At 62.4% G+C, this 57,671-nt stretch carries 51 protein-coding genes and 1 tRNA gene (1 of these 52 only partly in view); 19 read left to right on the top strand and 33 right to left on the bottom strand.

Translation table 11 applies throughout. The annotated features are described in order from the left end of the window. Window positions 1-120: 120 nt before the first annotated feature. The 10 genes from BJP06_RS05120 to BJP06_RS05075 all read right to left on the bottom strand — a co-directional run bounded on the left by BJP06_RS05120 (window position 121) and on the right by BJP06_RS05075 (window position 11,270). The gene (locus tag BJP06_RS05120) at window positions 121-357 is read right to left on the bottom strand and encodes a ribbon-helix-helix protein, CopG family (RefSeq protein WP_071573170.1); all 237 of its coding nucleotides are present in this window, start codon (window positions 355-357) and stop codon (window positions 121-123) included. 567 nt (window positions 358-924) lie between these two features. Then, window positions 925-1,965, bottom strand: coding sequence for a class II fructose-bisphosphate aldolase (gene fbaA / locus BJP06_RS05115; protein WP_255365803.1), 1,041 nt, complete (start codon window positions 1,963-1,965; stop codon window positions 925-927). Window positions 1,966-2,010: 45 nt separating this feature from the next. Next, complete coding sequence (locus tag BJP06_RS05110; RefSeq protein WP_071573072.1) at window positions 2,011-3,222, bottom strand: glycoside hydrolase family 76 protein; 1,212 nt, start codon at window positions 3,220-3,222, stop codon at window positions 2,011-2,013. Between the two features lie 12 nt (window positions 3,223-3,234). Next, entirely contained in the window at window positions 3,235-3,900 is a 666-nt protein-coding gene (locus BJP06_RS05105) for an RNA methyltransferase (protein WP_071573071.1), read from the bottom strand. Then, the gene (gene pyrE, locus BJP06_RS05100; protein WP_071573070.1) at window positions 3,887-4,420 is read right to left on the bottom strand and encodes an orotate phosphoribosyltransferase; all 534 of its coding nucleotides are present in this window, start codon (window positions 4,418-4,420) and stop codon (window positions 3,887-3,889) included. The genes BJP06_RS05105 and pyrE overlap by 14 nt, the downstream gene beginning before the upstream one ends. Continuing rightward, a complete protein-coding gene (locus tag BJP06_RS05095; protein ID WP_071573069.1) occupies window positions 4,410-5,573 on the bottom strand; it encodes a hypothetical protein in 1,164 nt (387 codons plus the stop codon). The genes pyrE and BJP06_RS05095 overlap by 11 nt, the downstream gene beginning before the upstream one ends. A gap of 12 nt (window positions 5,574-5,585) precedes the next feature. Next, window positions 5,586-6,428 carry a sulfurtransferase gene (locus BJP06_RS05090; RefSeq protein WP_071573068.1) on the bottom strand — a complete coding sequence of 281 codons (843 nt, stop codon included), beginning with the start codon at window positions 6,426-6,428 and terminating at the stop codon, window positions 5,586-5,588. Window positions 6,429-6,451: 23 nt separating this feature from the next. Continuing rightward, on the bottom strand, window positions 6,452-6,865 hold the full coding sequence (locus BJP06_RS05085; RefSeq protein ID WP_070479576.1) for a DUF4265 domain-containing protein: 414 nt from the start codon (window positions 6,863-6,865) through the stop codon (window positions 6,452-6,454). A gap of 22 nt (window positions 6,866-6,887) precedes the next feature. Beyond that, complete coding sequence (gene clpB, locus BJP06_RS05080; RefSeq protein WP_071573067.1) at window positions 6,888-9,446, bottom strand: ATP-dependent chaperone ClpB; 2,559 nt, start codon at window positions 9,444-9,446, stop codon at window positions 6,888-6,890. A 471-nt stretch (window positions 9,447-9,917) separates the two neighbouring features. Next, window positions 9,918-11,270 (bottom strand): sodium/glutamate symporter, encoded by a 1,353-nt coding sequence (locus tag BJP06_RS05075; RefSeq protein WP_071573066.1) that lies wholly within the window; start codon window positions 11,268-11,270, stop codon window positions 9,918-9,920. Between the two features lie 79 nt (window positions 11,271-11,349). On the opposite strand from BJP06_RS05075, the gene BJP06_RS05070 reads away from it, so the two are divergent. Then, complete coding sequence (locus BJP06_RS05070; RefSeq protein WP_071573065.1) at window positions 11,350-12,450, top strand: hypothetical protein; 1,101 nt, start codon at window positions 11,350-11,352, stop codon at window positions 12,448-12,450. Here BJP06_RS05070 and BJP06_RS05065 read toward each other — a convergent pair. Then, window positions 12,407-13,249, bottom strand: coding sequence for a carbon-nitrogen hydrolase family protein (locus BJP06_RS05065; RefSeq protein ID WP_071573064.1), 843 nt, complete (start codon window positions 13,247-13,249; stop codon window positions 12,407-12,409). The genes BJP06_RS05070 and BJP06_RS05065 overlap by 44 nt on opposite strands. 89 nt (window positions 13,250-13,338) lie before the next feature. On the opposite strand from BJP06_RS05065, the gene BJP06_RS05060 reads away from it, so the two are divergent. From BJP06_RS05060 to BJP06_RS05050, 3 genes are read left to right on the top strand one after another with little or no spacing between them, the layout of a single operon-like run. Further along, window positions 13,339-13,584, top strand: a complete 246-nt coding sequence (locus BJP06_RS05060) for a hypothetical protein (protein WP_071573063.1) — start codon at window positions 13,339-13,341, stop codon at window positions 13,582-13,584. Continuing rightward, complete coding sequence (locus BJP06_RS05055) at window positions 13,577-14,761, top strand: alpha/beta hydrolase (protein ID WP_071573062.1); 1,185 nt, start codon at window positions 13,577-13,579, stop codon at window positions 14,759-14,761. The genes BJP06_RS05060 and BJP06_RS05055 overlap by 8 nt, the downstream gene beginning before the upstream one ends. Before the next feature lie 47 nt (window positions 14,762-14,808). Next, window positions 14,809-16,572, top strand: coding sequence for a pyruvate dehydrogenase (locus BJP06_RS05050; RefSeq protein ID WP_071573061.1), 1,764 nt, complete (start codon window positions 14,809-14,811; stop codon window positions 16,570-16,572). Window positions 16,573-17,308: 736 nt separating this feature from the next. Here BJP06_RS05050 and BJP06_RS05045 read toward each other — a convergent pair. The 4 genes from BJP06_RS05045 to dnaK form a co-directional block, all read right to left on the bottom strand. Continuing rightward, the gene (locus BJP06_RS05045; protein ID WP_070479590.1) at window positions 17,309-17,722 is read right to left on the bottom strand and encodes a heat shock protein transcriptional repressor HspR; all 414 of its coding nucleotides are present in this window, start codon (window positions 17,720-17,722) and stop codon (window positions 17,309-17,311) included. A 2-nt stretch (window positions 17,723-17,724) separates the two neighbouring features. Continuing rightward, complete coding sequence (gene dnaJ / locus BJP06_RS05040) at window positions 17,725-18,930, bottom strand: molecular chaperone DnaJ (protein ID WP_071573060.1); 1,206 nt, start codon at window positions 18,928-18,930, stop codon at window positions 17,725-17,727. 103 nt (window positions 18,931-19,033) lie between these two features. Beyond that, window positions 19,034-19,615 carry a nucleotide exchange factor GrpE gene (gene grpE / locus BJP06_RS05035; RefSeq protein WP_071573059.1) on the bottom strand — a complete coding sequence of 194 codons (582 nt, stop codon included), beginning with the start codon at window positions 19,613-19,615 and terminating at the stop codon, window positions 19,034-19,036. A gap of 30 nt (window positions 19,616-19,645) precedes the next feature. Further along, entirely contained in the window at window positions 19,646-21,475 is a 1,830-nt protein-coding gene (gene dnaK / locus BJP06_RS05030) for a molecular chaperone DnaK (protein WP_070479595.1), read from the bottom strand. 241 nt (window positions 21,476-21,716) lie between these two features. Between dnaK and BJP06_RS05025 the strand changes: the two genes are divergently transcribed. From BJP06_RS05025 to BJP06_RS05000, 6 genes are all read left to right on the top strand, one after another. Continuing rightward, the gene (locus BJP06_RS05025) at window positions 21,717-22,979 is read left to right on the top strand and encodes an AI-2E family transporter (RefSeq protein WP_070479596.1); all 1,263 of its coding nucleotides are present in this window, start codon (window positions 21,717-21,719) and stop codon (window positions 22,977-22,979) included. Between the two features lie 58 nt (window positions 22,980-23,037). Beyond that, window positions 23,038-24,393 carry an FAD-dependent oxidoreductase gene (locus BJP06_RS05020; protein WP_071573058.1) on the top strand — a complete coding sequence of 452 codons (1,356 nt, stop codon included), beginning with the start codon at window positions 23,038-23,040 and terminating at the stop codon, window positions 24,391-24,393. A 10-nt stretch (window positions 24,394-24,403) separates the two neighbouring features. After that, a complete protein-coding gene (locus tag BJP06_RS05015; protein WP_071573057.1) occupies window positions 24,404-25,114 on the top strand; it encodes a hypothetical protein in 711 nt (236 codons plus the stop codon). A 124-nt stretch (window positions 25,115-25,238) separates the two neighbouring features. After that, window positions 25,239-26,468: a Na/Pi symporter gene (locus BJP06_RS05010; RefSeq protein WP_083329426.1), complete on the top strand. Its 1,230-nt coding sequence runs from the start codon at window positions 25,239-25,241 to the stop codon at window positions 26,466-26,468. Window positions 26,469-26,719: 251 nt separating this feature from the next. Beyond that, window positions 26,720-27,370: a DUF1707 domain-containing protein gene (locus BJP06_RS05005; RefSeq protein WP_071573056.1), complete on the top strand. Its 651-nt coding sequence runs from the start codon at window positions 26,720-26,722 to the stop codon at window positions 27,368-27,370. A gap of 22 nt (window positions 27,371-27,392) precedes the next feature. Further along, window positions 27,393-28,679 (top strand): pyridoxal phosphate-dependent aminotransferase, encoded by a 1,287-nt coding sequence (locus tag BJP06_RS05000; protein ID WP_083433202.1) that lies wholly within the window; start codon window positions 27,393-27,395, stop codon window positions 28,677-28,679. Here the strand turns inward: BJP06_RS05000 and BJP06_RS04995 are convergent. Both BJP06_RS04995 and dcd read right to left on the bottom strand, forming a co-directional pair. Further along, entirely contained in the window at window positions 28,676-29,944 is a 1,269-nt protein-coding gene (locus tag BJP06_RS04995; protein WP_071573054.1) for a UDP-glucose/GDP-mannose dehydrogenase family protein, read from the bottom strand. The genes BJP06_RS05000 and BJP06_RS04995 overlap by 4 nt on opposite strands. 12 nt (window positions 29,945-29,956) lie before the next feature. Beyond that, window positions 29,957-30,520, bottom strand: a complete 564-nt coding sequence (gene dcd / locus BJP06_RS04990) for a dCTP deaminase (protein WP_070479603.1) — start codon at window positions 30,518-30,520, stop codon at window positions 29,957-29,959. 44 nt (window positions 30,521-30,564) lie between these two features. Here dcd and BJP06_RS04985 point away from each other — a divergent pair, with 44 nt between their 5' ends. Both BJP06_RS04985 and BJP06_RS04980 read left to right on the top strand, forming a co-directional pair. After that, window positions 30,565-31,461, top strand: coding sequence for a triacylglycerol lipase (locus tag BJP06_RS04985; RefSeq protein ID WP_071573052.1), 897 nt, complete (start codon window positions 30,565-30,567; stop codon window positions 31,459-31,461). A 57-nt stretch (window positions 31,462-31,518) separates the two neighbouring features. Then, window positions 31,519-31,592 (top strand) — tRNA-Gly (locus BJP06_RS04980). Window positions 31,593-31,741: 149 nt separating this feature from the next. Here BJP06_RS04980 and BJP06_RS04975 read toward each other — a convergent pair. The 7 genes from BJP06_RS04975 to BJP06_RS04940 all read right to left on the bottom strand — a co-directional run bounded on the left by BJP06_RS04975 (window position 31,742) and on the right by BJP06_RS04940 (window position 41,628). After that, window positions 31,742-33,133 carry an ABC transporter ATP-binding protein gene (locus BJP06_RS04975; protein WP_071573051.1) on the bottom strand — a complete coding sequence of 464 codons (1,392 nt, stop codon included), beginning with the start codon at window positions 33,131-33,133 and terminating at the stop codon, window positions 31,742-31,744. Continuing rightward, window positions 33,130-33,816, bottom strand: a complete 687-nt coding sequence (locus BJP06_RS04970; RefSeq protein WP_070361802.1) for an energy-coupling factor transporter transmembrane protein EcfT — start codon at window positions 33,814-33,816, stop codon at window positions 33,130-33,132. The genes BJP06_RS04975 and BJP06_RS04970 overlap by 4 nt, the downstream gene beginning before the upstream one ends. After that, window positions 33,809-34,405, bottom strand: coding sequence for an MptD family putative ECF transporter S component (locus BJP06_RS04965; protein WP_071573049.1), 597 nt, complete (start codon window positions 34,403-34,405; stop codon window positions 33,809-33,811). Before BJP06_RS04965 ends, BJP06_RS04970 begins: the two co-directional genes overlap by 8 nt. A gap of 34 nt (window positions 34,406-34,439) precedes the next feature. After that, entirely contained in the window at window positions 34,440-36,188 is a 1,749-nt protein-coding gene (locus tag BJP06_RS04960) for an ABC transporter ATP-binding protein (RefSeq protein ID WP_070975613.1), read from the bottom strand. Continuing rightward, entirely contained in the window at window positions 36,185-37,972 is a 1,788-nt protein-coding gene (locus BJP06_RS04955; RefSeq protein WP_070361799.1) for an ABC transporter ATP-binding protein, read from the bottom strand. Before BJP06_RS04955 ends, BJP06_RS04960 begins: the two co-directional genes overlap by 4 nt. Window positions 37,973-38,768: 796 nt before the next feature. Next, a complete protein-coding gene (locus BJP06_RS04945) occupies window positions 38,769-40,415 on the bottom strand; it encodes a VanW family protein (RefSeq protein WP_071573046.1) in 1,647 nt (548 codons plus the stop codon). A 25-nt stretch (window positions 40,416-40,440) separates the two neighbouring features. Then, window positions 40,441-41,628, bottom strand: a complete 1,188-nt coding sequence (locus BJP06_RS04940; RefSeq protein WP_071573044.1) for a glycoside hydrolase family 3 N-terminal domain-containing protein — start codon at window positions 41,626-41,628, stop codon at window positions 40,441-40,443. Between BJP06_RS04940 and BJP06_RS04935 the strand changes: the two genes are divergently transcribed. The 3 genes from BJP06_RS04935 to BJP06_RS04925 all read left to right on the top strand — a co-directional run bounded on the left by BJP06_RS04935 (window position 41,629) and on the right by BJP06_RS04925 (window position 45,439). Continuing rightward, complete coding sequence (locus tag BJP06_RS04935) at window positions 41,629-41,805, top strand: DUF2613 family protein (protein ID WP_071565697.1); 177 nt, start codon at window positions 41,629-41,631, stop codon at window positions 41,803-41,805. Then, complete coding sequence (locus BJP06_RS04930; protein WP_071573043.1) at window positions 41,792-44,749, top strand: alpha-(1->3)-arabinofuranosyltransferase family protein; 2,958 nt, start codon at window positions 41,792-41,794, stop codon at window positions 44,747-44,749. Before BJP06_RS04935 ends, BJP06_RS04930 begins: the two co-directional genes overlap by 14 nt. Before the next feature lie 417 nt (window positions 44,750-45,166). Continuing rightward, window positions 45,167-45,439: a hypothetical protein gene (locus BJP06_RS04925; protein ID WP_070361796.1), complete on the top strand. Its 273-nt coding sequence runs from the start codon at window positions 45,167-45,169 to the stop codon at window positions 45,437-45,439. Between the two features lie 242 nt (window positions 45,440-45,681). Here BJP06_RS04925 and BJP06_RS11715 read toward each other — a convergent pair whose 3' ends face one another. From BJP06_RS11715 to BJP06_RS04900, 6 genes are all read right to left on the bottom strand, one after another. Continuing rightward, window positions 45,682-46,152, bottom strand: coding sequence for a hypothetical protein (locus tag BJP06_RS11715; protein ID WP_083433200.1), 471 nt, complete (start codon window positions 46,150-46,152; stop codon window positions 45,682-45,684). A 9-nt stretch (window positions 46,153-46,161) separates the two neighbouring features. After that, window positions 46,162-47,247, bottom strand: a complete 1,086-nt coding sequence (locus tag BJP06_RS11875) for a serine protease (protein WP_143110544.1) — start codon at window positions 47,245-47,247, stop codon at window positions 46,162-46,164. Between the two features lie 222 nt (window positions 47,248-47,469). Then, a complete protein-coding gene (locus tag BJP06_RS04915; protein ID WP_070975618.1) occupies window positions 47,470-48,195 on the bottom strand; it encodes an ABC transporter ATP-binding protein in 726 nt (241 codons plus the stop codon). A gap of 2 nt (window positions 48,196-48,197) precedes the next feature. Further along, window positions 48,198-49,247, bottom strand: coding sequence for an iron ABC transporter permease (locus tag BJP06_RS04910; protein ID WP_071573041.1), 1,050 nt, complete (start codon window positions 49,245-49,247; stop codon window positions 48,198-48,200). A gap of 7 nt (window positions 49,248-49,254) precedes the next feature. Continuing rightward, on the bottom strand, window positions 49,255-50,439 hold the full coding sequence (locus tag BJP06_RS04905; RefSeq protein ID WP_071573040.1) for an ABC transporter substrate-binding protein: 1,185 nt from the start codon (window positions 50,437-50,439) through the stop codon (window positions 49,255-49,257). Between the two features lie 65 nt (window positions 50,440-50,504). Then, window positions 50,505-51,647, bottom strand: coding sequence for an acyltransferase (locus BJP06_RS04900; RefSeq protein ID WP_255365791.1), 1,143 nt, complete (start codon window positions 51,645-51,647; stop codon window positions 50,505-50,507). Between BJP06_RS04900 and BJP06_RS04895 the strand changes: the two genes are divergently transcribed. From BJP06_RS04895 to BJP06_RS04885, 3 genes are all read left to right on the top strand, one after another. Then, entirely contained in the window at window positions 51,609-52,271 is a 663-nt protein-coding gene (locus BJP06_RS04895; protein WP_071573038.1) for a porin PorA family protein, read from the top strand. The genes BJP06_RS04900 and BJP06_RS04895 overlap by 39 nt on opposite strands. Before the next feature lie 319 nt (window positions 52,272-52,590). Continuing rightward, a complete protein-coding gene (locus tag BJP06_RS04890) occupies window positions 52,591-53,655 on the top strand; it encodes a hypothetical protein (RefSeq protein WP_255365790.1) in 1,065 nt (354 codons plus the stop codon). Window positions 53,656-53,749: 94 nt separating this feature from the next. Beyond that, window positions 53,750-53,977 (top strand): three-helix bundle dimerization domain-containing protein, encoded by a 228-nt coding sequence (locus BJP06_RS04885; protein WP_071573035.1) that lies wholly within the window; start codon window positions 53,750-53,752, stop codon window positions 53,975-53,977. 881 nt (window positions 53,978-54,858) lie between these two features. Here the strand turns inward: BJP06_RS04885 and BJP06_RS12285 are convergent. The 3 genes from BJP06_RS12285 to BJP06_RS12280 all read right to left on the bottom strand — a co-directional run bounded on the left by BJP06_RS12285 (window position 54,859) and on the right by BJP06_RS12280 (window position 57,194). Further along, window positions 54,859-55,371 carry a hypothetical protein gene (locus BJP06_RS12285; protein ID WP_252931552.1) on the bottom strand — a complete coding sequence of 171 codons (513 nt, stop codon included), beginning with the start codon at window positions 55,369-55,371 and terminating at the stop codon, window positions 54,859-54,861. A 222-nt stretch (window positions 55,372-55,593) separates the two neighbouring features. Beyond that, window positions 55,594-55,965: a hypothetical protein gene (locus BJP06_RS04880; protein WP_071573033.1), complete on the bottom strand. Its 372-nt coding sequence runs from the start codon at window positions 55,963-55,965 to the stop codon at window positions 55,594-55,596. A gap of 941 nt (window positions 55,966-56,906) precedes the next feature. Continuing rightward, window positions 56,907-57,194 carry a hypothetical protein gene (locus BJP06_RS12280; protein WP_252931550.1) on the bottom strand — a complete coding sequence of 96 codons (288 nt, stop codon included), beginning with the start codon at window positions 57,192-57,194 and terminating at the stop codon, window positions 56,907-56,909. 41 nt (window positions 57,195-57,235) lie between these two features. Here BJP06_RS12280 and BJP06_RS12065 point away from each other — a divergent pair, with 41 nt between their 5' ends. Next, window positions 57,236-57,671, top strand: the 5' portion of a protein-coding gene (locus tag BJP06_RS12065; RefSeq protein ID WP_177224261.1) for a DNA methyltransferase. The gene runs 212 nt beyond the window's last position; the window shows 436 of its 648 coding nt (coding positions 1-436); its start codon is at window positions 57,236-57,238; the stop codon falls past the right edge of the window.

Raw genomic sequence — 57,671 nt, 5'->3', positions numbered from 1 at the left:
AGCTTTACCGCGGACTCGCGGGCTGTTCAGCTGCGACAAATCACCCAAAAACCGAAGAAGCCGACGCTGTGTGTCTGCTTATCTAACCGCCGAACCGCCTTTTTCGCCCGGGGTGAAAACTCAATCTGCCAAACCACACTCGGCCTTAAGCTCATCGAGGGTAACAGTCTCCAGCTCGCCTCTGCGGACAGCTTCCGCCTCTGCTTGAAGTTCATAGATGTATTCGGCATCGTCAAGGTAGGCCTCTATTGCCTCACGTATGTAAAACGCCTTTGGCCTGCCAGTCTTTGTAGCGAGCTCGTCGAGCCGCCGTTTCTGATCTTCGTCGATCCTCAAACTAATCACCGAGCCATTCATGTACACATGCATACACAACACTGCCGAGCCTGTCACCCAGACGGACAGTTCCAAAGCGTTGGCGAACCGCCGTTTTCATTCCGGTCGACCTCTTAGCGTCGACCAATGCAGGTCAACGCAAGATGGGGGAATTGGCGTCGAATAGCTGCAAAATGCTGTGACCTGCGTTGGTCGACCGGAGGAGGTCGACGAAAGCTGCTTGGCCGGGGCTGGCCGGACGACGGTGACACCAAATCCCGGCTTTTGGGAGGACGCCTTCCCGTTGCCCCAGATCGCGCGCTCCGCGTGCGGGAATTTGGTGCGCAGAAGAGGGTCCGAGTGACAAAGGACGCAACTCGAAAAAACGGGGCCACCAAACCCGCAGGTCACAAAAGGGCTAGATACAACGGGATGCGTCCTTTGTCACTGCCCCGAAGCGTTTTGGAAACGCGGCGCAGCAAATGCCCAGGTCACCGCGGGACAAAATAGGAATGTGGTGTGCAAGCCCCCAAACATGACCCCACAAAACAAAAGAACCCCCCGGGACCGCGAAGGCCCAAGGGGTTTCAGGAAAAGCAAGCAGTACGACTACTTGGACACGGAGGAGCCGACGGAGCGCAGGTCCTGGCAGGCCTCGATGACGCGGTCGGCCATGCCCTGCTCAGCCTTCTTCATGTAGGAGCGTGGATCGTAGACCTTCTTGTTGCCGACTTCGCCGTCGATCTTCAGGACGCCGTTGTAGTTCTCGAACATGTGGGAGACAACTGGGCGGGTGAAGGCGTACTGGGTGTCGGTGTCAACGTTCATCTTGATGACGCCGTAGCGCAGAGCCTCCTCGATCTTCTCCTTCTCAGAGCCGGAGCCGCCGTGGAAGACGAAGTCGAATGGGTTGGTGCCGGCTGCGAGGCCGAGCTTCTTCTCTGCAACCTTCTGGCCCATGTCGAGGACCTCTGGGCGCAGCTTCACGTTGCCTGGCTTGTATACGCCGTGGACGTTGCCGAAGGTTGCGGCCAGCAGGTAGCGGCCGTTCTCGCCGGTGCCGAGAGCGTCGATGGTCTTCTCGAAGTCCTCTTCGCTGGTGTACAGGTTGGCGCCAGCCTTAGCCTGGACGCCGTCCTCTTCGCCACCGACGACGCCGATCTCGACCTCGAGGATGATGTTGGCCTTGTGTGCCTTCTCCAGGAGTTCCTGGGCGACCTCAAGGTTGTGGTCGATTGGGATGGCGGAGCCGTCCCACATGTGGGACTGGAACAGTGGGTTCTCGCCGCGGTCGACGCGCTCCTGGGAGATCGCGATCAGTGGGCGGACGTACTCGTCGAGAACCTCGAGCTGGCAGTGGTCGGTGTGCAGCGCGATGTTGACGTCGTAGTGCTTAGCGATCTCATGTGCGAACGCTGCAAGCGCCTGGGCACCAGCAACCTTGTTCTTCACGGACAGGCCAGAGCCGAACTCTGCACCGCCGGTCGAGAACTGGATGATGCCGTCAGACTCGGCTTCGGCGAAACCACGAATTGCGGCGTTGATGGTCTCAGACGAGGTGCAGTTGATGGCCGGGTATGCGAACCCGCCCTTCTTTGCAGTGTCGAGCATCTGGTTGTAGACCTCAGGGGTTGCAATTGGCATGAAGATAACCTCCACTAGAGCTTCTTAGGTACGCCAACCAGTATGCCTGCTTTACTGACTATTTGCAGCCGCCACCCGTGCCGCGGCCTCTAGGAGCATCCACCCGGAAAGCTGTACTGAAAGGTCCCTTTCATCAATTCGGACCAACCCGACGGCTTCGCTGAGGGACGAAGGGCCGAGCCCGTAATTGTGCGGAAGGCGGGCGTCTTCGGTCCACCGCGCGGAGAAGATCGGCAGCCCGTCGACCTCCAAACGATGGGACCAAAGGGACTCCGCCGAGGCCATAATCAGCCTTGATGCTATCTTTTTGGTCGCGATGTTCTGGCGGGAATCTTCCGGCAGACGCACGGCAACATCTGCGAGGTAGCGCGCGAGAATTCCCTTGAACAGGCCGCCGTCGCCGTCGCCGGATTCGTAGGGCTTGTTCAGAATCACCCCCTGGGGGGTAGCCATATGCAGGACAATCGCTTCCACGATTGCCCGGATATGTGTGATGTAAAACACGGAATCGTCGGCGCGTTTTGAGTACGCGAAGGAGTCGATTGGCTCGTCGTCGCGAAGTCCGACGTCGGCGCGCAACGCCAACGCGATCTCGAGGCTCGCGCCGAGCACCGTGCCCTGGTTGTAGGTATATAGCTTGTCGACGACCTCCGGGCCATGCATGCGCATCCGGATCCCGTCCTGTACCAGACCTGATTCAGTGACCAGATTGTCGAACGTCCAGTCAAGCAGCTCGCGTGCCTTGTCCAGGCGGCCGGTGCGCGCGAACAAGAGGGCGGCCGGGCCGTTCGAGGGCACGTTGTAGAAGGTTTCCTCCGTACGCCACGGCAGCACACCCATCACCGGGTCAATGCCAGCCAGCAGGTCGAACTCCAGGGCGTCGAGGGCCTTCGTGCGGCGCGCCAAGCCCTCATCGACGGCGCGGTTCCACGCCAGCGCCAGCCAGGCCTTGTCGTCGTAGTACTTGTTCTTCGTCAGCTTGCCCAGGTTGCGTCCTTGAATGCCACGCAGGGTGTCTTTGAGTTGGCGCTTGTGGGTTTTGGTGGGGTGTCGAATAGCGGCGTCGATCTGACAGTCGAAATAGTGGGCCTGCCACCAGTAGTGCCAGTGCCAGTACAGGCGATCCTTCGAGCCCGGCGGCCATGTGACCACCGCGAGGTTCGTCTTCGGCAGCCCCCACAGGCGGGAGGCGTGCCGCTCCTGCACAGCCGATTGAGCTAGGTCAGCGCGGTGCGACCATGTTTCCGCGGCGGCTTCTTCCACAACCTTCACCTTTCACCAAGCTGTACTCAAGTCGGCGTGCTGGCGTATCCACGCGTGCATCGCGATGCCCGCGGCAACACCCGCGTTGATCGAGCGCGTCGAGCCGAACTGCGCAATCGAGCACGTCATCGACGCCTCGCGCTGCGTCTCGTCCGTAATGCCGGGACCTTCCTGCCCGAACACTAACACGCAGCGCTGCGGAAGTTCCGCCGTTTCTAGCGGCACGCAGCCGGGCGTGTTATCGATCGCCACGATTGGCAGGTCGTGTTCCTTGGCCCACTGGGCGAAGTCCTCGATCGTCGCGTGGTGGCGGATGTGCTGGTAGCGGTCCGTCACCATCGCACCGCGCCGGTTCCAGCGCCGCCGCCCAATAATGTGGACTTCCTCGGCGAGAAACGCATTCGCGGTGCGCACCACGGTGCCGATGTTGGCGTCGTTCTCAAAGTTCTCAATCGCAACGTGGAACGGGTGGCGCCGTGTGTCCAGCTCCTCCCGGATCGCCTCGAGGGACCAGTAGCGGTAGGCGTCCACTACGTTGCGACGATCCCCCTCCTCCAAAAACTGCGGATCCAGCCGGGGATCATCCGGCCACGGGCCCTCCCACGGACCTACGCCGTGGCGGCCCTCATTCCACTCCGTTGGGCCCTTACCCTGCTCAGCCTGCTCAGTTGAGTCCAAGGTCCTCGAGCCCCAGCAGGAATCGGTAGTCCAGGCCGGCCTCGTGCAGGACGTCGGCGGCGCCGGTCGCGCGGTCCACCACGGTGGCCACCGCGACGACCTCAGCGCCCTCGGCGCGCACGGCCTCCACCGCGGTCAGCGGTGAGTTGCCCGTCGTGGTGGTGTCCTCCACCACAAGGACCTTCTTGCCAACAATCGACGGCCCCTCAATCCGGCGCTGCATCCCATGCTTCTTCGCCTCCTTGCGCACCACGAACGCGTCGATCGGGCGGCCGTCGGCGTGCATCACGGCCGTGGCCACCGGGTCCGCGCCTAGCGTCAGGCCACCGACCGCGTCGAACTCCAAGTCAGCCGTCATCTCACGCAGCAGCTTGCCGATCAACGGCGCCGCCTCATGGTGCAACGTCGCACGACGCAGATCCACGTAGTAGTCCGCCTCCTTCCCGGAGGAAAGCGTGACCTTACCGTGGACCACGGCGAGTTCCTTCACCAGCTCTGCGAGGCGTGCTTTATCGTTCATGATCGGTTGGCTCCTTCTCGGTGTCTGTGGTGTCTGACGAGTCGTCGAAAATTGTGGAGGGCTGCTGCTCGCGGCGCACTCTGGTCAAATCATAGAGCTGCGCGCCGTCTTCGGCAGGTGAACCGTCCGCGATCGGCGCCACAGAATCCGCCCCGACCTCGTGGTCCTCCAGCTCGCCGAATCCGCCACCCGTCACGCGGGTCGGCAGCTCGAGCGGTTCCTCCGGGCGCTGCACCTGCGGGGTCTCCGGCTCAGGTGCCTCCTCGGCACCGAGCACCGGCGCAAGCGCCGCCGCCTCGCGCGGTGGCAGCGTGCGTGCCGCGTCCGCCAGCAACGCCAGCGGCGCGAACGTGTCCTCCCAGTCCTGTGGCGTCGAACCGCGTTCCAGCTGGGCCAACACCCAGTCTTGTTCGCACCACACCGCGCACACGCTTTCGGGCATCTCGCGCAGGGCGGTGCGCACGCGCACATCGATGAAGCGCAGGACGGGACCGGGCTCGTTCGTGAATAGCTCGAAGCCCTCGACGGTTTCCACCAGCACCAAATCCGCCGAGGAATCCGCCTGGAACTGCGGACGGCGCATATCCACCACGATGTCGCTGACCTCACCCGTTGCGACGGCCACCACCGTCACCCCGCCAAGGTCCACCACGCGGACATCATGGCCGTAGACCTGGCCCGCCACGACATCGCGCGGTTCCGCACCGGACGCCGCCGCACCCCGGTGCCACTCGTCGACCAGGTACTCATCCACCTTGGAGAAGCGGAAGCCGTGCTGTTCCGCCCACAGGCGGCGCTCCCGGCGCGACGCGCCCGGCAGCTGCAAGCCCGACATGCGGTGCGGGCGCTTCGGGGCAGGCTCGGGCGCAGGAGTTGGTTCGGGCTCCGGTTCAGGCTCGGGCTCCGGCTCTGGTTCCGGGGCCTGTTCCAGCTCTAGCTGTGGCTCTGGCTCCGGGGCAGGCTCGGGCTCTGGTTCCGGCTCTTCTTCCACCTCGAGCGCAGGCTCAGGCTCCACGTCCGGCTCGGCCTCAGGCGAGGGCTCGGCTGGTGGCGGAGGGGGCGTCGATAAGGAGGGAGACGCAGGTGCAAACCACAACCAGACAGCCGCGACCACGAGCAGCGCGGCCAGCCCAAACAACACGTAAGCAATCATCGAGGATTGATACTACAGTGCCGTGGCGACCTTATTCCCCAACCGCGCACTCCACTGCGACCAGCCACCCACATAATGCGTGGCCACCGGCAGGCCCGCGTGCTCCATCGCCGCGATGAGCAGCGCGGAGTGGTTGCCCGAACCCGAGTACGTAATCATCTTCGCCGGGTCCGTATTCTGCGTCACGCCCAGGCTTGCGAAGCGGTCGCGGATGTAGTCCGTCTCCTTGATCTTCCTGGTCTCCTTGCAGAACAGGTCCGCCGCCGGCAGGTTCAGCGCCGACGGAATGTGGCCCGCCTTCAAGTCCAGTACTTCTCGACGCCCAGCAAAGCGCTTCTCATCACGCGCATCGATCAGGATGCCCTCGAAGCGCTGCACGTCCTCCAGCGTCGCCACCGGAAGCTTGCTGCCCTCCAGTTCCAGGTCGCGCGGCACAACCACGTTGCCCGGGCCGGCGATGGTCTTGAGACCCTCGGCCTCCCACTCGCGGAAGCCGCCGTCGATAATGTGGACGTGCTCCAGGCCAGCCCAACGCATGATCCACCACGCGCGGGCGGCGAAGACGCCGGAGCCCTGGTCGTAGATGAAGACCGGGCGGTTCGCCTCGACGCCCCACTCCTCGAGCGCCTCATCGATCACGGCGAGCGACGGCAGCGGGTTGCGGCCCTGGCGGCGGCCCGGCATGCCCACGAGGTGTCCCTCCAGGTCACCGTAGACGGCCGTCGGGATGTGCTCGGACTGGAACTTCTGCCAGGCCTTGCCTGCCTCCGGCGCCCAAGAAACATCGAGCACCGTCTGCTTCTTGCCGGATTTAATACGTTCGTACAGCTCCTGCGGAGAAATAAATACAGTCATACATAACACCATACGCGTATGCCTCACGCAGTATAGCCAGGTGCGAGCTGGATCACTCCAGACGCGGCTAAACCCTCCAACCATTCATCAATTCCGGCCTTCGGACAATCCGCACCTATCGACGCCGCCAACATCCCACCCGGGCCCATCTCCACCCGGCAGCCAAACGCCAGCAACGTCTCCGCCAGCGAAAACGGCGACTCCCCCTGCGGCAAAATCCGCACCGTGGACGCACCACCACGCACCACGACCTTATTCACATGGAACATGCCGCCCACCCGCACGCACTCCACGATGTCCCCCACCGCCAAGGACACATCCACAAACGGCACCGACGCAACGACGAAGTGGCCGCCGCCAAGCTGGTGAGCCTCAAGTTGCTCGTTCTCCACGCCTGGCACGGCCACCCGTGTGTAAATCGTCGTCGTTGGTTGCATGGACAGCAGTGTAACCCGAACGCTACTTCGCTGCCGACACCACCAACTCCTCACCGCCTTCCGCGACGTCAACCTGCACCGCGTCACCGTCGCGGATCGCGCCGGCCAGCAGCTCCTTCGCCAACCGGTCACCAATCGCCTGCTGGATCACGCGACGCAACGGACGCGCGCCATAGGCCGGGTCATAGCCGCGGTCCGCGAGCCACGCCTTCGCAGCGGCCGAGACGCGGAGCTGGAGGCGTCGAGAAGCAAGGCGATCGGCGAGCGTGCCCAGCTGAATATCGACGATGCCCACCAACTGCTCCTTCGTGAGCGGCTCGAACACCACCACATCATCCAGGCGGTTGATGAACTCCGGCTTGAAGTGTGCCTTCACCGCGTTCATGATCTGCTCGCGGTCGCCGCCCGCACCCAAGTTCGACGTCAGGATGATCACCGTGTTGCGGAAGTCCACCGTGCGGCCCTGGCCGTCGGTGAGGCGACCCTCGTCAAGGACCTGCAGCAACACATCGAACACATCCTGGTGCGCCTTCTCAACCTCATCGAACAGCACCAGCGAGTACGGGCGACGGCGCACAGCCTCAGTCAGCTGGCCGCCAGCGTCGTAGCCGACATACCCCGGAGGGGCACCGACCAAACGCGCGACCGAATGCTTCTCGCCGTACTCCGACATATCGATGCGCACCATCGCCGCCTCATCATCGAAGAGGAATTCCGACAGGGCCTTCGCAAGCTCCGTCTTACCCACGCCAGTCGGGCCCAGGAACAGGAAGGAACCAATCGGACGGTTCGGATCCGCAACGCCCGCACGCGAACGCCGCACCGCATCCGACACAGCCACGACAGCTTCCTTCTGGCCCACAACGCGACCAGCCAGGATTGCCTCCATGTCCAGCAGCTTCTCGGTCTCACCCTGCATCATCTTGCCCGCAGGAATACCCGTCCACGCCGACACAACCTCAGCAATCACCTCAGGAGAAACCTCCTCCGTAAGCATCGTCCTTGACGACGCCCCCGCCGCCTCCTCAGCGTCCTTGACCTGCTGCTCCAGCTCCGGAATGCGGCCGTAGCGCAGCTCCGACACCTTCGCGTAATCGCCCTCGCGCTCCGCGATCTCGGACTCGTTGCGCAGGTGCTCCAGCTCCTCCTTCGCAGCCTGCACCTTATCAATCTCCGCCTTCTCATTCGTCCAGCGTGCCTTCAGCTCACCGAGCTTCTCGCGCTGATCCGCCAACTCCTGGCGCAAATCCGTCAGACGCTCCTTCGACGCCTCGTCGGACTCCTTCTGCAGCGCGATCTCCTCGATCTCGAGCCTGCGAACGATACGCTCCAGCTCATCAATCTCCTGCGGCGAAGAATCAATCTCCATCCGCAGCCGCGAACCCGCCTCATCGACCAGGTCAATCGCCTTATCCGGCAAGAACCGGTTCGTGATGTAGCGGTTGGACAGCTCCGCAGCCGCCACCAACGCCGAATCCTGGATCCGCACGCCGTGGTGCACCTCGTAGCGCTCCTTCAAGCCACGCAGGATACCGATCGTGTCCTCCACAGTCGGCTCGCCCACGTACACCTGCTGGAAACGCCGCTCCAGCGCCGCATCCTTCTCGATGAACTGGCGGTACTCATCCAACGTCGTCGCACCAACCAGCCGAAGCTCGCCGCGCGCCAACATCGGTTTAATCATGTTGCCAGCGTCCATCGCGCCCTCGCCCGTGGCGCCAGCGCCGACGATGGTGTGGAGCTCGTCAATAAACGTGATGATCTGCCCGTCGGACTCCTTAATCTCGTCCAACACCGCCTTCAGGCGCTCCTCGAACTCGCCGCGGTACTTCGCGCCCGCAACCATCGACCCGAGGTCCAGGGAGATCAGCGTCTTACCCTTCAGGGACTCCGGGACGTCGCCCGCCACGATGCGCCTTGCAAGGCCCTCGACGATCGCCGTCTTACCGACGCCCGGCTCACCAATCAACACCGGATTATTCTTCGTACGACGGGAAAGCACCTGCACCACGCGTCGAATCTCCGAATCGCGACCGATGACCGGGTCAATCTTGCCCTCACGCGCACGCGCCGTCAGGTCCGTCGAATACTTCTCCAGCGCCTGAAACTGATCCTCCGGCGACTCAGTCGTGACCTTCTTATTGCCGCGAACCGACTGGAACGCCGCCTTAATCGCCTCAAACGTGGCGCCGCGCTTCTTCAGCAGCTCCGCCGCGTCATCATTCCCGCGCGCGATACCCGCTAACAGCACCTCGGTAGAGACGAACTCGTCGCCGAGTTCGCCCGCCAACTCCTGCGCCGCGTTCAACGCATTCAGGCCGTCACGGTTAAAGTTCGGATTCGCCATGTTCTGGCCCTCCGCCTTCGGGTAGGAGTTGACCAGCTCAGCCGCCTCCTTCGCGACCGTCTGCGGATCCACACCCGTCGCCTGCAACACCGGCGCCGCGATACCATCCTCCTGCTTCAGGATCGCCTCAAGTAAATGCGCCGGGCGAATATCCGGGTTGCCCTTCGCCGACGCCTGCTGCAGCGCCTGCTGCAACGCCTCCTGCGTTTTCGTAGTTGGGTTAAACGAAGACATGTCCGTTTTCCTTTCTCTTTGCGTTTTGTTTTGTTGTTCACTCTCCCTAACGCACGAGAAGTTGAGTCTGTTCCACTCAAGGTTGAATTTGTTGTGTTTTCGGGGGTGGCGCAGGAGCCTAAGGGTGCACCAAATTCCTTGTTTTCGACATTTGGTTTTGCGTTTCCCCTGGTCATTGGGATCGCGTGAGGGAATTTGGTGTAACTCCAGCCAATCCGAGTGACAAAGGGCGCAACCCACTTTTCACGACCTGGGCTTTTGCTCGAGCCGGCTGGCAGGATTGCGTCCTTTGTCACTTACGCCCAATCTGCGCACCAAATTCGCTGTTTTCGAGACGGCGACGTGGTGTTTCCCCAGGTGGCGAACCCCTCACGCCGGAATGAGGTGCACAGCTGGCTCACAGCTCGCCAAACCACAAAAGGTAGTAGCAGGATTGCAATCCTGTTACTACCATCTAGGAAAATGCCGGCCCTATTCCTGGGCAGCCACGGCCCCCGTGCCGTGTTTCTTGGCGGGCACCCACTTCAGCGCGAACGCCACGACCACCACCGCAACGGCGATCAGGAACGACACCCAGCCGAACGCGGTGGTGAACCCGGCGATGATGGCGATTGGGGCGAGGATGGTCATACCGATCTCGAATGGGGCGAAGCCGACGTAGGCCACACCGTATTCGTTGAGAGTGCCGGACTTCAGTTTGGGGTCGACCATCTTGAGCAGGGCGATACCGGTCGCGACGGCGGCGGTTGCCCAGCCCCAGCCGAAGATGCCGCGCTCGAGCCAGTTTTCACCGAAGAAGAGCGGACCGGCCCACAGCATCCATACGGCGCAGAAGACAGTGCCCAGCACGAACATGATGAGCAGGGCCTGCCAGTATCCGGCGAGGGCCGCGGGGACGATGGAGGCGATGCCGAAGGCGATCATGAAGTCGGTGGCGGCGCCGGAGACGGTGGAGATGGTTTCGCGGTCGAGGTAGTTGGGTCGCTTGAAGGCGACGAGGAGGCCACGGCCGATGAGTCCGATGACGAATGCCATGGCGAACAGTGGGATGGAGACGTTGCTCCACATGCCTTTGATCCAGGTGTTGACCATGTAGGCGATCAGCACGGTGATCAGGATGAATCCGGCGTGGAGTGCCAGCGGTTCGATGGAGGACGGGTTGGTGGTTGCGCGTCCGATGGAGGGACGCTCGGACTCGGTGGCGATGTAGCCGGTGCGCAGGTCTTCAGGCAGGGTGCCGCGCAATTGGGTTGCTTTGCCTTTCCGGATACCCCAGTTCGCAGCAATGACCCCGCCTACGATGGCCACCAGGGTGCCGACGGTTGCGGAGGTGAAGCCGATGGAGGACGCCTCGGCGATACCGATGTCCTCAAGTGCGGAGCCGACGGCGGCGGCGGTGCCGAAGCCACCGACGAAGCCGACCGGGAGCATCATGCCGAACCATGGTTCGGTGCCAAAGAGTGGCGCGAAGAAGTACAGCCCCAGCAGGATGAAGATGCCCCACTGGCCCATGAACATGGCCGTCGAGTAGCCCCACATGTTGCGGGCACCTGAGGCAACGGAGCCGCCGAGGTTCATGGAGTAGGCCATGGAGGCGAACACGACGGCGATGAGCAGGGTTGTATAGGTGCCGACTTGGTCGGACCAGTGAATCACGCCGAGGACTTCTTGGCCGAGGATGAGCCCGAGCAGCCCGGCGGTGATCGGTGCCGGCAGGAGCAGCGCCTGTAACACTTTCAGTCGGTTTCGGAGCACGTTTCCGATGATGAGCAGGATGGAGATCCATCCGATATCCGTCAGAAGTGTGTACGGCGTGTAGTCCACTGCGGCACCTTTCTCTCTCTTTGTTTCCCCGCTCACACTAGTCCACCTCACCTACGCCGGGAAACAGTACCCTGGCCCTATGACAAAGTTTGCCCCCGTTGCTGATGGCCCAAATTCGGCCGCGTTGCAGGCGCTCGCGCAGCCAAATTCGGAGGTGCGCGCCACGCTGTTTGAGCGGATTGTGGAGCAGTATCCGCAGGCAGCGATGGTCTTTCCGGAAGGTGCCACGGAGGTACCTCAAGTGCTTCTCGACGCCACTTCGTTCACCCTCGCCTCCTCTCAGGAGTCCGAGGCAGCGGGGGCAGCAATCCCTGAGGCAACCCTTACCCCGCTTCGCGAGTGGGCGTTGGATCTGCGGCGCACTGGGTTTCCGGCGTCGGAGTTTCCGGCAGTGGCGGAGATCGTTGGTGGGGTTGTGGGCGTCGATACGCAGGTGTTGGTGCGTGCGGCGCGGGAGATGGAGCGGGTGTCGCGGGAGGCTGACGAGGCCGGGGTGGCCGCGGCGTCGGTGGCGCAGGTGACCTCGGTTGTACAGGACGGGTCGGCGTGGGTCGTGCGGGCGGAGGCGTCTGTGGTGGTCGGGTACGCGGCGGGGCAGGCGCTGCCGGTGATGCGCGCTGGTAACCAGGGCGTGTGGTGGGCGTTGGCTCCGGCGGTGCCGCCGAACCGGTTCGGGCAGCTGGAGTTCCACCTCGACGGGCCGGATGTGGAGGTTGGCGACTACCTGACGTTGGGTGCTGCGCGTGGCCCTGCGGTCCGCGCGAACCGGCCAAAGATGCTGCTCGTGGCGGTGGGCACCGGGTGGGCGGCGGCGAAGTCGGTGGTGTTCGGGCTCATCGAGGAACGCATCCGCCCCGAGGTGCACCTGGTGCTGTGCGGGGACGGCGCAGACGATTTTTACGACGCCCGCACCATCAACTCCCTCGCCGATTCCCAGCCTTGGCTGCAGGTGACGCGCGTCGCGCCGACCGCGGGCGAATTCGGGCAGAGCGCCGCGAAGGCGATTTGGGTGCCGGGCCCGGCGTTCGTGTCGGCGCCGGGCACGTGGTGGGACCACCAGATCGTGCTGTGCGGCAAGGGTGCCGAGGCCGCGGAGTACCGCGAGGCCCTGGAAGCCGCCGGAGCTCGCGGCGTGCTTACATGCGCGACTGACGCAACGGTCCAGTTTCCGAAAGCCTAATGAGGGGGACGTCCTCCTGTACGGCGGCGACGTGCGAGATGTCGATGTCGGCGTCGAGAAGCTCGGGGCCGTAGCCGGCCTCCACGATCCTGCGCCCGTCCGGCGCCACGAGCGTGGAGAACCCGATGCCGGTCGGGCCGGACTTCTCGCCGGCCTCGGTCTCGTGGTTCGGGCGGGACTGCCCGGCCGCCGCGATGAATACGCCGGAGTCGAGGGCGCGGGCGCGCGTCAATAAGCGCCACTCCTCGAGCTTGCCCGGGCCGTCTGCCCAGCTCGTCGGCACCACGATGACGTGCGCGCCCATCGCCGCCAGCTCCTTGAACTGTTCCGGGAAGCGGATGTCGAAGCAGGTGGCCACGCCGATGGTGGCGTCGCCGTGCCGGAACGTGAGCAGGGTGTCGCCGGCCTTGACGGTGCGGGATTCGTGGTAGCTGTGGGCGTCGTAAAGGTGCACCTTGTCATAGGTGAGAATGAGCGGGTGCTCGCTGTGGCCGTCGAGGACGAGGGTGGTGTTGTAGACGCGGTTGATACTGCCGACGGTGTCCGCCGGGCGGAACGAGCCCGCCACGATCGTCACGCCGAGCTCCTTGGCCAGAGAAAACAGCCCCTGCGTGAATGGCCCGTCGGTGTCCTCAGCTTGGTGGTCGAGGCGGCCTGCCCCGAACGCGTGTGAGGCGGCCTCCGGCAGCACGATGAGCGTCGCACCCCGGCGCGCGGCCTCTCTGACCTGCGGTTCTATGCGCGAAAGGTTGCGCATTTTATCAGGTCCGCTGGTAAATTGTGCCAACACGATACGCATGTGGATAACTTTAGCGAATCTGAAATTTTATCCACAGGGTTTCATGCAGTTTCCTTGCCCTGCTTCGGCGTGTTTTCGAGGATGGGTGCATGCATTTATCAACGACCGTCCCGTCCCTCGCCCGTTCGCACCGCGTCGCCCGCACGTCGCTTCCCCGCGCTGAGCTGCGCGACAGCGCCAGCGCCGCCGCGTTACGCTCGCTGGAAGATCGCGCCCAATCGCTTTTCGACGCCTCCACCATCGCTCTTAACGCACATTTAGAATCCATCGCCTCATTTGCGGACGACTGCATCCACTGCGACACCCGCCTCGCGGAGGCGTTGCGCCATGTCTGATGCGTACCGCCCTGCCCTAGACGCCGGGCAGCTGATGGTCGCCGCGGGCGTGTTGGAGGGTGCCGTCGCCGAGTTCCGCGCACGTTCCCAGGCATGCCATGTAGCTCGGTCCGATCTGGTGGGGGTTGGTTTTGGCGGGTCCGCACCTACCGCGGCTCTGCAGCGCCTCCAGCGTGTCGACGCCACCTTCGCCCACCCTGCCGACGACCTCACCCAGGCCGCCAAGGTGCTGCGCCGCTACGCCACCTGGCAGGCGCGCCTCGACGCGATGGCGCGCTCCCTGCGCGGCAGCCCCGTCTACGCGCTGGCCGTGCAGGTGCTGAACGGGGTTTCGCGGACCTTCGACACGTTGTGCGCCGCCGAGCTCGAGGCCCTCTGCAATGCGCGCGAGCGTGACCTGGAGGCAGCGCGCGGGCACGTGCCGCTCATCGCACGCCACGGCGTAGAGCTTGGCCAGATACACCGGACAAACCTGGCCGCGCTCGACCCGGCACGCCGCGAGCTCGTTGAGTCCGCGGGCGCGACCGTACTAGAAGCCGGGCCTGTGTCGGCGACACTGGCGGTCGGCGACGTGGTGGACCCGGCGCGTGTGATCACCATGGTCGCCGGCGTGTCCACCGGCCGCCCCGAAGGCTTGAGCGGTGAGCTTGCCCGTGCGCAGTTCCTCGCCGAGCGCACCGGCGCCACAGTGATCCTCTGGCAGGGCTACGACCCGCCACCCAACGTGGTCAATGGCCTGGACCCCGGCCCGGCGCGCCGCGGCGCCGACGACCTCTCCGCCTTCCAACTCGCGCTCACCGACCGCTTCCCCAACGCCCACCGGGTGGTGCTTGCCCACAGCTACGGCACGCGTGTGGCCACCGAGGCCGCCGTCCACCACGGCCTGCTTACCGACCAGCTCTGGCTCGTCGGCAGCGCCGGCGTCGCCGGTAGCCACGTGAGCGACCTACGACTGGCAGGGCCAGACTCGCGGGTGGTCGCCGTGGATTCTCCGGACGATCCGATCCTGTGGACCAGGTCCGGTCCGCAGGCGGTGCTGGGGGCGTCGCCAACTGATCCCGCCTACGGCGCGCGCGTCCTACCTGGGGTGACGGGCGGTCATAGCGCCTACTTCACAGACGAGGCCTTTGTGTCAGATCTCACACAATCTTTCGAGTTCCAGGAGGTGAAAAGGTAACATGATAAGCGGTTAATTTATTCTTCAAATAAAAGGAGATTTTAGGAATGGCTCAGAACTTCGCCTCGGCATTCGTTGCCAAGCTGAAGGAGCTCGGCGTCAAGCGCATCTACGGCCTCGTCGGTGACTCCCTCAACCCGCTTTCCGACGCCGTCCGCACCCAAGGCATCGAATGGGTCCACGTGCGCAACGAGGAAGCCGCCGCATTCGCCGCCGGCTCCGACGCACTCGCAACCGACGAACTCGCAGTGTGCGGCGCATCCTGCGGCCCAGGCAACACCCACTTCGTCCAAGGACTCTTCGAGGCGCACCGCAACGGCGCAAAGGTCCTCGCGATCGCCTCACACATCCCGTCCTTCCACATCGGGTCATCCTTCTTCCAGGAAACCCACCCAGAATTGCTCTTCCAGGAGTGCTCCTCCTACTGCGAGATGGCAAACTCCGCCGACCAGGGCATGCGCGTCGTCCACAACGCCATCCAGAACACCATGTCCGGCAACGGCGTATCGGTCGTCGTCGTCCCAGGTGACGTCTTCGCACAAGAAGTCACCGCCGACGCCCCAACCCTGTCCGGCAACTACGCCACCGGCGGCAACAAGCGCGTCTACCCAGACCCAGCCGAAGCCGCCCGCCTGGTCGAAGCCATCAACGAGGCCGACACCGTCACCCTCTTCTGCGGCTACGGCGCCAAGGACGCCCGCGACGAAGTCTTCGCACTCGCCGAAAAGATCAAGGCACCAGTCGGCCACTCCTTCCGCGGCAAGATGTACATCGAGTACGACAACCCATACGACGTCGGCATGTCCGGCCTCCTCGGCTACGGCGCCTGCCACGAAGCCTCCGACAAGGCAGACCTCTTCATCATGGTCGGCACCGACTTCCCATACACCGACTGGCTGCCCAGCAAGAACGTCGCCCAGATCGACATCGACGGCGCCCACATCGGCCGCCGCACCAAGGTGCACTACCCCGTCATCGGCGACGTCAAGAGCGTCATCGAGAACATCCTCCCGCACATCGAGGAGAAGAAGGACCGCTCCTTCCTGGACGCAATGCTGAAGCGTCACGCTGAGCTGCTGGAGTCGGTCGTCGGCAAGTACACGACGGAAGCCCGCGAAGCCCGCACCCCAATCCACCCAGAGCTCGCCGCCTCCGTCCTCGACGAACTCGCCGACGAAGACGCCTACTTCACCGTCGACACCGGCATGTGCAACGTGTGGTCCTCCCGCTACCTCACCCCCAACGGCAAGCGCGACGAATCCGCATCCTTCCTGCACGGCACCATGGCCAACGCCCTCCCGCAGGCCATCGGCGTCCAAGCCGCATTCCCCGACCGCCAGGTCATCTCCTGGTCCGGCGACGGCGGCCTCGGCATGCTGCTCGGCGAACTGCTCACCGTCAAGCTGCACAACCTGCCAGTGAAGACCATCGTGTTCAATAACTCCTCACTCGGCATGGTCAAACTCGAAATGCTCGTCCAAGGCTTCCCCGAGCACGAAACCGACCACGACGGCGTCAACTACGCCAACATCGCCGAAGGCGTCGGCATCAAGTCCTTCCGCATCGAAGACCCCGCCGACCTGCGCCCGAAGCTCAAGGAGGCCCTCGCCTACGACGGCCCCGTCCTCGTCGACATCGTCACCGACCCGGACGCCCTGTCCATGCCACCAAACATCACCTGGGACATGATGAAGGGCTTCACCGCCGCCGCAACCAAAACCGTCCTCGACGGCGGCGTCGGCCGCATGATCGACCTGGCACGCTCCAACCTCCGCCACATCGGCGGCGCAGCGTCGATCACCTTTAAGTAGTGGTCAGTTAGGCTCCAACGCCTTTGCGGCCCCGGGTTTCTGCCCGGGGCCGCTTCGTTTTTCGGGGTTTGCAGGCTTCTCCTCCTGCCGTTTTGAAAAAGTTCCCGCGCCCGGGAACGATTTTGCGTTTTGGGTCGATTCCGGTCGACCAACCGACCCGTTTCCCCAGGCCACGACGCCCGTCCACGAAGATCGTTCTCCATTCATGCCGCGATCGTGGGAACTTTTCGGAAGTCTGCAGCCCTGCTCGGCCCTGTGCTCCCCGCCCCTAATCCACTCAAAGCGTTCGATTAAAAGCGAGCGATGCAGGTCGCGCATTTTCAACCGGTCCGGTTGATTTCCGGCGACCTGCATCGCACGCTTTAAACACCTCGACACGAGCACAGCGAGCACAAAGCGAGCACAACGGACGCCATGGCCCGCCCAAACGCGCTCCACCAGCGCACCAAATTCGCTGCTTTCTGGATCTGGTTTTGTGTTTTCCCAGGTCGCAGATTATTGGCAATGGGATTTGGTGCCTTCCCTTTCTCTGTAGACACCAAATTCACTGTTTTTCCGGACGGCGCGTGGCGTTTCCCCAGGTCGCGACCTCTGAGCAAAGGAATTTGGTGTCGCGAAGCCTGGGATACGCGCACAAAACGGACAGCGAACCCAGCAAGCAACAGAAAACAGCCCCCGCCCATGCACTGCACGAGAAGGCGGAGGCTGTCCTGCCACCTAGGGGCCGAATCCTGCTTTACCGCGCCCGGCGCCGTGACCTGGCGGAGGACGGTTCCCACGTCACCAGCGCGGTGGAGCGCGGAACGTGGACGAGTTCGCCGCCACGCGGGCGGGTTTCCAAGCGTTGGCGTTCCAAGCGTTGGCGTAGTTGCGCGTTTTCTTCGCGTTTGGCCGCCAGTTCTTCTTGGAGCTCGTCGATGTGTTCGGTGAGCTCGATGATGGTTTTGATGCCGGCGAGGTTGACGCCGTCTTCCTGGGAGAGCTGTTGGATCCGGCGCAGCATGGAGATGTCGCGTCGGGAGTAGCGGCGCCCGCCGCCGCTGGTCCGCATCGGTGTGACCAGGCCGATGCGGTCGTAGGTGCGCAGGGTTTGGGCGTGCATGCCGGTGAGTTCGGCGGCGACGGAGATGACGTAGTACTCCTCAGCCATGGTTATGCACCTCCTGCCCACCCGGCGCGCGGGTCGAAGCCGGAGTCGCGTTCGGCTTGTTGGTAGGCGCGCAGCGCGCTGGTGGCGGCTGCGTCCAGGTCCTTGGGCACTGCGACTTCGACGGTGACCAGCAGGTCGCCGGCGTTGCCGGATTTGCGTGGCACGCCGCGCCCCTTGACTCGCAGGGTGCGCCCGTTGGGGGTGCCTGCGGGGACCTTCACGCGGACGTGTTTGTCCAGGGTGGGCACGGTGATGGTGCCGCCGAGGGCGAGTTCGCTGAAGGAGACGGGGACGGTGACTTCGAGGTCGTCGCCGGTGCGGGTGAACACTTTGTCGGGGCGGACGTGGACGGTGACGAAGAGGTCGCCGGCTGGTTTGCCGTTGGGGCCTGCTTCGCCTTGTCCTGCGAGGCGCACTTTTTGGCCGTCGACGACGCCGGCGGGGATGCGCACCGTGATGGTGCGGGAGCGCCGGACGGTGCCGGTGCCGTGGCACGTGGTGCACGGGTCCGTGATTACGTCGCCGGTGCCACCGCAGTTGGTGCAGGGGCGGGCCATGCCGAATGCGCCGGAGTTCTCGCGGACGTAGCCGGAGCCGTGGCACTGTTCGCACTGGGTGACGTGGCCGGATTTGGATCCGGAGCCGTGGCATGTGGTGCATGGGGCGTCGCCGGTGAGTTCGACGGGGAAGGTGGTGCCTTTGGCGGCTTCGCGGAAGTCGAGGGTTATTTCCGTCTCGACGTCCGCCCCCCGCGACGGCCGAGCGTTCCTGCCAGCAGCGCCGCCGCGGTTAAAGAGGCCACCGAAGAGATCACCAAGGCCGCCTTCTCCAGCTTGTCCAGCACCCCCGGCTCCTCCGAAGATGTCGGAGAGGTCGGAGAAGTTGAAGTCGCTCTGCCCCGTTTGGCGAAACCCTCCCGGAAAGCCGGGACCTCCTGCCCCTCCGAATCGGCCGCCGAAGCCGCCGGAGCTCATCATCGCCTTGAACTGGTCGTATTCTTTGCGTTTTTCTTCGTCGCCGACGACGTCGTACGCTTCTGCCACCTTCTTAAACTTCTCCTCGGCGGCTTTGTTGCCGGGGTTGGAGTCGGGGTGGTTTTCGCGTGCGAGCCTGCGGTATGCCTTCTTAATGTCAGCTGTGGACGCGTCTTTGGAGACGCCGAGGTCGCCGTAGTAGTCCTTGTTGGCCCACTCTTGTTGCATAGCCATCTCGCACCCTCCTTTCTCGGATGAATTTTGTTATTTCAAGTACAAAACCGGGGCGTAAAGGCCGCTTTTCGCGCACCTCACGCCCCGGCCCTGGGTTTTGTTGTTACTCGTTGTCTTCAGCAGGCTCTTCCGCAGGATCGGCGATGATGACCATTGCGTTTCGCACGAGTCGGTCGCCTACGCGGTAGCCCTTGCGCAGCACGGTGCCGATGACCTTGTTGTCGCCGGAGGACAGGTCTTGGACTGCCTCGTGGGTTTCAGGGTCAAAGGCGTCGCCTTCTGCGCCGAAGGCTTCGACGCGTTGCGCGGTGGCCACGCCACGGAGTTTGTCGGCGAAGGCTTTCAGTGGGCCTTCGTTTAAGTCTCCGTGTTGTTCGGCGAGGTCGAGGTCGTCGAGAAGCGGGAGCAGTTCGGTGGCGAAGGCTGCTTTCGCATGCTCGGCGATGGCCGCGCGTTCCCGCTCGGTGCGGCGCCGGTAGTTTGCATACTCGGCGCTCACACGCTGCAGGTCTTCGGTCCGCTCAGCAAGCTGCTTTTCGACGTCATCCTGCTCGCCCTCGTCCGTTTCCGGTGCAGCGTCGGCGTCGACCTCAGCTTCGGGCTCGGCAGCTTCTGCTGCTACTGCCTCGGCTTCTTCGATCAGGTCTTCAACCTGCTCCGGTTCCGGAGTATTCGGGTTCGTCATGGTGACCTCCTTCTGCAGTGTTGCTGTTGTTTACTTGGTTTCGTCGGTGTCTTCGTCGACTACCTCGGCGTCGACAACGTTGTCGTCGGCTGCCTCGGCCTGGGTTGCGCCCTCGTTGGCCTGTGCCTCGTAGAGCACCTTGCCCAGCTCCTGCGACTCGGTGTTCAGCTTCTCGACAGCCGACTTCACCGCTTCAAGGTCATCTCCCTTGAGTGCTTCGTCGACGGCGTCGGCTGCCTCGGTGACGCGGGTCTTGAGGTCCTCCGGCAGCTTGTCGGCGTTGTCTTCCATGAACTTGCGCGTCTGGTAAGCCGCGGACTCTGCACCGTTGCGGGTTTCCTGCTCCTCGCGGCGCTTCTTGTCCTCGTCGGCGTGTGCCTCGGCGTCCTTGATCATGCGGTCGATCTCCTCCTGGGACAGGCCGGAGCCGTCCTGGATCTTGATCGTGTTTTCCTTGCCGGTCGCCTTGTCCTTTGCGGAGACGGACACGATGCCGTTGGCGTCGATGTCGAAGGTGACCTCAATCTGCGGAACACCGCGCGGTGCCGGTGCGATGCCAGCCAGCTCGAAGGAGCCGAGCAGCTTGTTCGCGGAAGCCATCTCGCGCTCGCCCTGGAAGACCTGGATCTGCACGCTTGGCTGGTTGTCTTCAGCCGTGGTGAAGGTCTCGGAACGCTTCGTCGGGATGGTGGTGTTGCGCTCGATGAGCTTGGTCATCACGCCGCCCTTGGTCTCGATGCCGAGGGAGAGCGGGGTGACGTCGAGAAGCAGGACGTCCTTGACGTCGCCACGCAGGACACCTGCCTGCAGCGCCGCACCGAGTGCCACGACCTCGTCCGGGTTCACGGACTTGTTCGGCTCCTTGCCGCCGGTGAGCTCCTTGACCATGTCGGTCACGGCCGGCATACGAGTGGAACCACCGACCAGCACAACGTGGTCAATCTCGCCGACGGAGAGTCCAGCGTCCTTGATGACCTGGTTGAACGGCGCCTTGGTGCGGTCCAGCAGGTCAGAGGTGATCTTCTGGAACTCGGTGCGCGTCAGCGTCTCGTCGAGGAACAGTGGGTTCTTCTCGGCATCAACCGTGATGTATGGCAGGTTGATGGATGCCTGCTGGGAGGAAGACAGCTCGATCTTTGCCTTCTCAGCGGCCTCACGCAGGCGCTGCATCGCCATCTTGTCCTTGGACAGGTCGACGCCCTGTGCAGACTTGAACTTATCGACGAGCCACTCAACCACGCGGTTGTCCCAGTCGTCGCCACCGAGCTCGTTGTCACCCGCGGTTGCCAGGACCTCTACGACGCCGTCGCCGATCTCCAGCAGGGAGACGTCGAAGGTACCGCCACCAAGGTCGAAGACCAGGATGGTCTGCTCCTTGTCAGCCTTCTCCAGGCCGTATGCCAGTGCAGCTGCCGTCGGCTCGTTGACGATGCGCAGGACGTTCAGACCTGCGATCTGGCCGGCTTCCTTCGTAGCCTGACGCTGTGCGTCCTCGAAGTAGGCAGGGACGGTAATGACGGCGTCGGTAACCTCCTCGCCGAGGTATGCCTCTGCGTCCCTCTTCAGCTTCTGCAGCGTACGTGCGGAAATCTCCTGCGGGGTGTACTTCTTGTCATCAATCTCGACCGTCCAGTCTTCGCCCATGTGACGCTTAACGGAGCGGATCGTGCGGTCAACGTTGGTGACCGCCTGGTTCTTCGCGGACTGGCCAACCAGCACCTCGCCGTTCTTCGCAAACGCGACGACAGACGGGGTGGTGCGCGAACCCTCAGCGTTCGCGATAACTACCGGCTCTCCGCCTTCAAGGACAGAGACAACCGAGTTTGTCGTACCAAGGTCAATACCTACTGCGCGTCCCATTTCTACATTTCCTCCTGTGTTTGTCGAAGTCATTTCTGAAGTTAATCCGAAGTTGAATCGCCTCGACTCAACTTGACGGGAACCACTGTAGCAGAAGTTCCGCCAACCTTGAGCCTGTCACGCTCAATCCTTACAACATGCAATCCAGAAAGTTATTCCCACTCGACTCAACTTTTCCTAATCTTGCAGTCCAGGGGGTGTAAATAAGTTATGTCGGAGAGGTCTGGCACAATGTCTTGGTATGAACAACGAAGTTGAACCACAGGAGGAAACACAGCCCACCGCGGCCGACGCCGCGCAGGAGCTTTCCTCAGAAAATGTTGACCGCAGCACGGTCATCGCCTCCGACGGGCGCACCGCGGCAGCTTGGGCGGCGAGATTCATCATCATCGTCGCCGCCACCGCCATCCTGCTGTACCTGCTGAAGTACGTCTGGATGGGACTGCTGCCGATCTTCCTAGCGCTCATCGTGTGCACGGTGCTGTGGCCGCCAGTGGACTGGCTGCGCAAGAAGAAAGCGCCGCCTGCGCTCGCTGCGGCCGGCGTGCTCGTGGGGGCGTTCGCCATCATCGGCGGCATTTTCGCCGCGATGGCCCCGACCGTTCGCACCCAGGGCACCCAGCTCGTCGACCAGGCGCAGCAGGGTATTGACCAGATCACGCACTGGCTGCGCGACAACGTCGATAACGAGCTCATCGATCCAACCAAGGTTCAAGAGGTCATCGACCAGGTCACGAACGTCCTGCGAGGCCAGGCCTCCAACATCGCGTCTGGTGTGTTCTCAGGCCTCGGGGCGATCGCGTCCGTCGGCACCACCTTGGCGCTGACCCTGATCCTCACCTTCTTCTTCCTGAAGGACGGCTCAAAGTTCCTGCCGTGGCTCAAGGGTTACGTCGGCGTGCGCGCCGGTTGGCACCTCACCGAGGTCTGCATGCGTTCCTGGAACACGCTGTCCGGCTTCATCCGCACGCAGGCGGTCGTCTCGGCTGTCGACGCCATCTTCATCGGCCTCGGCCTGCTCCTACTCGGCGTGCCACTGTGGCCGGTCCTGGCAGTGATCACGTTCTTCGCGGGCTTCGTCCCCATCATCGGTGCGGTCACGGCGGGCGCGTTGGCGGTGATCATCGCGCTGGTCTCCAACGGCCTGACCAACGCCATCCTGGTGCTCGTGCTCATCATCGTGGTGCAGCAGCTGGAGAGCAACATCCTCCAGCCGATCCTGCAGTCCCAGGCAATGGGCCTGCACGCAGCGATCGTGCTGCTCTCCGTGGCGCTCGGCGGCACGCTGTTCGGCATCGTCGGCGCGTTCCTCGCGGTGCCGGTCGCCGCGGTCCTCGCTGTCTGGTTCCGCTACTGGGCAGAGATGGTCTCGCTCCGAACTGGCGAAGTCACCCCCGACGAGGTCCAAATGGCCACCCAACAGAGCCAGACGTTGGACTCCAAGGAGGCCTTCAACGCCGTGCGCGAACACATGGCACAAATGGGCAGGCGCTCCAAGAACTAAACACGTAGCGCTATATTGTTAAGATAACTAGCCTCAAAAACCGAAAGGACATATTTCTATGAGTCTGCGCGTCGCTGTCGTAGGTGCCGGGCCAGCCGGTATCTACGCATCCGATCTGCTCATCCGCAATCAGGAGCACGAGATCCACGTCGACCTGTTTGAGCAGATGCCTGCGCCGTTCGGCCTCATCCGCTACGGTGTCGCCCCGGACCACCCGCGCATCAAGGGCATCGTCAAGTCGCTGCACAACGTGATGGACAAGCCGAACCTGCGCTTCCTGGGCAACATCACCGTCGGCCGCGACATCACCATTGATGAGCTGCGCGAGTACTACGACGCCATCATCATCTCCGCCGGCGCTGTCCGCGACCGTGAGTTCCTCGTCCCAGGTGGCGACAAGTCGATCGGCGCCGGCGAGTTTGTCGGCTTCTACGATGGCAACCCGCGCTTCGAGCGCTCCTGGAACCTGGAGGCGCGCGAGGTCGCGGTGGTGGGCGTCGGCAATGTGGCGCTGGATATCTCCCGAATCCTGGCGAAGACCGGCGACGAACTGCTGGTCACTGAGATCCCGGACAACGTCTACGAGTCCCTGAAGAACAACAAGGCCGAGGTCATCCACATGTTCGGCCGCCGCGGGCCGGCGCAGGCGAAGTTCACGCCGAAGGAGCTACGCGAGCTCGACGAGTCCGACACCATCCAGGTGCTCGTCGACCCTGAAGACATTGATTACGACGGTCCCTCCGAGGAACTGCGCCGCGCCGACAAGTCCATCGACCTGAACTGCCAGGTCCTGGAGCAGTACGCGATGCGCGAGCCGGACGACGCCCCGCACAAGATCCACATTCACTTCTTCGAGTCCCCTGTTGAGGTGCTCACCGAGGGCGACGCCATCGTTGGTATCCGCACCGAGCGCACCGAGTTCGACGGCGAAGGCGGGCTGCGCGGCACCGGCAAGTTCACCGACTGGCCAGTCCAGCAAGTCTACCACGCCATCGGCTACCGCTCCGAACCCGTCGAGGGCGTCCCGTTCGACCTTGAGCGCCACGTCATCCCGAACGACGGTGGCCACGTCCTCGGCGAGGACGGCTTCGAGGACTCCCTCTACGTCACCGGCTGGATCAAGCGTGGCCCGGTCGGCCTAATCGGCAACACGAAGTCGGACGCGAAGGAAACGACCGACATGCTCATCGCCGACGCTGACGCCGGCAAGCTCACTGCCCCGGTCCACGAGGACCCGGACGCCATCCTCGGACTTCTCGACGAGCGCAGCATCGACTACACCACGTGGGACGGCTGGTACCGCCTCGACGAAGCGGAGCGCAAGCTCGGCGAAGAGTGTGGCACCCACAGCCGCGAGCGTAAGAAGATCGTCGAGTGGGACGAAATGGTCTCCTACGCCCACCACAAGCAGTAAGCTGCTGGCTATGCGCCAGTTTATGAAGAAGATCGCCGTTGCATGCGTGGGCGTCGCCACCGCCACTTCCCTGCTCGCCCCCGCCGCCGACGCGCGGCCGATGGTGAACCAGGGCGACCGCGTCCGCCTCGACATGGGGCTCGCCTACGGTATCTGCACCGTCGGCTACGTGGACCATGCGCGCAACCAGATCGCCATCGCGCGTCACTGCGTGAAGTTCCCGTTCCAGCAGGTGCTTGACGGCAGCGGCCGGCGCATCGGCACGGTGATCTCCTTCCCCGGCTGGCTCGTTTCCGCCGACGGCCCCAACGACTTCGCCTACGTCACCCTCTCCGGCGCTACCGCCGGCGCCAACCGGTTCTCCGGCAACGCGAAAGTCCACCCCAACGCGGTGCGCCCGGGCGAACGCGTCTGCTCCTACGGCGCCACCACGCGCCGCGAGTTCTGCGGGCACGTCACTGGGGTGCGCGGCAACATGGTGGCAACCTCCATCGCCGGGCCTCGCCACGGTGACTCCGGCGGCCCCATCTGGATCCCGGGCCGTGGCTTCGTCGCCGTCACCTCGGGCGGGGTATGGAAAGACAAGAAGTACTGGATGACCGGCTCCTACCCGGAGCTGTACTTCGGACCCGAACTGCTGTCTCCTGTTTCTATGGACCTTGACCAGCCCACGACGTCGTCAAACTCGATCCCGGGCTGGTACGCGCGGCAGCTGCGATAAGTTCGCCTAAAGTTTACTTTGGTGTTACCGACCGTGCACGTGCGCACATTATGGTGATACGTTGGCCCACACCTTGGGCCCTTTTTGGCGAGAGTTTTTTCAACGACAGGAAGCGCTTCATCATATGAGCATGGACACCGCGACAACGACGTTCACGCACCACCCCGACGGAGCAGACGCAGGTAAGAAAGACCCACTGGGTTTCCTGCCGTTCGGTGGCCCCTTCAAGACCTTCGTGGACTGGATGTCCGTCGTCGTCGCGGTGTGGCTGCTGCTCAACGCGGTGAGCATGATCGGCGCCGGCTTCCAGATGGCCGCCGGTGACCGCGCCGAGGAACTCTTCTCGTTTGCGCAGAACCCGTTCGTGGGCTTGGGCATCGGTATCCTCGCCACGGCGATCATGCAGTCCTCCTCCACCACCACATCGATTACCGTCGGCATGGTTGCGGGTGGCCTGCCCATCGAAATCGCCATCCCGATGCTCTTCGGCGCCAACCTGGGCACCACCGTCACCGCCACCCTCGTCGCGCTCGGCCTTTCCGGTAACAAGGAGCAGTTCCGCCGCGCCTTCGCGATGGCCACTGTGCACGACTTCTTCAACCTGATCGCCCTGGCCATCTTCATGCCGCTCGAGCTCGCCACCGGCTTCCTGCAAAAGACCTCGGGCGCGATCGCGCACTACACCAGCGGTGGTTCCGGCGGCATCCTCAACACGATCTTCAGCGGCATCGGCGACTTTGTCGACGCCATCACCGAACCACTCGTCTCCCTCGCCGAAACCGCCGTCAGCCCGCTGAGCCACGTGTGGGGCGGCATCATCCTCTCGATTGGCGGCATCGCCCTGATCATGGTGGTCATCGGGTTCATCGGCAACATGCTCGGCACGCTGCTGGTCGGCCGGGCGCAGGAGTTCCTGCACGCGGCACTCGGCAAGGGCACCCTCTCCGGTGTGCTTTCCGGCGCCGTCATCACCACGGCGGTACAGTCCTCCTCCACCACCACGTCGCTGACGGTGCCGCTGGCGGCGTCGGGCAAGTTCCACATGCGGGACCTGTTCCCGTTCGTGGTCGGCGCCAACATCGGCACCACCGTCACCGGGCTGATTGCGGCGTTCTCCGCGCCACCCGAGGTTGCCGAGGTCGCCATGCAGACCGCCCTGGTACACACCCTCTTCAACACCTTCGCAGCCATCATCATTATGTCGGTGCCGTTCCTGCGCGCACTTCCCCCGAAGGGTGCCGAGTGGCTCGCCGGCCTCGCCGATAAGAACAAGGTGTACATCTTTATCTGGGTCGGCAGCGTGTTCTTCGCGCTGCCGCTGCTGGCGATATTCATCACCAACTGGGTGTCGTAGGGGTTGGCAAAACCCAACCTTGTCCCTCGTCCCCTCGTGACAGAAAGTTCCCGCAATTCAGGTTGAACCCGGGACCTTTCTTCGTGGACATGCGTCACCACCTGGGGAAACGCAGCAACTGGTCGACCGGAACAGGCAGCTCACGCCAAATAGTTCCCGGTCGCGGGAACTATTTCAGAAATGCCGACCAAGACAAGCGCCAACAACCAGCCCCGGAACACCCGCGCACCAGCCAAGTATGCTTAGGAGCTATGACCATGCCTCAGCCGAATCCGAATTTCCAGTTCAACTACCGCATCAGCGACACCGACCGCAATGACGCGGTGACGGCGTTGTCGGTGGCGTTCGGGGAAGGGCGTCTGACCATGGACGAGTTCGATAGGCGGTGTGCGGCTGTCGCGAAGGCGGAGTACTCGCCGGACTTGATGGCGTTGTTCCAAGATTTGCCGCAGAAGCCGGGCCAGTGTCAGGTACCGGCGCCGCAGGTCCAGAACTCCCCGGTGTACACCAGCAAGGACATTGAGCTGGCCCGCAGGAGGGGTCGCAATGTGCGCGGTGGTCTGATGGGCTTGTCGACGATCGCCAGCCTCGCATTCATCGGCGTCTTTGCAGAGATGGGGGCGGACGCCCTAGCCACACTGTCACTGCTCATCATCCCGACCGTGTTTATCCTGCTGTACGTGATGAAGGTCGGGCCGGACAGCTGGTACGCGCCGTCGGTGCGGCAGATTCAGCGGGCGCAGCGCCAGGCGGTCAAGATGCAGCAGTTGGAGTTGCAGTCGCATCAGGCGGCGGAGATCGCGATGCGGAAGCAGCAGCAGCGCCAGCAGATGGACCAACTCAAGAACGATGCGTTGAATATCGCGCAGCAGACGATGCAGCGGTTCAACAAACGTGGTTAGGTTCGGGCGCTAGTATTGGCACATGGCCAACAAGAAGCAATCAGAAGCACCAGAACAAACAACCCCGCAGCACACGCCTTTTAAGCGGCACCGGCACTTTGACCAGGCCGAGAAGCTGAAGAACGTGTTTTATGACATTCGCGGCCCGGTGAGCGCGACCGCGGAGGAGATGGAGCGCGACGGCCACACCATCCTGAAGCTGAACACGGGCAACCCGGCCGTGTTCGGGTTTGAGGCGCCGGATGTGATCATGCGCGACATGATTGCCAATTTGCCGACGTCCCAGGGCTACACCACGTCGAAAGGCATTATTTCGGCGCGGCGTGCGATTGTGACGCGCTACGAGATGATTCCGGATTTCCCGGCGTTCGACATCGATGATGTCTACCTGGGTAACGGCGTGTCTGAGCTGATCAGCATGGTCACGCAGGCTTCCCTCAACGAGGGTGATGAGATCCTCATTCCGACGCCGGATTACCCGCTGTGGACGGCGGCGTCGACACTTGCGGGCGGCAAGGTGGTGCACTACAAGTGCGACGAGGAGGACGACTGGAACCCCTCGCTGGAGGACATCCGCTCCAAGGTGACCAGCAAGACCAAGGCCATCGTGGTAATTAACCCGAACAACCCGACGGGTGCGGTGTACTCGCGGGAGACACTCGAGGGCATCGCGAACATTGCCCGCGAGCACGAGCTGATGATCTTCGCCGACGAGATCTACGACCGCATTCTTTACGACGGCGCCCAGCACATCTCCATGGCGGAGGTTGCCCCGGACGTGATCACCCTGACGTTCAACGGCCTGTCGAAGGCGTACCGCGTGTGCGGGTACCGCGCTGGCTGGATGGTGATTACGGGGCCGCGTCGCCGGGCGAAGGGCCTCATCGAGGGGCTGGACCTGCTGTCCGGCACGCGCCTGTGCGCGAACGTGCCTGGCCAGCACGCGATCCAGGTGGCCCTGGGTGGACGCCAGTCGATTTATGAGCTCACTGCGGATGGCGGCCGCCTGCACAAGCAGCGTAACGTCGCCGTCCGCAAGCTCCGCGAGATCCCGGGCATCTCCGTTGTGGAGCCGAAGGGCGCCCTGTACGCCTTCCCGAAGATCGACACGGAGATGTACCAGATCCACGACGACGAGCGCTTCATGCTGGATCTGCTCAAGAGCGAGAAGATCCTCATGGTGCAGGGCACCGGCTTCAACTACCCCACCCCGGACCACTTCCGCGTGGTCACGCTGCCGTGGGCGTCACAGCTGGAAAACGCCATCGAGCGCCTCGGCAACTTCCTTTCGGATTACCACCAGCACTAGCGGATGACTCGCCACCCCGCCTTGTGCCAGGTGGGGATATCGAGGGCGTTGCGGGCGTCGATAATTACTCGCTTGTCGACGCCCACCAGCGGCTCCAGGAACGCATCCCACTCGGTCGCCAGGATGCAGAGGTCCGCGCCTGCGGTGGCCTGCGCGAGCGTGCCGGGAACATCAAGATCGGGGTAGGCGGCGCGGGCGTTGTCGAGGGCCTTCGGGTCGTGAACGCGAACGTGCGCGCCGGCGTCATGGAGGCGCTGCGCGACGTCGAGGGCAGGCGAGTCCCGGATATCGTCCGAGTTCGGTTTGAACGCCGCGCCCAGCACAGCGATGGTGCGCCCCTCCAGCGTGCCGAGCTCCCGCCGCGCCAGGTCCACGACGCGGGCGCGGCGCCCCTGGTTGATGGCGTCGACCTCCCTGAGAAACCGCACAGAGTCACCCGCGCCGAGCTCGTCGGCGCGCGCGATGAACGCCCGGACGTCCTTCGGCAGGCAGCCGCCGCCGAAACCGAGCCCGGCGTTCAGGAACTGGCGCCCGATGCGCGCATCCATCCCGATGGCGTCCGCAAGCTGGGTGACGTCCGCACCGGCTGCGTCGCAGACCTCCGCGACCGCGTTGATGAACGAGATCTTCGTGGCCAAAAACGCGTTCGCCGCCACCTTTACCAGTTCAGCGGTGGGAAGATCCGTCACCAACATTGGTGAGCCCTGCTCAATAGGAGTGGCGTACACCTCCCGCAGCACCTGCTCCGCGCGCCCACCCGGGCGCTGCCCCACCACGATCCGGTCCGGCGCCAACGTATCCCGCACCGCGTGGCCCTCGCGCAAAAACTCCGGGTTCCACGCCACCTCCACCGCATCCGGGAGGCGCTCCTGCAGGCGGCGCGCCGTGCCCACCGGCACCGTCGACTTGCCCACCACCAGGTGCTCCCCCTCAAGGATTGCGGAGAGGTGGGAGGTGGCGTCGTCAAGAAATGAAGTGTCCGCGGCGAGCCCACCGGAAACCTGCGGCGTGCCGACGGCCAAAAAATGCACCCGCGCGAACCCCGCCACCTCGCGCAGATCCGTCGTGAAGCGCAGGCGACCCGACGCCGTGTGGCGCTTGAGTAGTTCATCGAGGCTGGGCTCGAAAAACGGCGCACTCCCCGACTGCAGGGCCGCAACCTTGCGCGCATCCGTGTCCACCGCCAGTACCTCGTGGCCCAGCTCAGCCATGCACGCAGCGTGTGTCGCCCCCAAATACCCCGCGCCGACCACCGACAATCGCATACGCGAGGCCTCCTACCGGAAGTTCAAGTACGCCTTCGACGGCGTCGGACCCCGCTGCCCCTGATACTTCGAGCCCAACGCGCCACTGCCGTACGGCACCTCCGCCGGCGACGTCATCGCGAACAACGCCAACTGGCCGACCTTCATCTCCGGCCACAGCACGATCGGCAAATTAGCCACATTCGACAGCTCAAGCGTGATGTAGCCCGAAAACCCCGGATCGATGAACCCGGCCGTCGAGTGCGTCAACAGGCCAAGCCTGCCCAGAGAACTCTTGCCCTCTAGACGCCCAGCCAAATCGGCTGGCAACGTGAACTTCTCCAACGTCGACGCCAAGACAAACTCACCCGGGTGCAGCACAAACCCCTCACCCTCAGGGACCTCCACCAGCGTAGTCAGATTCGGCATCTCCTCACGCGGATCAATATGGGTATAGCGCGAGTTATTGAACACGCGGAAGAACCGATCCAAACGCACATCCACCGACGACGGCTGCACCAACGCAGCGTCATACGGCGCAATACCGAGGCGTCCCGAATCAACGGCGTCACGAATGTCATGGTCTGAAAGAAGCACGGCGCCTAGTCTAGCCTGCTTTGGGGTGGGGCTAAAGTAAACGCATGCACCGAATCCTCTCGACCATTCTCCTGACCGCCGCTCTCGCGGTCAGCGGCGCCCCAATCGCCACAGCGAACACCAGCGACATATTTAACGACGCCTCTTGCGTCCCCGCCGCCGACAAAACAACACCCGTGCTCTATGTACACGGCACCTCCGCAAACACCGAAAAGTGGGCCCAAAACGCCGTCGCCCTCAAAGCCGCAGGCTACTGCGTATGGGGCTTCGACTACGGCCGTGGCAGCGGACTCCCATCTCTCTTCCCTGGCTCCTACGGCAACGCCGACATCAACAGCTCCGCACGCGAACTCGCCCGCAACGTCGAACGAGTCAAAGAAGCAACCGGATCCGACCAAGTCGACCTGGTTGCCCACTCCCAAGGTGGTCTACTCGTAAAGAAGTACATCGCCGAACTCGGCGGAGGCGACAACGTCCGCCGCGCAGTCACCGTTGGCGCCACCTTCCACGGCACCGACCTCAACGGCACCGGCAAAATCCTCTCCCCCATCGCCCGCGCATTCCCGCGTCTCGCAGCGTTCTTTGCAGGACCAGGCGCAGTCCAACAACTCAACGACTCCCCCGTCATCCAAGCGCTCAACACGCTTCCCGACACCCAAGCCGGAATCGTATACACCACGCTCTACTCACCATCCGACACCACCGCCACCCCAAACAGCACTTCAATCCTGCAGGCCGTCGACGGAGCGGACGTCGCCAACATCAACATCGAAGCATCCTGCCCGAACTCCGGCCGAGTCCTGCACCCCAACATGCAGTCCGACCTCACCGTCGCGGCCCTCACCCGGTGGGGCCTCGAGCGCACCGCCGACGACCGCACCCCCAACCAGCGCGCCTGCTCACTCAGCGCACTCCCCGACGGGTCCGACGCAGCCCGCTAGCGTTTGGCGAATTAGCAGCGCGGTGCTAAAATTACCCACTGCTGCATTACATGCGCTGCCGGCGTAGTTTAGTGGTAGAACATCAGCTTCCCAAGCTGAGAGTGCGGGTTCGATTCCCGTCGCCGGCTCCACTATGACGTCGAAAATGATAAGTAGGCGTTTGCGTTAGCGCGTACGCCCCAAGGGGGTCAAGAAAATCGCTTGCGTTAGCGAGTGTATAGCGCATTAGCTCTGACCTGCGGAAGCGCTTTCCTCTCTTTCGGCTGAGCGAGCGTTTGCGTTAGCAGGCGTTGATCTGGTCAAGGCGGACGCTATGGTCGGCGACCTCGGTAACGAGTTCAGCGTCGTGGGTGATGACAATGACGACGGCACCAGTGTCAGCGAGTTTACGCATTACTCGGGAAATCGCGACAAGGTGCTTGTAGCCAACACCGGACGTGGGTTCGTCGAAGATGTAAACTTTCTTGTTCGCAGCAAGCGCTGTAGCAATAACCAGGCGTTGGCGCTGCCCGCCAGAGAGTGCTTGGGGATGGTCAGCCTCGTGGTCGGCAAGGTCGAGTTCTTCAAGGATCGCGTGGGCATCGATGTGTTGCTTTTCGGCTTTGGTCGTGCCGAGCGTGACTTCGTCGATGACGGTATCTGAGAACAACTGTCGGGTAGGGTCTTGCATCACAAGGTAGGCGTCACGGCTGGGGAATTTTTGTCCATTGAGTGTGATGGATGCGTGTTTGGCTTTTTCTAGTCCGCAAACAATGCGTGCCAGGGTTGATTTCCCTGAACCGCACGGGCCGAGGAGCGCTGTGATTTTCCCTGCCGGAAAGAGCACATGGTCGACGTTGAGAACCGTTTTCCCCTGCCGGTAGGCGAAGGTGAGGTTGTCGATCGTGAGCCCCTCCCCTGCCGGTTCCGGAAGTTGTGGCATAGACACAGTCACTAGGGATCGCAGTCCAAGCTGTTTGCGCTCCTCATCCGAGGTAGCGTAGAACTCTTCGCCGGTTGCGGTGAGGGCGATCTTGCCTTTGTCGAAGCAGTAGACACGGTCAGCGATCCCGGAAAGAAAACTTAGCCGGTGTTCAGCAATGATGATCGTGTGTCCATCAGCTTTGAGCCTGGCGATGAGTGTGGCGAGTTGGCCGATAAGATCAGCTGATAGGTTCGCGGTCGGCTCGTCAAAGACGATCAGCGACGTGTTGTTGCACATGGCGACGGCGCAGGCCACGCGTTGCATCTGCCCGCCCGACAGCTGTGTGACGCGGGATTCCAACAGGTCGGCGATACCTAACTCGGCTGCAACCTCGTCAATGCGGGCACAGATCTCCTGCGGGGCGCGGCCGAGATTTTCTGGGCCGAAGGCGAGTTCTTGGCGCACGTGAGTGGTGTAGAACTGGGTGCGTGGGTTTTGAAACACTGTCGAACAGTGGTGGGCAAGCTCTGATAGATCTACTCGTGCCACGTCAATGTCGTCGACTGTGACGCTTCCGGTAAGGTCGCCGTCGTGAAAGTGCGGGATGAGCCCGTTAAACAGCCGTAGCGCGGTGGTTTTCCCCGATCCCGATGCGCCACACAGCAAGGTGACGGTTCCAGGTGTGATGGTGATGGTTGCGTCAGTGATTGAGGGGTGGTCTGCTCCTCGATAGGTGAAGGTGACGCCGGTGGCTTGGGTTATTGTCATAGGACGATTCTCCATATCGCGAAGCCGATAACGACGAGCAGAATGACTGCGTCGATCACACGGAATTTCACGACCGTGACTGAGGTGGGCTTTGCGGTTCCGCCCAGTCCTCGCACGAGGGCAGCAGATGCCAGTTCGTCCCCGCTGCGTACCACGGTCGATAGCAGCGGGATTGTGAAGTACTGGGCCGCGCGCAGGGAAAACGCAGACATGCCGCGTAGTTTCATCGCATCTGAGATCGCTTTAACCTCGTGGCCGATCACGGGCAGCACCCGTAAGGCAACCGAGATTGGGATCGTGAAACAGGTCGGGATCCGTGAGCTGACGAGTGCTTTTTGCAAGGTGGCGGGTCGGATTACACCGATCGCGTATGCGCCCATGCCTGCGCTGACACTGAATCGCCACATCCACTGCAAAAACAGCATGAGGAACGCGCTGACCGTTGACTTCCACACCAGTGGTATCACGAAGACGAGCCCGCCGAGGACCGCAAACGTGGCCAGGTAGACGGCCACCCAGCTCGGGCGCACGAGCGTGTTGGGGTTGATCGCAGCGCTCGCCAGCATCACGGCGGCGAATCCGCCCAGAGCACACACGAACCACGGCGAGTAGGCACTGTAGATCGTGGTGGAGACGATGACGAGCGCTACGATAATCGTGCGCGGGTCGGGAAGTTTAGACAAGACCGGCCCGTTCAAAGTGCTTACGCGCCACCCTGGTTCCCAACAGACCAGCAAGCCAGCCCACGATGAGCATCACAACGAAGAAGCCCAACAGAATCGGAATCGTGACAACCTGCGCCATCTTCGCGGCATACTCGGCGCCCATTTGTTCGGCGATCTGCGACATATATGCGTCTTGGTCCATAAATAGCGGCATCCACGGGGAAACATAGATCGGCAGAATAAACAGTGCGTATGCCAGCGGAACGCGAACCTTCACGCTCTTCGGCCCCTTGGTAATGACTAGGTCGGCGAGCAGGCCGAATACAGCGGCCACCGCGATTCCCCCTACCCAGTGGCCGGTCACGGAGAAGAGGATTTCGATGATAATCAGCATGATTGTCAATGCCCCCATCTTCGGAGTGCGTGCTGTGAACAGCGCAAAGACGATGCCGTTAACGAGAATAGAAAGCAAGAAGCCGGCATACATGGCGGCGGGGATGAACCCGAGCATTCCGAATGCAAACACGATGACGAACATCAAGGCGGTGAAGACGCCAATGTTGATGAAGTCGCGCGTGTTGAGGCGCGAGGATGTAGGCGTAGACATAGTTTTTCCTTTCATGTGCTTATACGTGCTGTGTTTAGACGAGTTGCCATCCAGCTGCGTTGATGCGTTCTTGCCAGAAATCGCGGTATTGACCCGGCTGGTTGACCAGCTCGTCGTGGCACCCGCGCTGGGCGATACGCCCATCGTGGGAGAGCACAATGATTTGGTCAGCTTGGCGAATGGTTTCAAGTTTGTGGGCGATGACAATTAGTGTGGAGTGCTTACGCAGCTCGTTCATCGCCGCAACAATGTTGGCTTCATTTTCCGCGTCCAACGCGCTGGTGGCCTCATCGAACAGCACGATCGGGGCTTTCTTCACCAAGGCGCGAGCGATGGACACTCGTTGGCGTTCCCCACCTGACAGTGCACGCCCGCCAGCACCCGCCAATGAATTCCAGCCGTCTGGGAGGCGGTTGACAATTTCCGTCACGCCCGACAGCTCAGCGGCCCACCTGATTTCTTCATCAGTAGCTTCGGGATTGCCAAGGCGAATGTTGGCTTCGAGAGTGTCGTTGAATAAGTAGACGTCTTGGAAGACCAGAGATATCTGGCGCATCAAATCTTCGGTGGTCTGCTCGCGCACGTCCACTCCGCCAACGCGCACGCTGCCGGACTGCACATCCCAGAAACGTGCAACCATCCGGGCGATCGTCGTCTTCCCGCACCCAGATGGACCAACCAGGGCACACATGCCGCCTTGCGGGACATGGAAGGACATATCGTGCAGCACCGGGGTGTCCGGATCGTAGCTGAAGGTGACGTCCTCGAAACGAACATCACCAGGTGCCCTCACTGGTGTAGAGGCATCGGGTTCGGACAGTTCGGGGGCATCCATGACCTTGTCGACGTGGTTCATCTGCTGGCGGCGTTCTTCCAGCCCGGTCATGCAGCCACCGATGTCTTGGAGCATGGTGGTGAACCGCAGGCACATGCCGATTGTGACCACGGCGTTCAGCGCATTCATTTGCCCGCCGAGGGCGAGTTGGGCAGTCAGCCAGATCATTATCACGACAAGGGCTTGGACGAACATTCCATTAATCAGGTTCGCTAATGTTTCGATCCACAATGCTTTGCGGCTTTTGCGGTCAGCCTGTTTGAATGCCCGATCAAGGGCCGGGTAGTCGTCGGCGACATGGCAGGAGCGCAGCGCGCCTTGGCAGGTGGCGAATTCGACCATGCGAGCCGCCAATTCTGACTCAGCTGGTTCGGAAACCTGCTTACCTTTATCAAGAAGCACGCGGGAGATATGGAGGAAGGCGAGCATGATCGGGAACGCGATCGTCAAGGTCAGTCCCAGCCGCCAATCCCAGAACCAGGTTCCCACAGTGATCACCAGCACGGCTGAGAGTTTTTGGACGAGGGAGAAAATGAAGTGCGCCGCCGACTCGCCCAAGTTCATCATTTCCTGGGTGACCATGCGCGACAGTCGGCCAGAGCTACCCGAATCGAACACTCCCAACGGTAGGCGGGCTACTTTGTTACCTATTGCGTGGTGGACGTCGTGAATGAACCCGAGCGCGCCAATATAGCCGGTGCGCATGCCATAAAACTCGGTGCCTACACCCGCTACCGAGATCACCGCCAAGGCGATGAGCCAGCCCCAAAACGATAACCCCCACACCGGCATTCCGGTCGCTAGGGCACTTGCTGCGGGAAGCAGAATCAGCAGGGCAAAGCCGTGACACAGTCCTGAGACCGCACCCCACGCTTGACCGACCGAGAGGTCACGCCACGAGGCGGGTTCCATCAAACGCTTAAAGCGTGGCAGCAATAGTTGATTCATCGTGTCATCTCCTCACATGCACCTTGGGCAAGAAGTGCCTGATAGTGCGCATTACCCAACAGCTCGTCGTGTTTACCGACCACAGCAATGCGCCCGCGTTCCATGACGACAATCTGATCCGCGCCCCTGATCGAGGCCAACCGGTGGGCGATCACAATCACGGTTCTGCCTTTGGCAAGAGTCGAGAGAGCTTGTTGAATTTTCGATTCCGATTCCGGGTCCGCCATCGCCGTCGCCTCGTCCAGCACCAACACTGGGGCATCAACCATGAGCGCCCGGGCGATCGCGATACGGGCTGCCTGCCCGCCCGAAACGTGGGTGTCCTCCCCCAACACGGTGTCGTAACCATCTGGCAGGCTCATGATGAACTCGTCGATCTGCGCGGCTCTCGCCGCCTGTCGCACCTGATCCAAGGTTGCGTCTGGCGCGCCCAGGGCAATGTTGTTGTGGATGGTGTCGCGAATAAGCTGTGCATCTTGCAAGACGAACGCGACCGTCGAATACAACAAATCCTGGGAAATGCTCTTTAGATCAACCCCGCCGATAGTGATCGTGCCAGCGTCCGGGTCATCGAAGCGGGCAATTAAACTCGCCAACGTCGACTTCCCCGCACCCGACGGGCCAACCAGCGCGGTCACCGTGCCTGCCGGAATGCTCAGGCTCACCTCGTCTAATGCCTGGGTGTCGTCATAGGCATACGACACACCCCGAATCTCGATATCATGACCGTGTGGTGTCTGTGGCGCATCGGGCTGACTCAACGCTGGTAGCTCCATGACGTTCACCAGCCTCACTGCCGCAGACCCTGCGAGCTGGTACGACCAGGCGATGGTTGCGACTGCCATCAACGCTCCCGGCAGCACCAAGGCGATCAACGTCGTCGTTATCACCTCGTAGATGCTCACCCAACCGGCGTTCATCATCAACGCGCCACCGCCAAGGTTCACGATCAACAACACCGGGATCGACACCCACGAAAATGAGGCGACCGACATCGACACCAGCGGCATACACCACGCCCGGTAGAACTTAGAAAACTCGTTAGCCGCATCTAAATAGGCTTTATGTGCTTGGCCGACCTTGCCGAATGCTTTCACCACTGAGATACCGGCAACGAACTCGGCCATCGTTGCCGAAACCTGAGCGAGCTTGGTGTCCATTTGTGCGGTCTTCTCATTCATCCCACGCATCGACATGCCATACATGCCCACATAAATCGGAATCGTCGCAATCGACAGCAGAGCGAGCCGCCAATCCACCACAAACGCATACACCAACAAGGCGAGCGGGGATACGATCGCGTTCAGTTTCTCAATCGGCCCGTGCGCGATCACTGTATGCACCGTGGCCGTATCATCCTGAATGGTCTTGCGGATCTTCCCCTCACCCTCGCGGGTAAACCACGACAGCGGAGCAGTCGACATTCGGGCGGCAATTTGCCGACGCATCTGATTACGCAACGACAGGTCAATAAAATGCGTCACGCCCAATGCAACAAAATATAAGGTCAACCGGGCCATGTATGCGCTGACGAGGAGCATGACGATCCAGTTCACCCGCGCCGGGTCCACCTGGTCTTGCATAAGTTCTCTGCCAAGCTCCACCAGAGCCACATACGGGGCAATAGCCAACACGCCTGAGAGAAAAGCCAAAACCTGCGCGATAAACAGTTTGCCTTTCACCGGCTGCGATAGCTGACGGATCGCGTTCTGGCCAGCGACAGATTTTTCCTTCGCGGACCCATACTCACCGTCAACAACCTGATCCGTTACACTATCGTTCACGTAAACACCATCCTTATTAGGTAAGTCTAACCTTACTCGCCTTCTGGGAGGTGTACCTAACCGTGCACATCAACCGATACGAGCATCACCCTTTCAAGGCCATGCTTACCTGTTCACCGGTGCGGAATACCAACCGGATCGTATCCTCGTCTACGATGGCGTGGTCAATGAGTGCGCTCCACTCTACATCTGTAAGAACGAAGGCTCTTGGGCTGGAAGTTTGCCGCGCCCGCGAAATGGGTTCGCACCGATCAAGCACTTCAGGACTGTCCAACACGAACTTGAAGCAAGTCCATCTACTGCTCAAGAGTGCGAAACACTCACAGAGTTAATTCTCGAAACGCTCAATCAAGCCGGTATTGAAACACTCCGTGCCCTCCAACCACTAGCTGAAAGCGATGACACCCCCTAACCAGATACCCGCTAACGCAAGCCCACCCGCAGATCCCCTTGGCTTCAAACGGACGCCACCCCCAGTGGGCGTTACAGCGATGACTGCCGGATCGCCGAACCTCCAGCGAAGTAGCGAGCAGTCTCAAAAACAGCTAAATCCCAGCTCAACAGGGGTTTAGTGGCTCATGCGGCTTTTATCATTTTCGACGTCTAAGCCTCCACTAACACCCCTTTTGCAGGGGTGTTTACGTTTGCCGTTTTTGAGGTGGGCGGAGACGCGAGTGACAAAAGACGCAACCCGGAAAAATTTGGTCGCCATAACCGCAGGCCGTAAAAGGGCTAGACGTCAAGAGGTGCGTCTTTTGTCACTGAAGCGAAAGGGAAGAAGCCAAGAACAGAGACCCTACCCGCAGCGGACGATGGGCTGCGGGTCGTAGACCGTGGTGGTGGTTTCGCGGCTAAGTTCGTTGCCGTCGAGGTCGGTGATCACGCGGGTGTCGGAGGTGGTGAAGCCGGGGGCGCCGCCGGATGGGGCGCAGTCGGGGCCGGTGACGGTGCGGGGTTGTGGCTGGGTGTAGGCCCAGCGTCCACCGTTGATGGACTGCACGTTGACGGTCTTGACGCCGAGGAGGCTGACGGTGATGTTGCCGCCGCCGTAGTTGGTGACGATTTTGACGGGGTGGTTGCTGTCGTTGCGGAAGGCGAGGTCGATGGCGCCTTCGTAGACGGTGGCTTCGCGCCCGGCTGGGTAGCGGGAGATGTAGTAGGAGTGCGGGGTGGAGGCGACGTCGGTCATGCCGGCGAAGTAGGCGGCGTTGTAGAGGGTGGTGGCGAACTGGGAGATGCCGCCGCCGACGGCGGTGCCGCCGCGGCCGTTGATGATGATGCCGGATTCCACGTAGCCCTGGGCGGTGCCGCGGGGGCCGGTGTAGCCGTTGAGGGAGAACGTTTCGCCTGGGTTGACGATCGCGCCGTTGACGGTGTTGGCAACGATGCGGATGTTTTCCCCGGAGGCGCCGGAAAATCCGCCGGTGGTGAAGGAGCCGACGGTGTCGTTGAAGGTGGCTTGTTCGGCGTCGGCGGTGGTGAAGGTGGCGGGGACGTTTTTGTAGGTGGCGTCCCAGGTGCGGTCGGCGTTGTGGAGGAGGCGGTCGTCGAAGCCTTTGAAGGTGGTGTCCCAGTCGACGTTGATGCCGTCGACGGAGGGTTCGATGCCGCCGCTGGTGAGCACGCGGGCGTTCTTGGCCTCGACCTCGGACTCTTGCAGCTGCTCGCCGAGGATCGCGCCGGCTGCTTTGTGGTCGACGATGGGTGTGAGGGTTTCGTCGAAGTGGAGGATTTCGCCGATGCGTTCCTTCGGGATCACGGCTGTGACGTTCTCGCGGCCGTTGACGGTGAGTGGGCCGGAGAGGGCGCGGTGGACCGGGCCGTCCAACGCTTCCTTCAGAGCGGAAGCGCCGATGCGCGGCGCTATTGGTTGCGGCTCAACGGTGACGCCATCGGGGTTGAGCCAGTGGGTGGTCAGCTCGGTGCGCAGCGCGTCGGCGGGCACGTCCTGGCCGTCTTCGGGGGTACGTTCGCGGGCGGTGCCACCCTCGAGGCTGATGGCGGCGTCGACGGGGTCGCGGTGCAGTTCTTTCTGTAGGCGGGTGATTTCGGGGGCGAGTTTCGCGTCGTCGACGCTGGGAACGACGGCCACTTCGTGCTCTCGGATCAGGCCGCTGAGGCGCTCAATCGGGCTTGCGGACTGCAGCCCGGCCGCCTCAATGGTCGCCACGTAGTCGATGCCGAGCCCGGCGCGCTGCGGCACCACTTCGGCGCGCTCTGGCCCGGAGGTGACGGTGATGGGGCGTGAGGGGGCGTCGCCAAGTTGGGCTTTGAGCTCGGCTTCTGCTTCCTGCGGGGTGAGTCCGCCGATGGCGACGCCGCCGACGGTGGTGCCGCGCGGCACGTGGCCGCGGTTGAGCGCCAGGTCGGCGAGGTAGATGGCCAGCAGCACCGCGAGCACGCCCACGGAGAAGCCGATGAAGATCTTTGTTGCCCTATTCACCCGCCCCAGGGTAATAGAATTTGGGCTATAACCCAACGTCAATGAGTTGTTGTTGCACGCGGGTCGCGGCTTCGTCGATGCGGGATTCGGGGATTTCTCCCTTTTCGACGCCCGCTACGACACCATCGATGATGCCTGCGATGTCGTGGCCGGAGGACCAGAGGGCTTGGTCGGCACCTGCGCTGATGGCGAGGCGGACTGCGTCGGGTGTGGGGGCGTATTCGAGGATGCCGCGCATGCCGGAAAGGTCGTCGGTGACGGCGACGCCTTCGAAGGGGACGCCGCCGGGGTAGTCGCCTTCGCGCAGGATGCGGTAGGCCTCCGGGTTGAGGCTGCTGGGCACGCCCTCGGCGCCGAGGCCGGGCACGATCATGTGGCCGACCATGACGCTGGCGCGCGGGAAGCGCTGCAGGAGCTCGCCGTAGGGGGCCAAGTCGAAGGCGTGCAGGTCCCCGATGGGTGGCGTGGTGGCGAGCTTCTTGTGGGTGTCGCCGGAGGCGCGGCCGTGCCCTGGGAAGTGTTTGAAGGTGGGGGTGACGCCGGCGTCGATAAGGCCTTGGGAGAAGAGTGCGGCGATGCGGGTGACTTCGTCGGGGTCGCGGTGGAAGGCGCGGTCCCCGATGATGGCCAGGTCGGCGGCGTCGATGTCGACGACGGGGGCGTAGTCCACATTGATGCCGTGGGCGCGAAGCGAGCGGCCGATGTCGTAGCCGGTGCCCTGGATCACCGCGGGCGTCCCGGTGGCGAGGCGGCCCGGCGCGGGGAAGTCCCCGAGGACGTCGGTGTGGCGCTGGACGCGGCCGCCTTCGAAGTCGATGGCGACGGTGAACCCGCGCGGGTACTGCTCGCGAAGGGCGTTGATGTCGCGGCCGGGGTCGTCGAGAAGTTTGGGGTCGGCCCAGCTGGGGATGATAAGGCCGCCGACGCCTTGGTCGAGGGCCGCGCGGGCCTGGTCGTAGTTCTTCACACCAACGACCATGAGGGATGCGACGCGCGCCCGCAGGTCCTCCGGGACGCGCTGCTGAGCAGGCGTTTTGGGGACAATCTCGGTAATTGGCACCGTGTCGGTGGGCAGGAGTGGGATGTGGTTGTGGAGCGGAGTGGGCGTCGTCACGGGTTGTGGGGCTGGCTCGGGCGCGCACCCGGCGAGCACGACGACGAGCCCCGCCGTCGCCGCGGCGGACCCCCATACACGTCTGGTACGCTTTTGCACATGTCAAACCGTACTACCTTGCCTTCCGTTGTGGCTAGCGCCGTCGTCGGTGTTGTGCTCGGCGTGGTGGGCGTGATTGGGGTAGCGGCGTTCTCCGGGCAGAATTCCGTGCCGGTGTCCAACGCCGTCCCGGCAGACGAGGCCGTGCTTGGCGGCCCGGAATATGGCGCGCGCTAAACTCCGCAGCTGTATTCCCCACCTGGTCGCGTGGGTCATCATCGCGCTGATTGTGTGGGCGCAGGCGCCCGGGCAGATCGCCGCAGACACCAAGTTCGACCTCACCACCAACCCGGCCGGGTTCCTCGCGCAGGCCATGCACGCCTACACGGACCGCTTCACGCTCGGGCAGCTGCAGAACCAGGCGTACGGCTACCTTTTCCCCCAGGGCGCGTTCTTCCTGCTGCCGCTGCCCGCCTGGGTGCTGCAGCGCTGCTGGTGGACGCTACTGGTCGGGTTGGCGTTCTCCGGGACGTACGCGCTGGCCAGACGGCTGGGGATGCGCGGGGTGGCGGGCCCGGCGGTGGCCGGGGCGCTCTACGCGTTCAGCCCGCGCATCCTGACCACGCTGACCGCCATCTCTTCGGAGGCGTGGCCGGTGGCGTTGGTGCCGTGGACGCTGCTGCCGCTCCTGGGGGACCAACGCCGGGGGCCGCGCCTTGCCGCCGCGCTACTGCCGGTGGCGTGCATGGGCGCGGTCAACGCGACGGCCACCATCGCAGCCTGCCTACCCGCCCTGCTCGTGCTGTGCGCGCAGCGCCAGTGGCGGGCCGCCGCACTGTGGCCGGTGGGGGCGGTACTGGTCAACGCGTGGTGGCTCGGCCCGCTCGTGGTGCTCGGCCGCTACTCCCCGCCGTTCACCGACTTTATTGAGTCCGCCTCAGTGACCACCGCGTGGCTCAACCCGATCGAGGTCCTGCGCGGCACCACCAGCTGGACCCCCTTCGTCGACGCAGAGCGCGCCGCCGGGCACCTCCTAGTCACCGAACCCGTATTCGTGCTGCTCACGTCGGGTGTGGCGGCGCTCGGCATCGCGGGGCTCGCCCGCCGCGACATGCCCGCCCGAGCCCCGCTCATCACCGTCTTCGCGGTGGGCGTCGGCATGCTGTGTTTCGCGCACGCCCACCCCTCACTTTTCGACGCCCCCCTCGCCGCCTTCCGCAACCTGCACAAATTCGACCCGTTAGTCCGCCTCCCCCTGGTGTTGGGAGCCGGGTGGGTAGTGTCCCGGGCGCGCACCCCGCAGCTGGTCGGCGCCGTCACGCTGGTGGCGGTCGCGGTATCCCCGGCGTGGTCGCTGCGCCTCCTTCCGCAAGGCACCTGGCAGGAACCGTCCAAAGATTGGGTCGCGGCGGCCCGCTGGCTCGACGAACACGCCACCGGCACCCGCACGCTCGTCGTCCCCGCCGCCCCCTTCGCCCGCCAGACCTGGGGCTGGACGCGCGACGAACCCATCCAGGCGCTCAGTCAGGCGCGCTTCGCAGTGCGCGACGCCATCCCCCTCGTCGACCCGGAAGCGATCCGGGGCCTCGACGGCCAGGTCCGCGCCGTGGATACGGAGGCGCTGCGCGCCATCGGGGTGGGCGTCGTCGTGGTCCGGCACGATTTGGAGGAGGAGGTGGCGTCGACAAGCGTGCCTAATCTTGGCGAGCCGACCGTGCGCTTCGGGGACGTCGATATTTATGCGCTGGAGCCCACGCGCGACATGATGCTGACTAGCGCCACCCCCGTGCGCGTCGACGCCGGCGGCGAGGCCCTGCCCCTTCTGTGGCGCGAGTTCGGCTACTTCCCCGCAACCCTGACCAGCGGCGATGCGGACATCGTGACCGATACGCCGGCGTTGGCGGTGCGTAACTACGGCGCTGTGCAGCGCGCGCAGTCCGCGCACCTCGCTGCTACCTCTGAGGGCACGGACGTACGCAACCTGGTGCCGGACTACCCGTCTGCGGGCACACCCGTCGGCGTGGCAATGGAGGGCAGCGCTTCCGCCTCCTCTTCCGCCGCCGACGCCACCGCCTTCGGCGGCGCCCGCGCTTCCCGCTCACTCACCGCCGCCTTCGACGGTCTCGACGACACTGCCTGGTGGCCCGCCGCCCAAGACCCAAACCCGTGGCTGCGCTTCACCCCCACCGCCGACACCGCCACCATCACCACCACCGCCAACACGAAAGTGCAGCTCACAGACGTTTCCGGCGAGCGCACGCTCAGCCTCGTGGCCGACCAGTTCCGCACCATCAGCGTGCACGGCGAAACCACCCTTACGCTCACCGAGCCCGTCGGCATCACCGAAATCGACGCCGGCATCCACCGCATCGTCGACGTCCCCGGCACCGCCGACACCTACTTCTTCCAGCGCCTCCTGCCTGAAACCACGGTCCTGCAGCGCGCATTCACCACCGCCGAAGACGCCGAATGGCACCTCTCCTCCCCCGCCCTTATCGACGGCTCCTCCGCCACCAACCCCGTCTTCCTCCCCGCCGGGCGCCACGAACTGGTTACGGACGCCGAGACGATCACGCTGCGACGCGGGCCTGCGCCTGCTGCTGTTTCGTGGGAGCCGGTGGTTGGTAGCACAGTTGTGCCCGCCGACCAGGACCGACTGCTCATCACCACCCGCGCGTTCAACCCGGGCCTCCAGGCCAGCCTCGACGGCAAACCCCTCACCGCCCAACGTATTGACGCCGGTCAACTCGCCTTCCGCATCCCCGCAGGCCACAGTGGCACCCTCACGTTCTCCTTCGCCGGCGAGCACCCCTACCGCCTCAGCCTGTTCGGCGGGGCGGCGCTCAGCCTGGTCACCGCGCTGGTGTTGCTGTGGTTCGCGTGGCGCCGCCGTGGCGTCGGCGCTCCGGCCCGCCCCGTCCCCGGCAGGATGGTGGCGGCGTTGCCGCTGGCAGCCGCTCTGTGCATCAACCCGGTACTCGGGATCGTCAGCGCTATCGGGGTCTGGACGGTGCGCCGCTATACCCTGCTGGCCAGCCGATACACCTCCGCCGGCGCCATCACCGCCATGGGATTGTGGCTGGCCCGCGCGCCCTGGCCTTCCGCCGGGTACGCCGGCGACGCCACCCTCATGCTCGTGGCCGGGTGCGTCGCGGTGGCCTGCCTCGCCTGGCCGGACTAGGTGGCCGGACTGAGTGTTGGCCCCGCCGCCTGCTGAAAAAGTTCCCGCGCCCGGGAAACATTTTGGGTTTTCGGCCGGTTCCGGTCGACTAACACTTGTGTTTCCCTAGGTTGCGTCGTCTGTCTACGAAGAAAGTTCCCACGACCGCTGCTTCTTCGCACCAGATTCCGGGTTTTCGGCGAGCGGATTTACAAACCCCCAGGTCGCGCGAACCTCATGCAGGAATTTGGTGCGCACCCGGCCTGCCTCTCAGCCGAAAACTCGCTAAAAGCGTGGGATTAAAGGAGTGCGATGTGCGGCAGCAATCACTAGAATGATCGCAGCCAGTGCTCACAGCAGAGCTGACAAGAATTGCAGGAATCAAAGACCAGTGCTTTGAGTAGATAGCACGATCGAGATATTGCGAAAGGTGTCGTTATGTCTGAGAAACTGACGATCATTGGATCATATTTGGCTCTATTCGCGGCGGTACTGGGGCTTCTTTCCGGCCAGTTTCTGCTTGCGACGGTAGTCGCGGCGATTGGCGTGTGGGGGTTGCGGTCGCATAATCGGCGCTCAGCACTCGATGATGTTATTGCTTCTGATCTGCCAATCCCTTCGGCAGCAGAGTTAAAGAGCTATCGGGAGAAGAATCCAGATCTCTCTTTTTCTGAAGCAATCGTTGCTTGGCAGAAGGGTGAATCAGCCTGAATTCTTCGGGTTGCAGGCGATAGCTTTACCGCGTCTTCAGTCCATCACGCCCCAACGATGCTGAAAGCGTGGGATTACAAGCGTGCGATGGGCCCACCGCGGACTAGGCAGGCTAGATGACGATAGCGGAGTACGCGGGGTGAATCTGAGATTTATTGGGCTCCACCCCGTAAATTGGCCCGTTCCCATTAGGGCACGGGCCAAAGAAACGTCGGAAAACTCTCACACAACAGGCGGGTGATCTACCAGTTCTGGAGCAAGCGAGCCCCAAGTGGCGACTGCAACGTCACCTTCATGGAGGCCGTGGAACCGATCAGGATGCACTTATCAGGCGATCCTGGAATATTCCCTTCGTACACTCTAACTTTTACTGATGTCGCGGTCTCCGATGTCTCCGCGCGGTATCCGTAGCAAGTTTCGGTTCCGGCGGGGAAGAACACTCGAATTTCTGTCGGACTAATTACTTGATAGCCTGCCCATTTGACTTGACGCTCATTTTTGAGATCGTTGCGCGCCTCTCGGTCGAAAGGTTTTTGTCGAGTTTTGTGGACGATCCCCATTGCACTGCTGAGTTCGTCGCCGACAGGTGTGGCTGAGACTATTCCTATGGTACTTCCCACTATCGCAAACACAGTTAAAATAACGCCGACCAAATGTACAGTTTGCGCATTCAAACCTGCGTTTATGCCGAATTTAGATAGTATGCCAGACATTCTCACTCCTTACTTCACTGGCCGACTCGCCGTTGAATCAAACATGTCCCAAATCTTGGAGGTTATGATCGGCGAACCGAGATACGACGCACCGTTTTCAGGACCAAACGAACTCACGGAGCGGATATGCCCCAGAGTTCCGTTGAAGTCTTCTAGCCATGCGCCACCGGATGCACCACCGCCAAAGTTGCACCCATATGACATGTAGAAATTGAAGGACGACCAATTTTCGTTTTTCACCGGTACCGTACACCGAAACATAGCGGAACCCAGGAAACGTTTGCGGGGATATCCAATTATGTCAGCTTTGAACGAACCTGCATTTCCGGAGCGCAGTCCATGGCCTCCAACCGCATCGACGAGACGTTTCCCTCTTTCTGAGTTGACAGTGACAAACCCGAAGTCAGAAGCAAACCCACGAGGTGTAGCTCCATAGTTGGCCCAGTCAGTAGTTGTGGTCATAAAATTGGCCTTGAATCTCCCATGGGGTGCAACACCGATCGTATATTCTGGAACGAATACCCAGTTTTTATGAAACTCACCTCCGCTCCCGCTATGAACGCAGTGACCGGCAGTAATTACGGTACTTTTGTTGTCTGAGTTTACGGCAGATGCGGAGCAGACGTGATCTTCATATTGGCCATTGACTTTCTTTGAGAAAAATACTTTTCCATTCGCAGCACCGGAATTGCCGATTCGAGAGTGCGCCTCACTGGCCGTTTGAGATGAGGAGAACGGTTCAATAGGTTCTGATGCTTCTTGTTCACGTTCTGGCACTTCAGGGGAAACGACAACCTCTTTGCTGTTTGACGTTGCTCGGTCCGCCGCAAATGGCAAGTCGAGGGTTGCATCAACAGGAGTGGCTCTCGACATGCGATCCAGTGTCCAATACTCATCCAGTGTCATCTCCGAGGAAACTGATCTAGTCGACTGATCATTCGGGTTAATTACTCCGACCGTGGTTTCAGCTTCTTCTCCGATGAATGATTCCTGAGCATGGACTGCCACTGGCGCCACAGCCATGGCCAGACAAGCCGATGATGCCAGGACTGTAGCCCAGTTGAAGATCTTTCTGATATGGGAGTTGAGATACATGACAGCTCCTTGAGGTAGGGATGAAGGCTGCGTTCGTATGAGATAAACACATTGGTGTCGATATTATCACGCATGTTACTCTTTTTCAATACTGTGATATGCAACACAATCTGTCTCTGGGGCTGGCATCGAAGTTACATATGCACCCCACCTACGCTGACTCTTGTTGAATGCCTACCCAGAACAGTTCCATACCAAAACGGATCAACCCCCTACCACCCCCTACGCAGGGCAGATGACGGGCGCGCCGGAGACTGGGTCGTACAGGACCCGGGCTTCGATGCCGTAGACCTCTTCGAGGAGTTCGGGGGTGAGTACGTCGAGGGGTTCGCCGTGCGTGACCACGCGGCCGGCTTTCATGACGAGGAGTTCGTCGCAGTAGCGGGCGGCGAGGTTGAGGTCGTGGATTGCGACGACGGCTTGGCGTTCGGTGTCGGCGACGATGTTGCGGATGATGGTGAGCAGGCTGACTTGGTGGTGGAGGTCGAGGGCGGAGGTGGGTTCGTCGAGAAGGAGGAGTTGGGGTTCGCGTACCAGCATCTGGGCGACGCCGACGAGTTGGCGCTGGCCGCCTGACATGTGGCAGACCATCCGGTCGGAGATATGGAGGATGCCGAGGCGGTCCATCATCGCGGCGGTGGCCTCGAGTGGGTTGGTGACGGCGCCTCCGGCTTTTGCGGCGACGACGATGGATTCGAACGCGGTCAGCGACGCGCTGGTCAGCAGGTCTTGGGGGACGTAGCCGACGTCGTGGGGCTCGCAGGTGGTGGTGACGGTGCCGGACGTGGGGGTTTTGAGCCCGGCGATAGTTTTGACCAGGGTGGACTTACCGGCGGCGTTGGGGCCGAGGAGGCCGGTGACGGCGCCGGGGGTGCCCAGGCGAAAGGTCATGTCGTGGAGGATAGGGGTGCGTCCGTAGGCAACGTTGAGGTCTGTGGCGACGATCATGGTTAGTGGCCTGCCTTGCGGTAGCGGGAGAAGATCAGGAAGACGAAGAATGGGACGCCGACGATGGCCGTGATGATGCCGATCGGGATCACCAGGCCTGGTTTGACGGTGATGGAGACGGCGTGCGCGGCGGTGAGCAGCAGCGCGCCGGCCGCGGCGGAGGCGGGGAGGTAGAACTTCTGGTCCTCCCCGACCAACATGCGGGCGATGTGGGGGCCGACCAGTCCGATGAAGCCGATGACACCGGCGAAGGCCACCGAAGCTGCTGCCAGCAGGGATGCCACGATCAGGGTGGTGACGCGCAGGCGGGAGACGTTGATGCCGAGGGAGGCGGCGCGGGCGTCGCCAAGTCGGAGGGCGGTGAGCCGCCAGGCGTTGAACACCACGAACGGGATTGCGGCGGCAAGGAGGACGCCGATGATGCCGTCGGCGAGCCAGGTGGCGCGCTGCATGGAGCCGAGCGTCCAGAAGACGATCTGTTGCAGCGCCTCAAGCGTTGCGCCGTACTGCATGAGCGACAGCAGCGCCTGGAAGAAGAAGGACAGGGCGATGCCGAGCAGGATCATGGTTTCGGCGGCGGCGCCGCGCCACACGGCTGCTGCGGCGACGACGGCCACCGCCACCAAGGCGGCCAGCGCAGCGGCGAGCGCCAGGTTGAACTGGGGGTGCGCGATCAGGTTGATGCCCAGCACGATCGACATCGCGGCGCCGAACGCGGCCGCCGCCGAGATGCCCAGCGTGAACGGCTCCGCGAGCGGGTTGTCCAGGATGGTTTGCATCATCCCGCCCGCAAGTCCCAGGGACGCGCCGATGAGCAGCGCCATCACCGAGGCCGGCAGGCGCAGGTCCCACAGCACCACGGAGGCTTGCTCGGGTGCGGTGTTGGGGTGGAGGAGGGCGTCGAGAAGCTGGGAGGCGCTGAGGTTGATCGGGCCGACCACCGTGGCAACGACGAAGCTGATGAACGCGACGAGCAGCAGCGCGCTAATCGCGATGAGTTTGCGTCGTCCTCGCTGGTGGTAGGCGCGGATCGCCTGATCTTGCTGGTTCATGGTTCCCCTACTGCTGTGCCTGGGCGAAGAACGCGCCGGAGTAGTCGAATGGCAGCCAGTCGGCGTGGAACTGTTCGAAGTCCTTTGCCGGGTCCATGTCAGCGAAGGCTTCTGGGTGCAGCCACTTCGCGAACGCCTCAAGTGCGAACACGTTGTACGGGTTGTCGTAGAACTGGTGGTAGACGGCGAAGTACTTGCCCTGCTTCGGTGCCTGCAGCAGGTCCAGGCCCGGAGTGCCCAGCGGGTTATTCAGGGTTTCGGCGGCGCGCTGCGGGCTGGACTGGTAGCCGAGCTCGACGTGGCTGAAGGTGTCCGGCTGGTCGGGCTTGCGTGCCCACTCGCCGCCGGTGACGATGAGGTTTTCGGGCTGCAGCTCGATCATCTTCTCAGCGCTGAACTGCTTAGAGTCGGCGGTGATGAGCTGTTCGCCCAGGTTGTTGCCGCCCGCGGCGGTGAGCAGCTGGCCGAGGTTCGCCTTGCCGGGGGTACTGCAGCAGTCAACGAAGCCCGCGGCGGACCAGATCAGGCCGTCTTTCTCTCCGTCCTTTGCGACGGCCTCTTCGACCCGACCCTTGATCTCTTCGACCTTCGATTCGTAGAACTCGCCGTATTCCTTGGCGCGTTCCGACTTGCCCAGCAGGTCGCCGAGCAGCTGCACGGAGCTGACGGTGTGCTCGAGTGGGGACTGGCGGAAGTCGGTGAAGACGTACTTCATGCCGGTCTGGTCCATCTTTTCCAGGAGGCCGGATTCCTCGGCGACTTTCTTCTGGTCGAGCGTCATCACGACGACGTCCGGCTCCTGCGCCATGAGGGTCTCCAGGGAGACGTCGCCCTTGCCGATGTTGCCGATCTCCTGCGCCTTCATGGCGCCCTCGCTGATTTCGAAGACCTTGTCCTTGAACGCCGGGGCGGCCTTGGTCAGGTCGTTGCCGTAGGCCACGACGTGCTCGAAGGGGTCCCCGCCGAGCAGCGCGGTGGCGAAGACGCCACGGCCCTCGCCGAGGACGATGCGCTCCGGCGCGTGGTCGAAGGTGACTTCGCGGCCGGTGACGTCGGTGACGGTCAGCGCCTTGTCCGCCTGGGTCGGCTCGGCGGATGGGGTGGTGTCGGCGCTGTTGCCCGAGCACGCGGCGAGTGAGGCGGCCGCGCACAGTGCGACGGCGCCGGTCATTGCTTTACGCAGGATGTTCACAGTGATTTCCTTGCCGTAGTAACATTCATTCCAATAGAGCGAATCAACAATATATCAGGCAAGGCTTACCTAACAAGCTTGACGCGTAGTTGATGCACCACCCGCGCGCCCGGCACCTCCACCCACGTGTAGGACAAATAGCTCACCACCAGGCTCAACGCCACCGTCAGGGTGAGGATGGGGACGAAGTGGGCGTCGAAAAGCGATACCCCCAAGATTGGGAACACCGCGTGGAGCACCGCCATGTGCCACAAAAACAGCGAGTACGACCAGCGGCCCAACAGCTGCGCCGGGCGGGCGCACAGCGCGGTGCCGTGCAAGCGCGGCGCGAGCGCGAACGGCACGATCCAGAGTACTGCGAACAGCGCCCCAAGCAACACACGGACGTTGAACTCGGCGGCGCTCGGGTGCTCCAAACCCGCAGGACCGAGCACCCCGCCCGCCCACGCGACCGGCAAGGACAACGCCGGAAACACCCAGCGCAACGCCGGCACCCGCGGCCGCCAGCGCCACCCGGCGCGCTCCGCCTCCGCGCACAGCAGGCCCACCGCGAACCACGGCGCGAAGGAGATCGGCCAGATCTGCAAGTTCAGCTCGCCCGGCGTCTGCTCCGGGGCGGGAATCAGGTGCGGCCACACCAGGGCGGCCGCCACCGCCACCGCCAGCACCACGGCGCGGCCCCGGCGTCCACACGCCAGGTAGGCGGGCAGGACCAGGTAGAACGCCACCTCGACACAGAGCGACCAGTGCTGGGTGAGGCCGTCGATAAGCCCGCCGGGAACGTAGAGCTGCGTGAGCATCAGATTGGCCAGAAGCGGGCCGGCGCGCACGCCCGCGAGCGGCGGCAACGTCACCACAATAATCGCCACGGACACCACGTACGCAGGCACAATGCGGGCGACGCGACGCCAGTAGTACTCGCGCGCCGGGCGGGGCTCGCCGCGCGCCAGCAAAAACGCCGACAACGCGAAGAAGACGGCCACGAAGTAGTCGAAGCGCGCCAGCAGCGGCGAGTCGGTGGCCGTCTGGAACGCCACGTGCGTCACCACAATGCCGAGCGCCGCGATACCGCGCAGGCCCGCCAGTTCCGGGAGTACGTTAATGTTTCTGATGTGGACATTGTAAGCAAACGGCGCCTGGGCATCTGCGCCGCCATCATCGCGGTGTGCGTGGCGCTGAACTTCCTGTCCCCGCTCATCATCAACCACCAGCGCGCCATCGCCCCCACAGAAAGCACCCTACTTTTCGACGGCCCCTCCGCCCTCACCCGCACCCTTTCAATCACCGAGGGCCCCTCGGAGGCGAACCCGGACAAGAAAGCGCTGACCATGTCCGCCACCGTCCGCAACGAGGGCGCCGTGATCGCCGAGGACTCCTTCGAGGTCAACCCGGCCTCCGCCTACCCCACCAGCGGGCGCCAGGGCCTCGGCTACGTCCTGCCGTACAACCCGGAACGACGCTCCTACCCGTTCTACGACCCGCTTGCGGACCTCGTCGTCCCCCTGGACTACCTCGGCGCCGGCTGGGTCGCCGGCCTGGAGACCTACAGGTACACCGCCACCATCGACGTGCCCGAGTACCACGCCGAGCGCACCATCGACGTCGAGCGCCGCACCGGCCGCCTCCTCGACGAATCGTGGACCATCACGCGCGGCCCGCTGCAGGGCCTCTACACGCTCAGCGACGAGTCCAAGTCCGCCGCGGCCTCCGCCGCACTTCACGACGTCCACATCCTCAAATCCCTCCAGGTCATGGCGTTCGTAACCCGCCTGGGCAGCGCGCTCGCGCTCTTCTACGCCTTCGTCCTGCTGGTACGGCGCCGCCGTGATTAAGGGGCGTCTGCTCTCCTGGCTGCTGCTCGCCTACGCGGTGGCCCTGGTCCTGGGCGTGACCTGGCCTTTCCTCGCGCCGGGCGAGGCACTCGCGTACCGGGACATGCTCGTCCTGCCGGACATGGCGCTGACCCGCGCCGCACTCGGCTTCGGGGACCTGCCGGCCCGCAACGTCCCCCAGGACGCGCTGCTCGCTGTCCTCCCCTTCCCGGTGCTGGCGGTGCGCGCGCTCGTGGTCGGCGCCGCCGCCGCTGCCGCGTGGGCGGGGTGGCGGATCGGTCGCGACGGCTGGGGCCGGTTCGCGGCGATCACGGTCGCGGTGTGGAACCCGTTCGTCGTCGAGCGCCTGCTGCAGGGGCAGTGGTCGGTGGCGGTGGCCGCCTGGCTGCTGCCGCTGGTGGCGCTTGGCGCGCGTGGCAGCATCGCTGCCCAGTGGGTGTGTTCGCTGACCCCAACCGGCGCCATCGCCGCCGCCCTCCACTCCCGGCGCTGGCTGTTCAGCGCTCTGACCTGCGCGCCCTGGGTCGTCGCCGGTGCAGTTGCCGCCGTTGGCGGCGGGCACGGCACATCCTCGGCGCAGGCCGCCGCCATGTTCGCCCCGCGTGCGGAGGCGGGCGTCGGCACCCTCGGTGCACTGCTCGGCCTGGGCGGAATCTGGAACGCCCACGCCGTACCCGCCTCCCGTTCCTCCGGCTTCGCCGTCTTCGGCGTGCTGCTCTTCGCCGTGCTGTGCCTGGCGTGGCGCCACGTCCCGCGCCGCCTCCTCGCGCTGGCGGGCCTCGGGTTCGCGCTGGCGCTCGCGTCGTGGGCGGGCCTACTCACCCCCATTATCCAGTACGTTCCCGGCGGCGGCCTCCTTCGCGACGCCCACAAACTCCTCATCCTCGCCATCCCCGCCTACGTCACCGCCGCCGGCAACCTCCCGGGGCTTCGCGCCCAACTCGCGGGCAGTTTCGCCCTCCTCCAGCTTCTCGACGCCCCCTTCGCCCTCTCAGCCCTCACCCCAGTTCCGACGTCCTCCCTCCCGATCCCGCACGTCGACCACCAGGGCCGCGACGTCTTCTTCGTCGACCGCCCCACCCTCGCCCTGCGTACCGACGGCGCCCCCATCGTCGACCCCGCCCTCAAGCTCATGAACGTCGTCGAGTCCGGCGCGCTACGCGTCGGCGACGTGCAAGTCGACCCGCCGTCCCCACGCTGGTCCGCCCTTAACGCGGATGTGGGGCTTGCCGCCTCGATGGGCGTCGGCGTGGTGGTGTACCCAGATGGCCGCTCGGTGAACACGGGGGCCGCGCCCGTCGGCCTGCCGCCGCTTGGCCTCGGACTGTTCGGACTGTGGTGCACATCGCCCCTGATTGCGCTGCTGACCAGGCGCTATTGGTAGTTGGGAGCCACCCATTATTGGAGCATTTGCAGTATTCTTGCGCGTAGGTTAAAGTGAACTCCAGGTAAACAAGAGTTTAACAAGGAGCGTCATTATGCAGATTCAGTTCAACACCATCCAGAAGCGCGTACTTCGCAACATCCGCCACGACCTCATCGAGGCCTGGACCCCACAATTCAGCGAAGCCGAAATCAACGACGCCTTCGACACCGTCCTCGCCGAGCACTGCAGCACCGCAACCGTCGAAGACTTCATCCCCGTCCTCGTCGAAGCCGAGATGCTCAACCGCCTGCGCGCAGGCAGCCTCCTCGCAGCCGCCTAAACTCCGGTTCACTCATACTCAACGCGCTCTGCCTGCCCCCATCCCCCTCCCTTCCATCTGCAAAAAGTTCCCGCGCCCTGCGTCCGGGAACTTTTTCGCGTTTTCGGGGGCCTCGGCGGCCCTCCGGAGGCGTTTCCCCAGGCCACTTCGTTTGCTCGCTCGAGCCCGCTGAAATAGTTCCCAAGCTCGGGAACCATTTTGCGTTTTGCAGCTGCTCCGGTCGACCGACGTAGTGTTTCCCCAGGTCGCGACGACTGACCACAAAGAAAGTTCCCAGGATCCGTGATCGTGGGAATGATTTCAGAGTCCTCCGCCCGCCCGCCCATTACCGCTACCGTTAATTCTGGCTCACGCTGATGTCCCTACACAGTGATGCGAGCGTGACTCCCCCTGTCGGTGCGCGGTAGGCCCGTGCATGACGTGGGCTGCCCCGTGTGCCTTGTTTGGCGAGGGACAACCCTACGACGTTTGGGAGGTAGAAGATGGGTAAGCACTCATTGGATACGCCCGGTCACAAAGGAAAAGACCCCGCCACCAAGAGAACGGCAATTCTCAACCTGGTGAGCGGAATCCTTAATCTTGTGACCGCTATCGTGAAGTTCATTACGGTGATACTTCACATGGGTCGTTAGGCCCGAGAGCCTCCACTAGCTACAACTGGTTGGGGCCCTTTTATAGAGCAGCAACAGTCCGGCAACGAACCATGCTGTCACTTTTCAGGCTAACGAGTGCTCACCACTTTCGCAATACCTCTTCAACAAACCACACTACTGCTGACGTAATTTTCAATCCACCCTAATATCCCCAGGTCCGAGTCCGAGCGCCTTGGTTTGTTCCACTAATCAGTGGCGTTACCATCCGACGAGCTTTCGGAATGAAACTCAGACTGAATAAGGACGGCCATAATTGATGTTCACGTTACTTCTTTCCGTGAAGGGTGACAGTAAGAAGTCACTCTCCCACGGGCATGGGACCCTCCACAGGTACGTGTCATCACCCAAATAACCGTCTTCGTCTAATGCTTGTTCACGTTCCGGCCGAGGACGCTCGATTCCGAGTAAACTCTCAGGGACGAAAGCTTTACGCCCTACAGGATCCCACCATTGAATGTCGTGATTCCAGTAGTCTTCGTCCATAAAAGATCCGGTAAAATGGACGAGGATTTCACTTGGCACAGCTCCAGAGTGAGAGAGGTTGCCAATGGGAATGTCCTCGTACCATATTTCATGGTTTATCAGTTTCCCTTCTTCGATCCACTCGAGGATCGTATTTTCCTCAAAACTAGCTCCCGCCAAAACCTGTAAAGACTTGCGAGGGTCGTCTAGAAATAAACGTTTCACATATGCCAGGTAGATACGGGGCGAAGGAATCACCCGAGAATCACTGTTAACCATGCTCGGGATTTTACTCCCCCCGACGCGCCTGAGGTCGCTATATAAACGAACGTGAAACACGCTCCTCACCCCCCAAAAACCACTCAAAGCGTGGTATTCAAAGCGTGCCATGGTCGTGGTGCACCGGTTGTATCCGTTAGTGTCGCGCACAAGTAGCCCGCGCCCAGCCCCGTGCTTAGCGAAGATGCTCCTGCGCTACAGCGGATAATCTTCTTGGAGAAGTCACCCCCTAGAAGCCCATGAGAGATAGCTGTTGTTATAAACAAAGCAGACAGCTAGACCTACAGGCCAAATAAAAGCCATCAGCCCGGAATAGGGAAACTCCACGTGCAGCGCACCGACGATAGGCACCGCGAAGACAGGAAAGAAGTACAGAAAGCTTTCCTGCAAGAACTCTCGAACTGGGCGCTGGAGAAAAAGGTGAACCGATCGCCATACTGCAACACCTGTCACCGCGAATCCGACAAGGCCAACACTAGTAGGCAAGACACCGTCTCGACTAAGAAAGGTATAGAAGCAGTAGTATAAGGCCAAACCCGTAAAGACCAAGGTGAAGCAAGCTTTTACCTTATTTTCCCGCGTAACCTTAGCCATTACGAAACAACCTCTTGAATAATGTTCAGGACTCTCTCCAATGGAAGGGGGCCAACATTACCAGTTACTCCAACCTTTAGAGAGACAATTGTTCTGTGCGTGAGCAGCAGTAGCCCAACCTGAAATAACTACGCTGTGACCGCCCCACCAAATCGCAAGATTCTGGCCAAGTAGCAGCGGAATAGCAAACCAAAATGGTGAAATAGCAGCTACTGCCGCAGCGCCCGCTGCCATTCGCCTAGTTCCTTCCTTACTGATATAGGGCTGATCAGGTTCGTAATACCACGTTTCAGGCCCTCCAGCGATGCACTCACCAGTGGAGCGCCCTCATATGGGAAAACAGAAAGACAAAAGCATCAAACGTTGAGTACTAGTTCAACACTTGATGCTCTTTCTGTGAGACATTCAGTCAGTGAGCTGAATGGTCAGAGTAGGTTTTCCGAGTCTATTTCTTTCCATCGTTGAGCTGCCGTGCCACGTTGTTTAAATGCGCTTACGAGGTCGCGAGCTACTGCGGGATGTCCTACGATGTGGCTTACTTTTGATAGTAGTTCGTTACTATCAGTCGCTTCTGAGTTGAGGAAATCTAGGATTTCTTGTCGAGTCCTGTATTCTTGTTCGAAGGTGAGGTCATGGCGTAGGCACGCTTTATCCCACGCTTTATGCCCTTCGGGGGCTGAGTTGAGTAGGATTGCGATCCGTCCTTGGTTAAGTTCTAATTGGGAAATGCGATGCTCGATATTGTCCATGTTTTTATAGGGCCAGCCAAGCAATAACGGCTGCGATCAGCAGTGAGTAGGACGTACCGACGATTGGTTCTAGGGCTGTTGTGAGCTTTTCTTTCACGATGTGGTGTGCCAGATCTGGTAGCTCTGCTACCTCATCGATTTCGTCGGCAATTTCGTCACTATGCTGCAGAATCTTTTTGCGTGCTCCATCGTCTAGTGTGTCACCAGCTCGCTCGATGAACTTTCAGGTGTATTGCGGAGTAGCCATGAAATACCCTGTAGGGATTTCTTGGCGATGAATCCTTTAACTCCATACGGCTGCACTTCAGGGGTCTCTGATTTGAAGGTGCTGTGTGCGAGGTTGGAGCTTCCTTGGGTACTTGTCGCAGGCGCCTGCTCAGTTTCTTTTTCTGTAGCGTTAGCTACTGCGAATTGTCCAGAAGATGCAAGAAGTGTGCCTGCGACAACCATGGCGGCGATGCGGTGTTGTTGTTTTTGCATGTTAAATATGCTTTCCGTAGATATTGGCAGTGGTGCTAATAATGATAACTTCTACCGAGCTATCGCGCAGGCCGAGTTTCGGCGATCTAAGATTGCTTCGGTCACCAACCTTCAACTTCCTCACACCTAGTGAACGGGGTGAAGGAAGTCAATTGAAGTGCCCCAGATTTTCCCATCTGCTCAGATGGAACAAAACCTGGGGCACTTCAGTCCTTCCAAAGGGAACGAAGAATGTCGGCAACATCGACTACGTAGCGGGTTGGTTCATCAAGGCCGCAGAGTACATGGGCGACCACACCGTACGCACGGCATTCGTATCGACCAACTCGGTTGTCCAAGGCGAACAGGTAGCAAACATTTGGTACCCAATCACCCAATTGGGCTTCCACATTGACTTCGCGCACGACACCTTCCGTTGGGCGAACGAAGCAAGTGACCAAGCTCATGTCTTCTGCGTCATCGTGAGCTTTTCAAAGC

This window comes from Corynebacterium sp. NML120713 (assembly GCF_001875735.1).
Classification (GTDB): Bacteria; Actinomycetota; Actinomycetes; order Mycobacteriales; family Mycobacteriaceae; genus Corynebacterium; species Corynebacterium pseudogenitalium.
This window is presented reverse-complemented; position numbering and strand designations above follow the sequence as displayed.

What these genes read in the sequence shown, in the direction of transcription:
- BJP06_RS05120 (WP_071573170.1), bottom strand. Translation starts at nt 357, where the DNA reads ATGAATGGCTCGGTGATTAGTTTGAGGATCGACGAAGATCAGAAACGG.
- pyrE (WP_071573070.1), bottom strand. Translation starts at nt 4,420, where the DNA reads ATGAACGATAAAGCACGCCTCGCAGAGCTGGTGAAGGAACTCGCCGTG.
- BJP06_RS05095 (WP_071573069.1), bottom strand. Translation starts at nt 5,573, where the DNA reads ATGATTGCTTACGTGTTGTTTGGGCTGGCCGCGCTGCTCGTGGTCGCG.
- BJP06_RS05090 (WP_071573068.1), bottom strand. Translation starts at nt 6,428, where the DNA reads ATGACTGTATTTATTTCTCCGCAGGAGCTGTACGAACGTATTAAATCC.
- BJP06_RS05085 (WP_070479576.1), bottom strand. Translation starts at nt 6,865, where the DNA reads ATGCAACCAACGACGACGATTTACACACGGGTGGCCGTGCCAGGCGTG.
- clpB (WP_071573067.1), bottom strand. Translation starts at nt 9,446, where the DNA reads ATGTCTTCGTTTAACCCAACTACGAAAACGCAGGAGGCGTTGCAGCAG.
- BJP06_RS05070 (WP_071573065.1), top strand. Translation starts at nt 11,350, where the DNA reads ATGACAAAGTTTGCCCCCGTTGCTGATGGCCCAAATTCGGCCGCGTTG.
- BJP06_RS05065 (WP_071573064.1), bottom strand. Translation starts at nt 13,249, where the DNA reads ATGCGTATCGTGTTGGCACAATTTACCAGCGGACCTGATAAAATGCGC.
- BJP06_RS05060 (WP_071573063.1), top strand. Translation starts at nt 13,339, where the DNA reads ATGCATTTATCAACGACCGTCCCGTCCCTCGCCCGTTCGCACCGCGTC.
- BJP06_RS05055 (WP_071573062.1), top strand. Translation starts at nt 13,577, where the DNA reads ATGTCTGATGCGTACCGCCCTGCCCTAGACGCCGGGCAGCTGATGGTC.
- BJP06_RS05050 (WP_071573061.1), top strand. Translation starts at nt 14,809, where the DNA reads ATGGCTCAGAACTTCGCCTCGGCATTCGTTGCCAAGCTGAAGGAGCTC.
- BJP06_RS05045 (WP_070479590.1), bottom strand. Translation starts at nt 17,722, where the DNA reads ATGGCTGAGGAGTACTACGTCATCTCCGTCGCCGCCGAACTCACCGGC.
- dnaJ (WP_071573060.1), bottom strand. Translation starts at nt 18,930, where the DNA reads ATGGCTATGCAACAAGAGTGGGCCAACAAGGACTACTACGGCGACCTC.
- grpE (WP_071573059.1), bottom strand. Translation starts at nt 19,615, where the DNA reads ATGACGAACCCGAATACTCCGGAACCGGAGCAGGTTGAAGACCTGATC.
- dnaK (WP_070479595.1), bottom strand. Translation starts at nt 21,475, where the DNA reads ATGGGACGCGCAGTAGGTATTGACCTTGGTACGACAAACTCGGTTGTC.
- BJP06_RS05025 (WP_070479596.1), top strand. Translation starts at nt 21,717, where the DNA reads ATGAACAACGAAGTTGAACCACAGGAGGAAACACAGCCCACCGCGGCC.
- BJP06_RS05020 (WP_071573058.1), top strand. Translation starts at nt 23,038, where the DNA reads ATGAGTCTGCGCGTCGCTGTCGTAGGTGCCGGGCCAGCCGGTATCTAC.
- BJP06_RS05015 (WP_071573057.1), top strand. Translation starts at nt 24,404, where the DNA reads ATGCGCCAGTTTATGAAGAAGATCGCCGTTGCATGCGTGGGCGTCGCC.
- BJP06_RS05010 (WP_083329426.1), top strand. Translation starts at nt 25,239, where the DNA reads ATGAGCATGGACACCGCGACAACGACGTTCACGCACCACCCCGACGGA.
- BJP06_RS05005 (WP_071573056.1), top strand. Translation starts at nt 26,720, where the DNA reads ATGACCATGCCTCAGCCGAATCCGAATTTCCAGTTCAACTACCGCATC.
- BJP06_RS05000 (WP_083433202.1), top strand. Translation starts at nt 27,393, where the DNA reads ATGGCCAACAAGAAGCAATCAGAAGCACCAGAACAAACAACCCCGCAG.
- BJP06_RS04995 (WP_071573054.1), bottom strand. Translation starts at nt 29,944, where the DNA reads ATGCGATTGTCGGTGGTCGGCGCGGGGTATTTGGGGGCGACACACGCT.
- BJP06_RS04985 (WP_071573052.1), top strand. Translation starts at nt 30,565, where the DNA reads ATGCACCGAATCCTCTCGACCATTCTCCTGACCGCCGCTCTCGCGGTC.
- BJP06_RS04975 (WP_071573051.1), bottom strand. Translation starts at nt 33,133, where the DNA reads ATGACAATAACCCAAGCCACCGGCGTCACCTTCACCTATCGAGGAGCA.
- BJP06_RS04965 (WP_071573049.1), bottom strand. Translation starts at nt 34,405, where the DNA reads ATGTCTACGCCTACATCCTCGCGCCTCAACACGCGCGACTTCATCAAC.
- BJP06_RS04960 (WP_070975613.1), bottom strand. Translation starts at nt 36,188, where the DNA reads ATGAATCAACTATTGCTGCCACGCTTTAAGCGTTTGATGGAACCCGCC.
- BJP06_RS04935 (WP_071565697.1), top strand. Translation starts at nt 41,629, where the DNA reads ATGTCAAACCGTACTACCTTGCCTTCCGTTGTGGCTAGCGCCGTCGTC.
- BJP06_RS04930 (WP_071573043.1), top strand. Translation starts at nt 41,792, where the DNA reads ATGGCGCGCGCTAAACTCCGCAGCTGTATTCCCCACCTGGTCGCGTGG.
- BJP06_RS04925 (WP_070361796.1), top strand. Translation starts at nt 45,167, where the DNA reads ATGTCTGAGAAACTGACGATCATTGGATCATATTTGGCTCTATTCGCG.
- BJP06_RS11715 (WP_083433200.1), bottom strand. Translation starts at nt 46,152, where the DNA reads ATGTCTGGCATACTATCTAAATTCGGCATAAACGCAGGTTTGAATGCG.
- BJP06_RS11875 (WP_143110544.1), bottom strand. Translation starts at nt 47,247, where the DNA reads ATGTATCTCAACTCCCATATCAGAAAGATCTTCAACTGGGCTACAGTC.
- BJP06_RS04915 (WP_070975618.1), bottom strand. Translation starts at nt 48,195, where the DNA reads ATGATCGTCGCCACAGACCTCAACGTTGCCTACGGACGCACCCCTATC.
- BJP06_RS04910 (WP_071573041.1), bottom strand. Translation starts at nt 49,247, where the DNA reads ATGAACCAGCAAGATCAGGCGATCCGCGCCTACCACCAGCGAGGACGA.
- BJP06_RS04885 (WP_071573035.1), top strand. Translation starts at nt 53,750, where the DNA reads ATGCAGATTCAGTTCAACACCATCCAGAAGCGCGTACTTCGCAACATC.
- BJP06_RS12285 (WP_252931552.1), bottom strand. Translation starts at nt 55,371, where the DNA reads ATGGTTAACAGTGATTCTCGGGTGATTCCTTCGCCCCGTATCTACCTG.
- BJP06_RS04880 (WP_071573033.1), bottom strand. Translation starts at nt 55,965, where the DNA reads ATGGCTAAGGTTACGCGGGAAAATAAGGTAAAAGCTTGCTTCACCTTG.
- BJP06_RS12280 (WP_252931550.1), bottom strand. Translation starts at nt 57,194, where the DNA reads ATGCAAAAACAACAACACCGCATCGCCGCCATGGTTGTCGCAGGCACA.